Origin of the sequence: Aeromonas sp. FDAARGOS 1404 (genome assembly GCF_019047085.1) — a bacterium.
Lineage (GTDB): Bacteria > Pseudomonadota > Gammaproteobacteria > Enterobacterales > Aeromonadaceae > Aeromonas > Aeromonas veronii.
The window spans coordinates 1,534,561-1,590,555 of record NZ_CP077237.1; the positions used below are offsets into that span (position 1 = coordinate 1,534,561).

The window sequence follows — 55,995 nt, forward strand, 5'->3', positions numbered from 1 at the left end:
CTCTGTCCTCGAACACCTGACTGCGCAGATCTTCCAGCAGGGAGCCGCTCTCGGAGAGATCTTCCTGCCAGGCGAGCAGCTTGCGCAGCCACTCAATCTTGTCTTCGAAGGTGTTGGCCTTGCCGCCAGCCTGTGCCCCTTCCTTGTAGCGCCAGTGCGCCGCGACGCCGAGTTCGGCATCCTGATGCATCTGGTCGGTACGGATCTGGATCTCGACGGTCTTGCCCTCCGGCCCCACCACTACGGTGTGGATCGACTGATAGCCGTTGGGTTTAGGGTTGGCGACATAGTCGTCAAACTCGCGAGGAATGTGGTGGAACTGGGTATGCACGATACCGAGCGCCGCATAGCAATCCTGCAGCCGCTTGGTCACTACCCGCACCGCGCGCACGTCGAACAACTCGTTGAATTCGAGGTGCTTCTTCTGCATCTTGCGCCAGATGCTGTAGATGTGTTTCGGCCGACCGTACACCTCGGCGTCAACTCCCGCCTCTTTCAACCCATTACGCAGGGATTGCACAAACTCGCGGATGTAGCGCTCGCGGTCGAGCCGCTTCTCGTCGAGCTGCTTGGCGATCTGCTTGTAGGTATCCGGGTGCAGGTAACGGAAGGCGAGATCTTCCAGCTCCCACTTGAGCTGGCCGATGCCCAGACGGTTGGCGAGCGGCGCATAGATGTTGGTGATCTCCTGGGCCATCAGCACCCGGGTCTCTTCATCTGCCGTCTTCGCTTCCCGCAGGCAGGCGATCCGCTCCGCCAGCTTGATCACCACGGCGCGCACATCCTCGACCATGGCGAGCAACATGCGACGCACGTTGTCGACCTGCTCCGGCGAGGTTTCGCTGCGATGGAGGGTCTGCAGGGAGCGGATGGCCTCCATCTCCAGCACCCCTTCCACCAGCTTGGCGATCTTGGAGCCGAAGTCCTCGTCCATCCGCTCCTGGCTGATGAGACCTGCTTCGACGAAGGGGTAGATGATGGCCGCTTTGAGGGTGCCGATATCCATGCTGAGCATCTGCAGGATGCCCACCATTTCGATGCCACGCACCAGCAGCTTGCTGGTCAGCGCCTCGTCACCGAGCGTCAGACAATACTGATAGACGGTTCGCAGCTGATCCTTTTCACTGTCACTCAAGGAGAGCGAGCTGACCCACTCTTCCAGGGTGAAGTTGTCTTTCAAATGAATATCGCGAACCGCAACCATGGTATCAATCCTTTAAATTATCGGGCCGAAAGCTGTCACTTTCTCCCCTCATGAGATTGCCTCAAATGGGGATATCCAGCGCACTTTTCAAGGCATATTGTCCAGAAAGACAATAGAGCGCGCCAACAGGCCCTGCCGAACGACGAGGGTCTAGATTACCCCAATCACATCAGCTCAAACAGACGCAGACACGCCAGATTACACATCCGCATCGCCGAACTGATGAGTCATTTACTCCCGTTCAAACAGCGCCATGGACTCCAGATGACCGGTGTGAGGGAACATGTCGAGCATGCCGAGGCGCACCAGACGGTAACCCCCTTTCACCAGCACCTGACTGTCCCGCGCCAGGGTGACCGGGTTACAGGAGACGTAGACCACCCGCTTGGGGGAAAGTTTCACGACGTGTCCCATCACTTCCAGTGCGCCGGGGCGAGCCGGATCCAGCAGCACCAGATCAAACCCTTCCCGCGCCCAGGACATACCGACGATGTCATCGCTCAGGTCGGCCTTGTAGAAACGAGCATTGGTGATGCCGTTGCGACGGGCGTTCTCTTCGGCCCGCTGCACCATGGCCAGTTCACCTTCGACACCCACTACTTCGCGAGCCTGACGGGCCAGCGGCAAGGTGAAGTTGCCGATACCGCAGAAGAGATCGAGCACCTTGTCATCCTTGCTCGCCCCGAGCCATGTCAGCGCCTGCTCAACCATGCTCTGGTTGATGGGGCCGTTGACCTGAATGAAATCACCGGGGGCAAATGCAAGAGACAGGCCATCCAGCGAATAGGATGGGGAAAATTGTTGCTGCAGCGCTTCGATGCGATCATCCGCCGCCTGCAGGTAGAGGTCGATCCCCTGTGCTTTTGCAAACTCCACCAACAGGGCGCGATCCGCCTCATTGGGGCGGCCGGTGTGACGCAGCAGTATCATGATCCCCTGCTCGGCCTGGATAAGCTCCGCATGGCCCAGCTCGCGCTGGCTCTTGAGGCGATTGAGGCACTCACGCAGCGGGGCAATCAGCGCAGAGAGCGGCTCGGCCAGCACAGGGCAACTGTCGATCTCCACCAGATCGTTGCTGTTACGGCGGCGGAAACCGACCCGGGTGCAGCGACCGTTCTTGTCAAATTTGATGGCCAGACGACAGACCCGGCGATAGGCACGATCTTCACCGGTCAGTACCGGCTCCAGCGCTGGCGCCTTGATGTTGCCCAACCGCTCGAACAGGCTGACCAGTCCCGCCGCCTTGGCGGCTTGCTGATCGGCAACCGACATGTGCTGGGCACTGCAAGCGCCGCACTCGCGATAGTGGCTGCAAAAGGGGGCGATACGATTGGCCGCCGGGGTCACCACCTGTTGCAAGGCGGCGTGGCCATACTGTTTTTTTTCTTCGGTGATGCGTGCCTTGACGGTCTCGCCGGGCAGCGCCCCTTCGACGAAGATCGCCTTGCCCTGATGGCGACCGATACCGACGCAGTGGTGATCGAGGGTGTCTATCGTAAATTCAATGCGTTGGAGCTGGGTGGACTTCTTTTGGGGCTTGAAAAACTGGGCCATAAAACTTGGTGCCTATAGGTGGCTATGTCATGATTGTGGAATCTGCTGCCGGGTATTGTCCCACAAGAATAATAGTATGACCAAATACGGCCACAGAGCCCGTGTATTGCCATCAACCCTATCGCCAACCCTGTTCACTGGTGGCCTGTTCGTATGACCAAATATGGCCTGAGAGCACGCGTTCTCGCCTTCACCATCCTGCCGACCCTGATCATCGGTGGCCTGATGGCCGGTTACTTCACCTTCCACCGCTACCAGCAGCTGGAAAACAACCTTATTGATCAGGGGATCAACATCATCGAACCGCTGGCGATCGCCAGTGAATACGGGATGACCCAGCACAGTCGCGAATCCCTCAAGCGGCTGATTGGCCTGACCCACCGCAAGAACTCCCCCTTCATCAAGTCCATCGCGGTTTTCACCCAGGACAACCAGCTGTTCGTCACCTCGAACTACCACCGGGATTTCACCCGGCTCAGGCTGCCCGATGGCGAGCCCATTCCGGATCTGACCAGCGTGACGTTTCAGGGGGATGACATCATTTTGCGCACCCCGATCCAGGCTGAAACCAGTCTGGATGGCTTCCCGCTGCCCAGCGATGTAGAGCCGCCGATGATCGGCTACATCTCGATGCAGATGGCAACCGATAGGGCCATGCTGCTGCAGTACCGCGACACCTTCTTTGCGGTGATCATGGTGCTCATCGGGGTGGCCTTCAGTACCCTGTTTGGCTTCCGTCTGGTCAAGAGCGTGACCCAGCCCATCACCAACATGGTGCAGGCGGTGCACAAGATCAGGGAGGGGCGGCTCGATACCCGGGTCAGCGGCCAGCTCACCGGCGAGCTGGATATGCTGAAAAACGGCATCAACGCCATGGCCAAGGCGCTCTCCGAATATCACGAAGAGATGCAGCAGAATATCGATCAGGCCACCTCTGACTTGCGCGAAACCCTGGAGCAGATCGAGATCCAGAACGTCGAACTCGACATGGCCAAGAAACGGGCGCAAGAGGCCGCGCGGGTCAAGTCGGAGTTTCTGGCCAACATGTCCCACGAGCTGCGCACGCCGCTCAACGGGGTCATCGGTTTTACCCGCCAGTTGCTGAAAACCAGCCTGACCCCGAGCCAGACCGACTACATGCAGACCATCGAGAAGTCGGCGCGCAACCTGCTTGGCATCATCAACGACATCCTCGACTTCTCTAAGCTGGAAGCGGGCAAGCTGCAGTTGGAGCATATCCCGTTCAGCCTGCGCGACACCCTCAACGAAACCATGCACCTGCTCGGCCCCAGCGCCCACGACAAACAGCTGGAGCTCTCCCTGCGGGTGGATGCCGATGTGCCGGACTACCTCACCGGCGACCCCATGCGTCTGCAACAGGTGCTGACCAACCTCACCGGCAACGCCATCAAGTTCACCGAACAGGGCAACGTGGATGTCCATATCGAGCAGACCGGCAGTGGCAACCACAAGGTGAGGCTCAACGTCCAGATCCGCGATACCGGCATCGGCATCTCCCAAGAGCAGCAACATCAGCTGTTCCAGGCCTTCAATCAGGCCGACTCCTCCATCTCCCGTCGTTATGGCGGCACGGGCCTTGGCCTCGTCATCACCCAGAAGCTGGTGCAGCAGATGGGCGGCCAGATCCGCTTCGAATCGGAGCTCGGCAAAGGCTCCATCTTCTCGTTCAGTCTGGATGTGGAGGTATCCCCCCTGCCCCAGACCGATCAACTGCCGCTGGATCGGATCCGTGGCAAACGGCTCTGGCTGCTGGAACCGGATCCCTTCGCGCAAGCCTCTCTGCTCGCCCTGCTGGCGGAGTGGCACCTCGATGTGCACCCACTGACCAGCGATGATCCCTGGCCCGAGATGAGCGAGCAGGAGATGGTGATCATCGGCAGCAGCACCCTGCATACGCCGCAGCAAGTGCTCGGCCGTCTCGACAAACTGAACGGCCAGCAGCAGAACACCATAGTGCTGCTCAGCAGCCACGAGCCAGCGCTCTATGAAGCTATGCTGGCCCATGGCGCCCAGCACTGTCTCTCCAAACCGGTCAACCACCGCAAGCTGCTGCACGCCCTGCTCTCGCCGGAATCGAGCCGCCAGAAGCTGCCCGCCCAGCCTGCGCCGCGCCAGTTGCAGCCAATCAAGGTGCTGGCGGTGGATGACAACGCCGCCAACCTCAAGCTGATCGCCGCCATGCTCAAGGAGATGGTGAGTCAGGTGGTGGTGTGCAAAAACGGCAAGGAAGCGGTCAAGCAAGCACAGATCCAGCCGTTCGACATCATCTTCATGGATATCCAGATGCCGATCATGGATGGCATCAGCGCCACCCAGGCGATCCGCAACCAGTCCCTCAACACCACCACCCCGATCGTGGCGGTAACCGCCCACGCCATCCCCGGAGAACGGGAGCGGCTGATCCGCCAGGGGATGGACGACTATCTGGCCAAACCCATCGACGAGAGCATGCTGGCCCAGCTCATCACCGACTTTGCCCATCGCCGCCACCAGAATAATGGTGCCCAACAGATCGACTGGGCACTGGCGGTGCGGCAGGCGGCGGGGAAAGAGCATCTCGCCAGAGAGATGCTGACCATGCTGCTGGCCAGTTTCGACGAGGTCGAGCCAGTGCTGGATAGCGCGCTGGCTGGCGAAATTGAAGATAGCGAGGTGCTGGCACAGCTCCATCGCCTCAACGGTGGCTGTGCCTATTCCGGGGTGCCGGGACTGCAACGGCTGCTCTCCCAGCTGGAGCAACAGCTGCGTGACGGCGTGCCGGTCAGCGAGCTGGAACCCGAGCTGCTGGAGCTGCAAGATGCGCTGGAACTGGTGCGCCAGGAGGCGCCCCGCTATCTCGGCAAGGCTTGATGAGCTTGACCTGAACTGTATTGGCCCCCGCTTTTTCTGACGCGAGGGCCGCCAGATGGTAAAGTTGCGCCGTTTACACAGGAGTCAGCATGACCAACAACGATATTCTGCGCCGTCTGCGCTACGCCCTCACCATCAGCAACGACCAGATGGTCGAGATGTTTGCCAAGGGCAACCTGACGGTCACTCACGCCCAGCTGCACAGCTGGTTGATGAAAGAGGCGGCGGAAGGTGAAGAGCAAGAGGCAGGCTATGTCGCCTGTCCCGACTCGGCCCTGAGCCAGTTCCTCGACGGTTTCATCATCGCCCGCCGCGGCGTGCGGGAAGATGCACCGGCCCAGGTGATCCCGAACCGGATCAACAACAATATGATCCTGCGCAAGCTGCGCATCGGTCTCAACTTCAAGGAAGAGGACATGCTCGGTACCCTCAAGCTCGCCGACTTCAACCTCTCCAAGTCCGAGCTCAGTGCCCTGTTCCGCTCCAAGGATCACAAGCACTATCAGGATTGCGGGGATCAGATCCTGCGCAACTTCCTGATTGGTCTCACGGCCAAATACCGCAGCTAACCAGCCGCGCGACTGACCAGACAGGGCCTTCGACATGTGCCAGCGACTCACTCCTCCCACGTTCAGCAGCCTGGCTGCGGCAGGGGGATGGCGCTGGCGCTCTCTTCTTCCCCTCTTATTTCTACCACTGGTTCTGCTGCTGGGTGGTTGTACTCCGTCCGAATACCAGCTCTCTACCCGCCATCAGAGCGCCAACCAGAATGAGCGGATCGCCTTTCTGATCCTCCACTACACCGACGAAGATGATGCCAACTCCTTGCGCCTGCTGACCGAGCCGGAGCACAAGGTGAGCGCACACTACCTGATCCCTCGTGACAGCCACGAAACACCGCTCACCGTCTATCAGCTGGTGCCGGACAACGCGCGCGCCTGGCATGCGGGACGCAGCCGCTGGCACCAATATGCCGGGCTCAATGCCAGCTCCCTTGGCATCGAGATCGTCAACCTCGGCTATCCAGCAGAAGATGAGCCGCTGGCCCCCGATGCGCGCCGCTGGCAACCCTATACCCCGCAGCAGATTGCTGCCGTCGGCGCCCTCAGCCGCAAGCTGGTCGACCGTTACCGGATCCCGCCGACCCAGGTGCTGGCTCACAGCGACGTCGCCCCCGAGCGTAAGCAAGATCCCGGCCCCCACTTCCCCTGGCGTCAGCTCTATCTGGAGTATGGCGTCGGCGCCTGGCCTGATGAAAACCGGGTGGCAGAACTGCTTGCCAACCCTCTGCTGGAATGGAGTGCCACCATGTGGCAACAACAGCTGGCCCGCTATGGCTACGGCCTGTCCCAAACCGGCCAGTGGGATGAACAGAGCCGCGCCGTCATGGGCGTTTTTCAACTCCACTTTCGCGCCAGCAAGGTCGATAGCAAACCGGACCGCGAGTGTCAGGCCATCCTGATGGCGCTGCTCGAAAAATACTTCCCCTAATCCTCATCCATTGCCCCCGTTGCTGCGTACTGTTTGATAGCCGTTAGCTATCAAACAGTTAGGCACAAGCAATTGTCCCTGCATTTTGCAAGGCGTTATTCTGACTGCGTTCCAAAAGAGAATTTAAAATCGATTTCCAAATCTGGAGGTGAATGATGAAAAGCCCGATTGGTCTTGATACTGCTCAATCACAAGCCCTGGCAGCCGAGTTGAATAAATTGCTGGCCAGCTACCAGATCCTCTACATGAACGTCCGCGGCTTCCACTGGAATATCCGTGGCAACCAGTTCTTCGAACTGCACCTGAAATTTGAAGAGATTTACAACGACCTGCTGCTGAAAGTCGATGCACTGGCCGAGCGGATCCTGACCCTGGATGGCGTGCCCATGCACAGCTTCAGCGACTATCTGAAAGTCTCTGCCATCCCCGAGCAAAAAGGGCTGCACGATGGCCGCGCCTGTGTCGAATCCCTGCTGGATAGCTTCCGTGAACTGCTGGTCGCCCAGCGCCGTATTCTGGGTCAAGCCGCCGAAGCCGGTGATGAGGGCACTGCCTCCATCCTCTCCGACTATGTGCAGCAGCAGGAAAAACTGGTCTGGATGCTGCGCGCTTATCTGGCCTGATAGTGAACCAAGCCGACTACAGCGTACGTATGCTGGCTTGAGTAAGTACCGGGCCGAAAGCTCCTGACCAGACCACGGCCCAATCCGTCTGATTGTTATGTTCTGTTGCAAACCTGAGTTGTCTCTCCTTTTATCCACCCGCTTGCCGCCCTGTTTGGGCGGCTTTTTTTGTTTTTGATCTGCATCAAGGGAATCTTAATTGGCAAATTGAATGCCTATTAAGTTTTTCGCGAGAGGAATAGAATCGCCACAAAACAGACAACTGAAATGTCCAATTAGGAGAGACATGATGTTTTGTGTGCAATGTGAACAGACAATTCGTACCCCGGCAGGCAACGGCTGTGCCTACGCACAAGGTATGTGCGGCAAGACGGCGGAAACCTCGGATCTGCAGGATGTACTGATCTATACCCTGCAGGGGCTCAGCGCCTGGGCGCTGGCCGCCCGTGAGCAAGGCATCATAGATCGCGAGATCGATGCCTTCGTGCCCAAGGCCTTCTTCGCCACCCTCACCAACGTCAACTTCGACTCGAATCGCATCGTGGCCTACGTCAATCAGGCCCTCGCCTATCGCCAGCAGCTGGCCGATCGTCTGACCGCCATGGCGGTGCAGGTCAACGATTTGCCACACTCCGCTTACTTCGAACCCGGTGCCGAGCTGCTGGAACAACTTGCCCATGCCGCGCCAGCCGCCCCCAATCGGGGCAAGAACGAGGTGAACGAAGACATCATGGGGCTGCGTCTGCTCTGTCTCTACGGCCTCAAGGGTGCCGCCGCCTATATGGAGCACGCTCGGGTGCTGGATCAGCAGAGTGACGAGGTGGCCGCCGAATTCCACCGCATCATGAGCTGGCTAAGCACAGACCCGAGCGAAATGGGTCGGCTGTTCAGCTGTGCCATGGAGATCGGTCAGCTCAACTTCAAAATCATGGAGATGCTGGATCTCGGTGAAACCAGCGCCTTCGGCCATCCGGAGCCGACCCAGGTCAGGGTCACCCCGATCCCCGGCAAGTGCATTCTGGTCTCCGGCCACGACATGATGGATCTCAAGCTCATTCTGGAGCAGACCAAAGGGACCGGCATTCATGTCTACACCCACGGCGAGATGCTGCCCGCGCTGGCCTACCCCTTCTTCAAGCAGTACCCCCATCTGGTGGGCAACTACGGCTCCGCCTGGCAAAACCAGCAGAAGGAGTTTGCCAACTTCCCGGGCGCGGTGGTGATGACCTCCAACTGCATCATCGACCCGAATGTGGGCAACTACTCGGATCGCATCTTCACCCGCTCCATCGTCGGCTGGCCGGGCGTAACCCATCTGGAGGGGGATGATTTCTCCGCCGTGATCGCCAAGGCCCAAGCGCTGGAAGGCTTCAAGCACACCGAGCTCGAGCACTTCATCACCATCGGCTTTGCCCGCAACGCCCTGATGCAGGCTGCGCCAGCAGTGATTGAGAAGGTCAAAGCCGGGGAGATCAGCCACTTCTTCCTGGTGGGTGGCTGTGACGGCGACAAGGCCGAGCGAGCCTACTTCACCGAGTTTGCCAAGGCGGCGCCGCGCGACAGCCTGCTGCTCACGCTGGGCTGCGGCAAGTACAAGTTCAACAAGCTCGATTTTGGCGACATCGGCGGCATTCCGCGCCTGCTGGACGTGGGCCAGTGCAACGATGCCTACTCCGCCATCCAGTTGGCGCTGGCACTCTCCGAGGCGTTCGAGTGCGGGGTCAACGATCTGCCGCTGACGCTGGTGCTCTCCTGGTTCGAGCAAAAAGCCATCGTCATTCTGCTCACCCTGCTCTCCCTCGGGGTGAAGGACATTCGTACCGGCCCGACAGCCCCCGCCTTCCTCACCCCGGCCCTGCTCAAGGTACTGGAGGAGCAGTTTGGCCTGAAAGGGACCACCACGGCCGAGGCTGACCTGGCCGAGATCCTGGCGGCCTGATCGGCACCTCATGTTGTAAGCGTTTGGCGAGCCGCCCGGCTCGCCTTTTTTCTGGATCCGGCTTTTTCACCAGACGTTTTTCGAACCGTTTCAAACCTAAGGAGCCTTGTGATGACCTCTCTCACGCTCACCTGCATTGGCCGCCAACAGAACACCCATGACGTAGTGAGCTGGCAACTGGTGCCGCTTTCCGGCAGCCTCCCTCCCGTACTGGCAGGCCAGTGCATCACCCTGCATACCGAGATAGACGGCCAGCCGGAGTGCCGCGCCTATACCCTCTCCTCCAGCCCGCAGGATGCATGCTGGCAGGTCACCATCAAGGATGTGGGACGGGTCTCTCGCCATCTGCACCAGACCTTGCAGGTGGGAGACAAGATCCGGGTGGATGGTCCGTTCGGCGATTTCAACCTGACCAACCTCCCTTGCGAACGGCCACTGCTGCTCAGTGCCGGTTCCGGCATTACCCCCATGTGGGCCATGTTGCGAGACGAGCTAACCAAACGGCCGGATGCCTATATCCGCTTTATCCATAGCGCCCGCTCGCCAGCAGATGTGATCTTCGCAGATGACTTGGCTGCATTGGCCGAAGCGCATCCCGGTGTACGCCATGCCCTGATACTGGAAGAGGCGCCAACGGCTCATCCCTGGGTGGGCCGACTCACCCCCGCTATGCTGGCCGAACTGGCCCCGGATCTGCGCGAACGCCACGTCTATCTCTGCGGCCCGGCCCCCTATATGGCGGCGGTCAGCGCCATGCTGGCAGAGCTGGGATTGCCGCCGGAGCAACTGCATCAGGAGTCCTTTGGCCTTCCTCCCGCAGAGCCCGCCACCACCAGCGACCACTTCTGGCTGACCCTGAAAAAGAGCGGCAAGAAAGTGAAAATCCTGCCGGGTCAGACCCTGCTGGCGGCACTGGAAGCAGCGGGCGAAACCATGATGGCTGCTTGTCGCGCCGGGGTATGTGGCAGCTGTCGTTGCACCACCACAGGTGACATCGAGCGCCAGAGCGTGATGACCTTGAGTGCGCAGGATCTGGAGAGCGGCGTGGCTCTGGCCTGCTCCTGCACCGCGAAAGGGGATATCAGTCTCGATTATTGAGGCGTGGTGAAGGCTTTTGTGAGGTGCGGTGAAGGCGTCATCGGTATCCCAACCTTTTCCCAAGTAGACTGGGGCGCTAGACTCTGCCCCAGTTTCACCAGAACACGGGATAAAAAATGACAATACTGGTCACAGGGGGCGCTGGCTATATCGGCTCCCACACCCTGGTTGAGCTGCTCGGCGCGGGGAAGCAGGTCGTGGTACTCGACAACCTATCCAACTCCTCACCGGAGTCACTCAAGCGGGTCGAGCAGATCACCGGCAAGCCGGTCACCTTCGTCGAAGGGGATGTGCTGGACAGAGCCTGCCTGCAGCAGCTGTTCGCCAACCACCAGATCGAATCGGTCATCCACTTCGCCGGTCTCAAGGCGGTCGGGGAGTCGAGCCAGATCCCGCTCACCTACTACCAGAACAACATCAGCGGCACTCTGGTTCTGTGCGAAGAGATGGCCAAGGCCGGGGTTTTCCGGCTGGTATTCAGCTCCTCGGCCACCGTCTATGGCGATCCCGCCTCGGTGCCGCTGCGGGAAGATTTCCCCACCAGCGCCACCAACCCCTATGGTCGCTCCAAGCTGATGGTGGAGGAGATCCTGCGCGATCTCGCCAAATCCGATCCCCGCTGGGCCATCGTACTGCTGCGTTACTTCAACCCGGTCGGCGCCCACGAGAGCGGCCTGATTGGTGAAGATCCCAACGGCATCCCCAACAACCTGCTGCCCTATATCAGCCAGGTGGGTGTCGGCAAGCTCAAGGAGCTGGGGGTATTTGGCAACGACTACCCGACCCCGGATGGCACCGGCGTACGTGACTACATCCATGTGGTGGATCTCGCCATCGGCCACCTGAAAGCATTGGCGCGCATCAAAAGCGACACCGGCGTCTTCACCTACAACCTGGGCACAGGTCAGGGCTACTCGGTACTGGAGATGGTCAAGGCGTTTGAAGCGGCCAGCGGCCGACCCATTCCCTACCAGATCAAACCCCGTCGCCCGGGCGACATCGCCGAGTGCTGGGCAGAGCCGACGCTGGCCCGTGCCGAGCTGGGCTGGCAGGCAGAGCGCGGTCTGGAGCAGATGATGGTCGATACCTGGCGCTGGCAAAGCAACAACCCGAACGGTTATCAAGGCTGATCTCTCGCGGGTGGATAACAAACGCCCCGACATTTTCATGTCGGGGCGTTTTATTTTGCGACGTTCAATCAGTGGGTCTGACTGCGCAGCAGCGGCACACGGGCCAATCGGGGGGAAATGCGCTCTATCAGCCGATCCGCCAGCGGGGTCAACAGCAACCAGGGCAGACAGAGGGTCGCCAGCCCCAGTGCGCCGACGTAGACATCGGTAAACCAGTGGGCGCCAGCCAGAATGCGCGGCGCGGAAAAGATCGGCACCATCAGCAATGCGGTGACTCCCGCCCAGCGCGGTAGATAGCGCAAGGCGTAGCCGGCGAAGATCATCAGGAACAGGGCGTGATCCCCGGGGAAGCTGTCACCGGAAGAGTCCTTGGTCGGAATACCGCTGATCTGGGTCACCCGCAGCGCATCGGCCACCATCAGGGTCGGGCTGGGTCGCTCCACCGGCAATCGGTGACCAAGCTGGTTGATCACCAGTGCACTTAGCAGCATCACTATGCCCATCGCCACCAGCTGGCGACGACCCGCCAGATCCCGTGCAAAGAAGCAGCGGACCAGAATCAGCCCCATACAGGCCAACACCGCCAGATCGAACAGCCGGTTATTGGTGATGGCCACCAGATCGGCCCACAGAGCCGACTGGCCGAGCCAGCCGTTAACGGCATGAAAAATCGCGAGGTCCCACTGATCCCAGGGACCATGAGCGGGCAGCGCAGCCCAACTGATGGTCACCAGACCACCGACCAGATAGCAAAGCAGGAACTTGCCCATGGGGACTCTCCTTTGGAAAAGGGCGATATCGTAAAACTGTAGAGTGCGTCACAAAACCGAAGAATTGTAAGAAAGTGCGACACAATATCAAGTCTCAAATAAAGCCCGCCAGTCCCTTCCAATCTCGCATATCCCAACAGCGCCAAGATTTCTGCCTCCAGTGCTGCATCTGTGGGCCTCTCACCATGAGTGCGGCTTGTGCCACCACCGCAACACCCCCTAGAATGCGCACTTCCCTTTACTGCGAAAGGAAGCGGTATGCATATTCACATTCTCGGGATCTGCGGCACCTTTATGGGTGGTCTGGCGGTGTTGGCAAAACAGCTTGGTTACCGGGTGACCGGCTCGGACGCCAATGTCTATCCCCCCATGAGCACCCAGCTCGAGCAACAGGGCATCGAACTGACCGAAGGCTATGATCCGTCCCAGCTCGATCCGGCGCCGGATCTGGTGGTGATTGGCAACGCCATGAGCCGCGGCAACCCCTGTGTTGAATATGTGCTGGACCGCAATCTGCCCTACATCTCCGGTCCCCAGTGGCTGCTGGAGCACGTGCTGCAAGATCGCTGGGTGCTAGCCGTTGCCGGTACCCATGGCAAAACCACCACCGCCAGCATGCTGGCCTGGGTGCTGGAGTACGCCAAACTGGAACCCGGTTTCCTTATTGGCGGCGTGCCGGGTAACTTCCCGGTCTCCGCCCGTCTCGGCTCTGCCCCCTTCTTCGTCATCGAAGCAGACGAGTATGACTGCGCCTTCTTCGACAAACGCTCCAAGTTCGTCCACTACCATCCGCGCACCCTGGTGATGAACAACCTGGAGTTCGACCACGCGGATATCTTCCCGGATCTCGCCGCGATCCAGCGCCAGTTCCACCACCTGATGCGCACCGTACCGAGCAACGGTCGGGTGCTGTTCCCGAAGGCGGATGACAACCTCACCGCCGTGCGCAAGATAGGCTGCTGGAGCGAAGTGGAGCTGGTGGGTCAGGATGACGCCAAGTGGAAAGCGGTCAAGCTGGCCGATGACGGCTCCGCCTTCGAGGTGTGGCTGGACGGGGTGAAGCAGGGCGAAGTGCACTGGGAGTGCATCGGCGAGCACAACGTCAACAACGGTCTGATGGCCATTGCTGCCGCACGTCATGCTGGCGTGATGGTGGAGCATGGCATCGCCGCCCTCTGCCAATTCAAATCCCCCAAACGGCGGATGGAACTCAAGGGCGAAGTGGCTGGCATCAGCGTCTATGACGACTTCGCCCACCACCCCACCGCCATCGAGACCACCCTCGGCGGCCTGCGCGCCAAAGTGGGCGAGGCCCGCATTCTGGCGGTGCTGGAGCCACGCTCCAACACCATGAAGCTGGGGGTTCACAAGGAGGAACTGGCTGGCTGCTTCGATGGCGCCGACGAGGTGTTCTTCTTCCAGCCGCCCAACATCGGCTGGGATCTCGGCGAGGTGACGGCCCATATGACCCGTCCGGCCAAGGTATTCAACGATCTGGAGACCCTGATCAACCGGCTGGTGGCCGAGAGCCGCGATGGCGACCATATTCTGATCATGAGCAACGGCGGCTTCGGTGGCATTCATGACAAGCTGATCGCCCGCCTCAAGGATTACCACGGCGAACTATGAACAAAGCGATCACCCTGGCACTGACCGGCGCCTCCGGCGCCCCCTACGCCCTGCGCCTGCTCCAGTGTCTGGTGCAGGCGGACTATCGGGTCTATCTGCTCGCCTCCTCGGCGGCACGAGTGGTACTCAAGACCGAGCAGCAACAGGATTGGCCCGGCTCGCCGAAAGAGCTCTCTGCCTATCTTTGTCGCCAATATGGCGCCAAGGAGGGGCAGATCGTCGCTTGCGGCAAGGAGGAGTGGTTCTCGCCGGTGGCCTCCGGTTCGGCCGCGCCCAAACAGATGGTGGTCTGCCCCTGCTCCATGGGCACCGTCTCGGCCATTGCCAACGGCACCTCCGACAACCTGCTGGAGCGAGCGGCGGATGTGGTGATCAAGGAGCGCGGCCAGCTGATCCTGGTACCCCGCGAAACCCCCTTCTCGGCGATCCATCTGGAGAACATGCTGAAACTGGCGCGGCTCGGGGTGACCATCATGCCTGCCGCCCCCGGTTTCTATCATGAGCCGAAAAGCATCGAGGATCTGGTGGACTTTATGGTCGCCCGCATCCTCGATCATCTCGGTGTCGAGCATAAGCTGACCCACCGCTGGGGCTATGGCCACCAGTGAGGTGACCGCCACATTCGGCCATAAAAAAACGGCGCCACTCAATGAGTGACGCCGTTTTTTCGTTAAGCCGTGTTAGCGAGCCTGAATTGGCGCCGTCACGTACTTGAACAGGAAATCAGTCACCTCTTGGCGCGCCGGGCGCTGAGGTTGATTGATCATCTGCATCATCACATAGCCAAAACCGGTCAGAGAGCGGGCCAGATCCTGTGCTGACAGCACGCTGGTGATCTCCCCTGCATCCATGGCGGTTTGCAGCTCGCTGGCGATCAGCTCAAGGCAGTGATCGAGCAGCCGGGTATAGCGGGGCCATACCTCTTCCCGAACCGATGAGCTCCACTCCAGCCAGATACCGGCATAATCCGGTTGATCGTAGGCGGCATCGACAGAGAGGCGTACATGACGCTGGATCTTGTCGAAAATGGAGCCCTGGTCACCGTATGCCTGCGACAGCATCTGGTTCACAAAGCGTTCGATCTCGGCCAGCACCTCATCTACCAACTCCTCGCGGGTGTTGAAATAGTTGAAGACGGTAGCCACAGAGACCTTGGCCTGTTCGGCTATCTCGGCGTGACCTGCACGGCCAATGCCGCGACGGGAGAACACCTCGATGGCACATTCCATCAATTGGGAGCGACGAGCTTCCGGCGACAGCCGGGTACGACGTCTTATTTCTGCGCGTGGTTCCATAGTTTTTATCATCTAATAGTTATTGATTATGGTGTTTATAGTATTTTAACTAATCATGCCTGAGTGCCTGCTAACTCTATCAATTAAAATAAGCCGATAAAAGCACCACGTATCTCTAGCACCCTTCAACATGAGTGGTAGAATCATCGGTTTTGATATTCATGAACGGCCAAATCCCCTTTGGCCTTATGGGAGTAAGTGATGAAACACACCGTCGAGGTGATGATCTCCGAGGCTGAAGTAGCCGCCCGGATCGCCAAATTGGGTGAAGAGATCACCGCCCGCTATCAGGGTTCTGACGAAGTCGTGATGATTGCGCTACTGCGCGGTTCCTGCATCTTCCTGGCCGACCTCTGCCGCCAGTGCCAGCTGCCCATCACCCTGGACTTCATGACCGCCTCCAGCTACGGCTCCGGCATGCACAGCACCCGTGACGTTCGCATCCTCAAAGACCTGGACGATGATATCAAGGGCAAGGATGTAGTGATCGTGGAAGACATCATCGACACCGGTTACACCCTCAACAAGGTGCGCGAGATCCTCTCCCTGCGCGAGCCGAAATCCCTGGCCATCTGCACCCTGCTGGACAAACCCTCCCGCCGCGAAGTGCAGGTGCCGGTCGATTGGATTGGCTTCGCCATTCCGGACGAATTCGTGGTGGGCTGTGGCATCGACTACGCCCAGAAGTACCGCAACCTGCCGTTTATCGGCAAAGTGGTACCCCAGGAGTAAGCCAGATTCAGAAATATCACGGGTGAAGCGGCCTTGCGCCCTTTACTCTGTGCAGGCGGCCTTGGCCGCCTTTTCTGTATCGAGCCGGATTCAACCATCACAGAGGTTGCAATGAACGCACTGGAAATCAGCGGCCTGAAAAAGACCTATCAGGGGGGCGTCGAAGCCCTTAAAGGCATCGATCTTACCGTCAGGCAGGGGGATTTCTTCGCCCTGCTCGGCCCGAACGGCGCGGGCAAATCCACCACCATCGGCGTCATCAGCTCGCTGGTGAACAAGAGCGCAGGCAAGGTGAAGGTGTTTGGCTACGACATCGACAGCGATCTCGAACAGGCCAAGGCCCAGCTCGGACTGGTGCCGCAGGAGTTCAACTTCAGCCAGTTCGAGAAGGTGATCCAGATTGTCACCCATCAGGCCGGTTTCTACGGCGTGCCCAAGGCAGAAGCCAAGATCCGCGCCGAGAAGTACCTGCGCCAGCTCGATCTGTGGGAGAAGCGCGACATGCCTGCCCGCACCCTCTCCGGCGGCATGAAGCGTCGCCTGATGATCGCCCGCGCCCTGATGCACGAGCCCAAACTGCTGATCCTCGATGAACCGACCGCCGGGGTCGATATCGAGATCCGCCGCTCCATGTGGACCTTCCTCAAGGATCTCAACGAGCAGGGCGTCACCATTATTCTCACCACCCACTATCTGGAAGAGGCCGAAATGCTCTGCCGCAACATCGGCATCATCGACAAGGGGCGTCTGATCGAGAACACCAGCATGAAGAATCTGCTGGGCAAGCTGGGTCGCGAGACCTTCCTGCTCGACCTTGCGCCAGGTTCTGCCGTACCTGAGGTGCCAGAGTTCAACGGCCGCATGCAGGATGAGCGCACCCTTGAGGTAGACCTCGACAAGAGCCAGTCACTCAACAGCCTGTTCGAGCAGCTGTCGAGCCAGCAGGTGCAGGTCGTGAGCATGCGCAACAAGGCCAACCGGCTGGAAGAGCTGTTCGTCAATCTGGTCGAAGAGGGGAGAAAAGCATGAATCTGGCCATCTATTACATCGCCTTCAAGAGCATTCTGGCCAAAGAGGTGAGCCGCTTTACCCGGATCTGGATCCAGACCCTGGTGCCGCCTGCCATCACCATGAGCCTCTACTTCGTCATCTTCGGCAACCTGATCGGTTCGCGCATCGGTGACATGGGCGGTTTCACCTACATGGAGTTCATCGTGCCCGGCCTCATCATGATGTCGGTGATCACCAACTCCTACTCTAACGTCGCCTCCTCCTTCTTCAGCGCCAAGTTCCAGCGCAATATCGAGGAGATGCTGGTCGCGCCGGTGCCCAACTACGTCATCATCGCCGGTTACGTTGGCGGCGGCGTGGCACGCGGCCTCTGTGTCGGCCTCATCGTCACCCTGGTGTCGCTCTTCTTCGTGCCGCTGCAGATCCACCATCTGTTCAGCGTCTGCGTGACCGTGCTGCTCACCGCGATCCTCTTCTCGCTGGGTGGCCTCATCAACGCGGTGTTTGCCAAGACCTTTGACGACATCAGCATCATCCCCACCTTCGTGCTGACGCCGCTCACCTATCTGGGCGGGGTGTTCTACTCCATCAGCCTGCTGCCGCCCTTCTGGCAGGGCGTCTCCCAGGTGAACCCCATCATCTACATGGTGAACGCGTTCCGCTACGGCTTCCTCGGTATCTCCGACGTGCCGCTCGGCACCGCCTACCTCATCATCATCGGCTTTATCGTGGCCCTCTACGGTATCGCCTGGTGGCTTATCTCCCGCGGCACCGGTCTGCGCCACTGATGACCAGAACGGGCACCTCGCGGTGCCCGTTTTCATTGTCCTGCCAGCCTCGGGATGACTTAGACCCGGATAGCGTGATCCTTTAGCAGCCGGGCGGTGAGCTCAAGCTTTTCGTTGCGCTCGGCGGCCCGCTCGGGAACCGTGACGCCCCCCTGCTCATCGACCCGCTCCTGACCGAAGGCATCGTCGATAGCCTGCGCCATGGCGGTGCGACCAGCCGCGAGATCGGGATCGATCAGGCTCTCCTGCATCCGGATCCGGTTCTCGCTGGCCGCCAGCTGCAGTTCCTCCAACTGGGTGGCGAGGGTAGCAATCCGGTTATCGACCCGCTGGGCCAGTTCGAAGAGACGGTTTTCATTCCCTGCCGCCATCGCCAGTCCATCTAGCAGCTCCCCTTTGCGCTGATCAAAGTTGCTTACCGCACGAGCAGCCAGCTCCAGTGCATACGCCTTGGTAGCCATGGCGTTGACTCCGCCCTCCCAACCGACATCTGACCCCACCCCCAGTGTCACGCCAAGGGTAGTATGAAACTTGGCTCCCTGTGGCCCGAAAGCCGCAGTGGCACCGGCCGATGCACCGACACCCAGATTGGCGGAGGCGCGTACTTTGGCCGAAAGGCTATAGGCATCCGCATACTGACTCTTGAGCAGGTTTAGCTGGGCACTCCCCTCTGCTTTCATACCAGCAAAGGCCGAGGCGTTGGCCGTCACGCTGACCACTGGCCCATTGGGCGTCATGATAGCCGCAGCACCGGCCTCCAGCTTGGCATTGGCGACCACCTCGGCAGAGCCTGCCAGCTTGGCGTTAAGCAGGTTGCCGATAGTCCAGCTCCCCTCAACCGACAGCCCCAGCCTGCTCACCAGCTCGGCACTGGCCCCGATGCGAAGCAGACTAAGGTCATGGGGCCCCGGGGTGTAACGCGATCCGTCGGTATCATTGACGATCTTGTTCACCGGATTGAACACCAATGAGCCCTCCGCCTTGCCAATCACCAGCTCGGCCTTGGCACTCGCCTTGTTCTCCTGGGTCAGGGCCACCTTGCCGGCAAACTCTCCTACCGGTGTGTCGCGACGCCCCTCCCACTTGCCAATCTCGATCTTGGCGAAAGCCTCCACCAGCGCACTGGCACTGACCAGCCCGAGCCCGCCAAAGGCCTTGTGGCTCACGGGCTCACCCGGTTTCAGCTCCTTGCTGGCCGCAGAGAGAGGGCTCTTGAGCTCGGCCCGGACACCACTCTGATAGTGCTTGCCTGATGCACCCTCTCCCTGCCAAAGCGCCTTCTCCTGCGCCTCGCGCTCAAGCCAGGGCTCATCCAGTCCATCCACCAGCGCGGTCAGCAGCTCGGTCCTGAGCAGGCCAATCTCCCCCTGCTTGCTCACCTGCTGCTGAATGCTGAGATCCAGAACCTCCTTGAGGTGGCCCAGCTCCAGCAACTGACTGTGGGTAAGCAGGATATCGCGACCATTCTCCTCGGCAGTGGCTTGCGGCTTGAGCTCACCCAGTGCGGGCAGAGCCTGACGCAAGGTCCCGCAAAACAGCTGCCACTCGTGGCTTGCTGCGACCTCTTCACGGGTCGGCACCCGCTCCAGCCGCCGCGCCATCATCCCCTCACTCACCCCGAACATCAGGTCTAGCCCCCCTTGCAGCTCCCGCTTGAACAAGTCGTTGGCCCCCTCCTGTTGCAGGCGAGCCAACTCGCTGCACCACTGGCGGATCTGCTGGTTACTCTCGATAGGCTGATTGACTCTCCCCTGCTCGTTGCAGACCCACGCCAGCTGAAATGAGGGAGGCTTGCCACCCTGCGCCAACGCCTGACGGCGGACAGCGATGTCATCGACCAGTTTTTGCAACACGGGATCCTGCTGACGGGAGCGGTTCTTGCCCGAGTCGATCCAGAACTGCAGCGCCTGTTCGATCTTCGCCAGCCCTGCCAGTGAAGGCGTTGGCTGGGCCTGATAGTGCCGTACCGCCTGCTTGACCGCCTTGAGTTCCGGGCTCTGCCGATGGCCAATACCACGGCGGATCCCCCTATCGAACTCCCGGCTACCGGCATCCAGCAGCCGTAGTCTGGCGTTGCCAAGGCGAGCAGTAGCAGGAGGTGTAGCATCAGGGGTTGTCTGCTGATGACGGCTTAGATCGATATCCGGGGAGGCAATTTTCATGGCAAGAAACCTGCGTTGATGAGAGAGAAGATACTCAGCGTACGCCGCCCCCCCTTGTCACCCTGTCAGCGATGGTCCCGCTTTTTTAGGATTCGGACTGACCCGTAAAAGATGTCTGTCAGCTCACAATTTCGGCACAATCACCCGCCCCGCCGACCAAAAACGCTAAAAAAATGACGACAAGTGATAAGCAGCCACCGATCAGCCGCATAGGGTGTCACTCTCCCCCTGCCCGAGGTTTGGCCATGTATCACGCTCTCATTACCGCCCTGTACACACAACTTGGACTTCCGCTCCCGGTGGCCGGACAGACAGCCACCACCCTAGCCATCAACGACGAACTGGTGCTAACGCTGGCAGAGGATGAGGGCCATCTGGTGATCTACCTGCTGCTACCGGGCCACGCCATGCCCAACACGCCCCTGCTCAACCACCTTGGCGACGAGCCGGTGTTTCTGCTGGATCAGACCGAACAGGGAGAGACCCTGATCTGGGCCCGCGAGTGGCTCGATCACCTGACGGTCGACAGTCTGCTGCTACTGCTCGAGCGGGCCATTGAGCTGGCTGCCGAACTGCTGACCCACCAGCACGACCGGGAGCAATCGACACAGCCACAGCATCCCGCCTCCACAACCGCCACCATCAGGGTCTAGCGCCCCCATTCTGGTCACTGTCTCGCAAAATCGAGATTTATCTTGTTTGGCATGGGTTTAGTCATTGCGGCTCAATCGGGAATTGTTAGAATTTACCCCTCTCTATAAAGAGGTAGAACATGCCTGCGTTGTTGCGCATGCTGGCCAATCTGGCGTTGGGGGGATTCTTCCTCGCCTCGGCCGGATTCAAGCTGGCCTCCCCCGCCCTGTTCATCGAGCAGATCGGCGCCTTTGGCCTGATCTGGCCGTCACTGATCCCGTTCGCCGCCTGGGGGCTGATCGCCCTTGAGCTCTGCGCAGGGCTGGCAGTCATCGCCAACCGGCGCTGGGGACTCCGGCTGGTGATCGGGCTGCTCGCCCTGTTTATTCCGGTGTTGGGCTATGGCGTTGCCATCGGGCTCGACATCTCTTGCGGCTGTCTTGGCAGGGCTGATCTCAGCTCGCTGCCGGAGGCCATTGTGCGGGATCTGCTGCTACTGACGCTTGCGGGCGCCCTGCTGCGAACTTCCCGCCCCCGTTTTTCCCGTTCTAAAGGAGTAGTGACATGATGACATTGCGATCCCGCACTCTGCTGGCCTCGCTGATCGCCGCCAGCTTTGCCCTCGCGGGCTGTGGCGACAACCAGTTCGAGCAGGAGGTGAAGCTTGAGCAATCGGCTGTACAGCTGGCACAGGAGGCGCAGCAGGGAGGCTATCAGCTGCTGACCGTGGCCGAGCTGAAAACCCGGATGGACAAGGGCGAGGAGCTGGTGATCATCGACACCATGCCCTATGAGGACTCCTACAAGAAGGAGCACATCCCGGGCGCCAAAAACTTTGTCTTTGTGAAAGAGGCCAAGGCTGGTGACAACTGGAGCGAGATCGTCGAGGGAAGCGGCACGGCGGAGCAGTTCCAGGCGCTGCTGGGTGAAGACAAGTCCCGCCCTGTGGTGATCTACTGCGGCTTCGTCAAGTGCGGCCGCAGCCACAACGCTGCCGCCTGGGCGGTGACTCAGGGCTATCAACAGGTCTATCGGGTGCCAGGTGGCATCTTCGCCTGGAAAGGCGCCGGTTACCCCGTCTCTGCCGAATAACTGCGTCTGCTCACAAGACAACACTGTCGACATAAAGAAGCCCGCAACTGCGGGCTTCTTTCATATTGGGGAACGCTGGGGTTAGCTGGCGGCCTGCTGCTCCAGCACCTGCGTCTCGGCCAGCTGCAGTTTGCCCAGCAACCGCTTGGTGATCATGGCCGCCATGATGGAGCCGTTGACGTTGAGAGCGGTACGGCCCATGTCCACCAGCGGCTCAATGGCGATCATTACCCCCACCAGTGCGATGGGGAAGTTGAGAGTGGAGAGCACGATCAGCGCGGCGAAGGTGCCGCCACCGCCGACGCCAGCCACCCCGATGGAGCCCAGCGCAATCACCGGCAGCAGAGTCAGCAGGAACAGGGGATCAAACGGGTTGATACCGAGCATGGGGGCAATCATCGCCACCATCATGGCCGGATAGATGCCAGCGCAGCCGTTCTGGCCGAGGTTGGCACCGAACGAGGCGGCAAAGTTGGCGATGCTGGAGGGCACGCCAAGGCGCTGCTGGGTCTCGATACTGAGCGGAATGGAAGCCGCGCTGCTGCGGGAGATAAAGGCGAAGGTGAGCACGCCCCACACTTCCCGAAGATAGTGCAGCGGGTTCTGGCCGATCAGCAGCAGGATCACCATGTGCACCGCAAACATCGCCAGAATGGCGACGTAGCAGACCAGAATAAAGCCGAGCAGACTGAGGATCTCGCTCAGGGGATAGTGAGCCACCACCCGGGCAATCAGCGCCATCACGCCATAGGGGGTGAGCGCAATCACCACCCGCACCATCTTCATCACCCACAGTTGCAGGGTGTCGATGGCCACAGCGGCGCGAGCACCGGCCTCTGGATGCTCCGCCTTCAACTGCAGCAGGGCAACCCCGGCCAGCACGGTGAAGATCACCACCCCGATCACCGAGAGACCGCGGCTACCCGCCATATCGGCGGCAAAGTTGGTGGGCACCAGCGAGAGCAACAGGGCCGGCAGGGTCTGGGCACTGTCGATGGTGCTCATGCTCTGTTGCAGGGCTGCCATGTCGCTGCCGTGACTCAACAACCCGGCTGCGGTGAGACCGCTCAGGTGGGTGATGGTCATCCCCACCACACCGGCGATCATCACCAGGGTCAGCATGGAGCCGATCAGCACGGCGCTGATCTTGCCGAGGGACTGGGCCTGATCCAGCTTGTTGATGGCGGAGAGGATGGAGGTGAACACCAGCGGCATCATCACCACCTTGAGCAGGCTGACATAGCCGCCGCCGATGATATTGACCCACTCCAGGGTCTGCTGAACGCCGGCATCATCGGCGCCCCAGCCCAGTTGCAGCGCCAGCCCGAACAGGGCGCCAAGCAGCAGACCCGCAAGTACCTTGCGCGAGAGCGGCACAGTAGAGGGAATCCGGGTCAGGGCAAAACAGAGCAGACAGAAGAGCAACGAAGCAAACAAGGTAAACATAAATAAACACCTGTAGCGGCCATCAGGGCCGATTGTGGAAAGCGAAAACAGAGGGTGCGAGCGGGGTCGCGGGGGAGAACGCCGGATTGCAGGCGTGAAAAAGCAGCGGACGCCCGAGGGGGCGTCCGCTGGCATTCGGGGGAATTACTTCTTTACGGGGGCGTCGTACTGTTCGGGTTCGTCGCTATAGACGCAGACATTCCACTTGGCAGCCAAACCATCTTCCGCCAGACAGTAACGCTCGAAGAACGCGGTGATCTCCGCGCGCTGGCAGTGGGCTTCGAAAGCCGCCATATCTTGCCAAATCTCGTTGAACACGATGGGGAAGCTCTCCCCCTCGGCAAACGGACTCGCGATGTGGCGGGTCACCCGATATTGCAGGCAGCCATCCTCACGCAGGGTATTGGGCTCGAGCGCCTGCAGCACCTGAAACAGGGCTTGCTCCTGACCGGGTTTGGGCAGGAATTGGGCAATGCAGTAAACCTTCTTGGACATGGAGTCCTCCTGGTTGTGGCGGGCTCAGGCTTGCTGCAGCGTGACCACTTGATTGTCGATAAGGCGGGCCTTGCCAAGATAAGCGGCCATCAGGATCACCAGCTGCGCGCTCTCGTCAGTGGCGGATTCGAGGGTGGCGGCATCGACGATGTCGATGGCATCGGTACGAAAACCGGCGTTGTCGAGGCGTTGGCTGGCCTGCGCCACCAAGGATGGCAGGTGGTGGTCACCCGCTTCGATCTGCTCGGCGATCCAGTTCATGGTGCGCGCCAGCTCGGGGGCAATGGCCCGCTCGGCAGCGGTCAGGTAACCGTTGCGCGAAGAGAGCGCCAGCCCGTCTTCGGCCCGCACGGTCGGCACACCGACGATCTCGATGGGCATCGCCATGTCGGCCACCATCTTGCGAATGAGCGCCAGCTGCTGGTAATCCTTCTGGCCAAAGCAGGCCACATCCGGCTGTACCAGATTGAACAGCTTGGTGACGACGGTGCTGACCCCGCGGAAGTGACCCGGGCGCAGCGCCCCCTCCAGCAGATTGGAGAGACCCGGCACCTCGACGAAGGTCTGGCTGGCCAGCCCCTGCGGATACATGATCTCCGGGGTCGGAGTGAACACCATATCGACCCCGGCCGCTTCCAGCGCAGCGCAATCCTGCTCCAGAGTGCGCGGGTAGTTGGCAAGATCCTCGGCCTTGTCGAACTGCATCGGGTTGACGAAGATGCTGACCACCACCTTCTCGGCGTGGCTGTGCGCCTCTTTCACCAGCGTCAGGTGGCCCTGATGCAGATTGCCCATAGTGGGCACGAATGCGATGGCACGCCCTTCACGGCGCCATTGAGAGATCTGCTCACGCAGAGCGGCAGGATTGTTAACAACCAACATCGGCAGTTCACCTTCAGATGAATCAAAAAGATACGGGTTACATCAGCCTGACAGGATGACGAAACGGGGGCACTGGCCCCCGCTCTCATCGATAGGGCATCACATCAGTTGAAGCAGTGTTCCGGGCCGGGGAAACTCCCCTCGCTCACCTGCTGCACATAGAGGCGCACGGCGGCACGCACGTCGCCGGTCTCGGCCAGAAAGTTCTTGGTGAACTTGGGCACATAGCCGGAGGTGACGCCAAAGGCATCGTGCATCACCAGAATCTGACCATCGGTCGCGGGGCCGGCACCAATGCCGATCACCGGGATGCGCAGCGCCTTGCTGATCCGCTCGGCCAGCGCAGTGGGCACGCACTCGAGCACCAGCAGCTGGATACCGGCCGCCTGCAGTTCGAGGGCCTGACGGTAGATCTCCTGGGCCTGAAACTCGTCGCGCCCCTGCACCTTGAAGCCGCCAAAGACGTGGACGGATTGCGGGGTGAGGCCGAGGTGACCGCACACCGGCACCCCGTTGCGGGTGAGATGGCGGATGGAGTCGCAGAGCCAGTCGCCCCCTTCCATCTTGACCATGCGGGCACCGGCTGCCATCAGGCGGGCGGCGTTCTGGTAAGTCTGCTCGGGGGTGGCGTAGCTCATGAACGGCATGTCGGCGACCACCAGTGCCTTGCTGGCACCGCGCGCCACACAGCGGGTGTGATAGACCATCTCATCCATGTTGACCGCCAGGGTATCCTGACCCCCTTGCAGCACCATGCCCAGCGAATCGCCGATGAGCAGCACGTGGGCCCCCTCGTCGTCGAACAGCTTGGCAAAGGTGGCATCATAGGCGGTGATGGCGGTGAACTTTTGACCTTCCTGCTTCATCTTCAGCAGGCTGGCGGTGGTGATCTTGCTCATAGAGGCTCCTGTACGTCTGCACGCGGGGCAATGATGGCCAGATCATTGTGCGGGCAGCGGGCAACCAGTCGGGCGAGCGGGGTGCCGCAGGGCAGCACCAGAGCAGGCGCAATTTCGGCAAGGGGCAGCAGCACGAACTCCCGCTCCTTCATGCCGTAGTGGGGTACGATCAGGCGCTCATGGTTGATCACCTGATCCCCATAGAGCAGCAGATCGAGATCCAGAGTTCTCGGCCCCCACCGCTCATCTTTGCGCACACGTCCCTGTTCCAGCTCGATTTTTTGTAATTGATCCAGCAGCGCAAGGGGCGCGAGCCGGGTATTGAGCCGGGCCACGGCATTGACGTAGTCCGGCTGATCAGCAGGCCCCATGGGGCGGCTGCTGTAAAACGACGAGGCCTCCACCAGCACAGATTCCGGCAACCTTGCCAACGCGGCAACGGCGCGACAAGCCTGACCCAGCGGATCAGACAGGTTGGAACCAATGGCGATGAAGACCTCGGTCATCACGTTTGTTGTCACTCGGCCACTTTCGGTTTGCGGCGACGGGGGCGACGACGGTTGCGACTGTTGCTGCTGCGCTTCTCGCCATCGTGGCTGCGAGCCTCGCCGCGCTCACCGCTGGCCGGGCGACGGGTCGCTTCACGCTGCAGTTGCGGGCGCACATCAGGATTGGAGGCGACATAGCGCTCCCACCAGCTGGCCAGCTCGCCGAGACCGCGCTCGACCCGGTTGCGCAGCAACAGGAAGTCGAACGCCGCGCGGAACTTGGGATGCTCCATGGCGCGCTCGGGATGCTTGCCCTGACGACGGGTCAACCGCTGTTGCAGTGCCCAGATGTCGCGGACATCTGTGGTGAAACGGCGGGGAACGGCGATGATCCGCACCTGATTGTCCAGCACCTCGTTGATCGCCAGCATGAAGGCGTCATACCAGGGCAGGCCGCTCTCGTTCTCCAGCACCCGACCACGGGCCTCGACGCAGCCCCACAGCAAGGTGGCATACAGGAAGGCGGGAGTGACGCGCTTATCTTCGCGGACGCGGGTGTCGGTATCGATCAGCGCCTGCTCGATAAACTGCTCACAGGGCGAGTTGCCGTGCGGGGTAAACAGCGCCGCCACTTGCGGGAAGAGCTGCTGGAACAGGCCATACTCGCGCAGCAGTTTGTAGGTCGCCAGACCGTCGCCAGCCAAGAACAGCTTGAGGGTCTCCTCAAACAGGCGGGCAGCCGGGATGTCTTGCAGCAGTGGCGCCAGCTCCTTGATGGGGGCCGCGGTACGCGGACTGATGGTCATATCCAGCTTGGCGGCAAAGCGCACGGCGCGCAGCATCCGCACCGGATCTTCACGATAACGGGTCTCGGGATCGCCGATCAGCTCAAGCTTGCGCTCGGCCAGATCTTCCAGACCCCCTTCGAAATCGTGCAGGGTGAAATCTTTGGCGCTGTAGTAGAGGGCGTTGACGGTAAAGTCGCGGCGCTCGGCATCCTCTTCGATGGTGCCGTAGACGTTGTCGCGCAGCAGCATGCCTTCATCAGACTGGGCCGACACATGTTTGCTGGTATTGACCTGATGGTGGTGACCCCGGAAGGTGGCCACTTCGATCACGTCACGACCAAAGACAATGTGGGCCAGGCGGAAACGACGGCCAATCAGGCGGCAGTTGCTGAACAGCGCCTTGATCTGCTCCGGCGTCGCATCGGTTGCGATGTCGAAATCCTTGGGCGTCTTCCCGAGCAGCAGATCCCGGACTCCGCCGCCGACCAGGTAGGCCTCATAGCCCCCTTTGTTCAGGCGATAGAGCACCTTGAGTGCATTCTCGCTGATCTCTTTGCGCGAAATAGGGTGCTGATCACGGCTTAAGGTACGACGTTGACCGGCGACACGGGCTGGAATGGGGGATTCCACCGACTGCTCGCCGTCTTCCTTGCCGAGCACCTTGCGGCAAAAGTTTGCGATCTGGGAAAAAATGGTACACCTCTTCATGACTTCTAAATTGACGGGAGGCCAAAAAATAGCGGCCTATCATAGCTCACGCCTAACCAAATGAAAAACCGTGCTGACAATTGATCCCGCATGAAACCGTCTGCCAGCGAAAATAGCGGTCAATCTGCACATAGCTCACACCTGACCAAATGAAAAACCGTGCTGACAATTGATCCCGCATGAAACCGTCTGCCAGCGAAAATAGCGGTCTATCAGCGCCCAGCTCACGTCCTATTACACGAAAACCGGCTCTCTTTACTCAATGTCCAGCGGGATCTTCTCGCTGGCTGGCACCCGTTCTAGCTGCCAGTTAGCGATGCCCCATTCGATGATCTCGTCGATCCGGCTCGCCATCAGCTCGGGCGGCGGGCACTGGCCGAGGAAGTGCAGCGCCTGCCACAAGGCTGGTCGCACCTCATCAAGCGCGAGGGCCGGCGCATGGTTCTGCTTGGAGAGCTTGTTGCCATCTGCCAGCACCGCCAGCGGCAGGTGCACCCAGTCGGGCACCGGCGCCCCCAGGGTCTGGTAGAGGGCAATCTGGCGCACCGTGGGCTCCAGCAGATCGGCACCGCGCACTATCTCGGTGATGCCGCTGTCCATATCATCTACCACCACCGCCAGGTTGTAGGCGTAGAGCCCGTCGCGGCGACGGATAATGAAATCCTCCTCGGCGAGCGCCGCCGGTACCGCGATATGGCCCTGCAAGCGATCGTCGAAGTGGTAGACCGGATGGTGCTGGCGCAGCCGGGCAGCGCAACCTTCGGCCGCAAGCCCCAGCGTGCGGCAGTGGCCGCTGTAGAGACCGCCCGCGGCCATAATTTCGCGCCGGGTGCAACGGCACCAGTAGAGGTCCCCCGCCCGATAGAGCTGGTCGATGATCTCGTCATAACGGCCGTGGCGCGCGCTCTGGAACATCACCTCCCCATCCCACTCGAGGCCATATGCCTCAAGAGTCTTGAGGATCAGGTGCGCTGCCCCTGCCATCTCCCGCGGCGGATCGATATCTTCGATGCGCACCAGCCAGCGCCCCTGCTGCGCTCTGGCCTGCAAAAAGCTGCCGAGGGCGGCGATCAGCGAACCGAAATGAAGCGGGCCTGAGGGGGAGGGGGCAAAGCGGCCGACATAGGGGCGCACAAGGGGTGAGGATGGGGAATTCACTGGCATGACTATTCGGATAAGCGATTCATTGAGGCTGCATTCTGGGGCGCGACCGCCAAAAGCTCAATAAAAAAGGGAGCCCGCGAGCTCCCTTTTTCATATACCAGAGGGTCGGGATCAACCGGCCATCTGTTTTTCCTTGATCTCGGCCAGCGTCTTGCAATCGACACAGAGGTCGGCAGTCGGACGGGCTTCCAGACGACGGATACCGATCTCGATACCGCAATGTTCGCAGTAACCGAAATCATCGTCTTCAAGCAGCTGCAAGGTCTTCTCGATCTTCTTGATCAGCTTGCGTTCACGGTCGCGGGTACGCAGTTCAAGAGCGAACTCTTCTTCTTGCGCGGCACGATCCACGGGATCCGGGAAGTTGGCAGCCTCGTCTTTCATATGGTCGACTGTACGATCAACTTCCTGCATCAGTTGGTTGCGCCAGGCACCCAGGATCTTGCGAAAATGCGCCTTTTGTTGGTCATTCATGTACTCCTCACCCGGCTTTTCCTGGTAAGGCGCGACACCCGCAATGGCCAGGGGGCCCAGAGATTTCCTGTTTTCGCCTGTTGGCATGCCCTGTCTCCTAATTCAGCACGCTACCCGTGCCATCCATAAATTGAGGGCGACATCTATAGCAGAAGGGTAACGGGTAAGCAAACGAGCCGTACCAATAATGTTACCCACTCCAATATTTATGCACTCCCCTCGGGTAACAGGTGACCAGATTCAAACGGGATAAACCCTTGAGCCACCATGCCTTGCACCCCAACATGGGGCCGATAGCATAAAATTTCAACCCCCGCCGCGATTGCCTGCTCAATTAGCAGACTATAGTGCGGATCTATATGGGTTGCAGGGCGCATCCGGCTTATTCCGGAGTGCAACACCATAAATAGCAGCACGGCCCTGTGGCCCGCAGCTTTCATCGCCATCAACTCGCGCAAATGCTTGGCACCACGGGCGGTGACTGCATCGGGGAAGTAGCCCATACCCGGATGTTCACGTTCGTCGAGCAGGGTGACTGATTTTACCTCGATGTAACAATTGCCCTTCTCGTCATCTTCCAGCAACAGATCGATGCGACTGTTCTCTTCGCCATACTTCACCTCGGTGCGCAAGCGGCTGTAACCCGCCAGCGGAGCGATAGCCTCCTGCTCGATCAACTCCCGGGCGATCTGGTTGGCGCGCGCCGTGTTGACGCAGATAAAGTGGCCCGCCGGGCTCTCGGCGATCTCCCAGCTGTTGGGCAGCTTGCGCTTGGGGTTATCGGAGGTGGAGTACCAGACCCGGGTGCCCGGATCGGCACAACCGGTCATGGCACCGGTATTGGCGCAATGGATGGTAATGACCTCGCCGTTATCGAGTTGCACATCGGTCAGAAAGCGCTTGTAGCGGGCCACCAGCTGGCCCGATTGCAGGGGGGGATCAAAGATCACGGGTTAGCCCTCCGCGCGTCTTCTTTTACCCGGGCGCGCAGCGGCCAGCAGGCAAGCGGCTCGTAGCGTCCCCCGTCCGGAGTCGAGATGGATTGATAGAGGCAGAACTCATCGGCCTGCAGCAGAAAATTTGGGGCAGGCAGGATGGCCGGAGCCTCACCCGCCTTGCGCGACAGGGTGACATGGGGGCGATAACCCTGCTCGCCATTGCCAAGACGCAACTTCTCGCCGTGGCGGCGCAGCGCCTTTGCCAGCACGGTCAGCTCGTTGGGCCACTCCTTCGGGCCAATCCAGGCAGCCTTGGCCCGGCTGAACCAGCCGGTCTCATCCAACCTGATGGAGAGCGGCGGACAGTGCTGACGCTCCACGGCGGCGATCAGGCGGCGGGTGGTCAACTCGTCCGCCTCACCCAGAAATGCCAGGGTCAGGTGGAGGTTGGCTTGCGGCACCGGCTGACCGGGCCAGGGCTGCTGATCGCGCCAGGCGATGAGCTCGGGGGCGAGCTCCTTGACGGGCAGGGCAAAGAAGAGTTTGGCCATGTGGTGATAATGCCTTTTTCACGCTCATTGGATGGGCCCATTCTATGGCAGCCATCCGGCCATGTCTCGCCACCCTCCCACCCGAGTGGCCATATCCGCACATCCACTCACGGTGGCGCGGGTGGCTGTGGCAGAATAGGCGCCGTTTTACCGGTTGCTACAGAAGGTGCTCATCGCTTTGTCCCAGCTCCCCATCGTTTCGGTATTGCCCGAACTCTTTGCCGCCCTCGACAGCCACACCTGCGTGATCCTGCAGGCGCCACCCGGCGCGGGCAAATCGACTCTGCTGCCGCTGGAGCTGGTGCGTCAGAACCGGCTGCCCGGCCGCATCATCATGCTGGAACCAAGGCGCCTGGCTGCGCGCAATATCGCCACTTTTCTGGCCCGTCAGCTGGGGGAGAAGGTGAGCGAGCGCATCGGCCTGCGGGTGCGTGGCGAGAGCCGCACCAGCTCAGCGACCCGGCTCGAGATCGTCACCGAAGGGGTGCTGACCCGGATGTTGCAGCAGGACCCTGAGCTGACTGGCGTCTCGCTGGTGATCTTCGATGAGTTCCACGAACGCAGTCTGCACGCCGATACCGCGCTGGCCTTCGCCATCGAGAGCCAGCAGGGATTGCGCGATGATCTCAAGCTCCTGGTGATGTCCGCAACCCTGGATGGCATGGCACTCGAGACCTTGTTGCCGGATGCCCCTGTGGTTCGCTCCGAGGGGCGCGGTTTTCCCATCGACTATCACTACCGCCCCGCCAATCGCCAGCAGTGGCTGGAGCCGCAGGTCGGCGCCGTGGTACTCGAAGCGCTGGCCGAGCAAGATGGCAGCCTGCTGGTCTTTCTGCCGGGACAGGGTGAGATCGAGCGACTGGCGCAATGGTTGGCAGACAAACTGCCGGACGACGTGACCCTCGCCCCCCTCTACGGCCGCCTCGATATGGCAGCCCAGCAGGCGGCTATCGAACCGGCGCCTGCGGGCCGCCGTAAGCTGGTGCTCACCACCAATGTGGCTGAGACCTCCCTCACTATTGAGGGGATTTCGGTGGTGATCGACAGCGGGCTGGAACGACGGGCCTCCTATGATCTGAAAAGCGGTGTCACCCGGCTGGAAACCCGCCAGATAGCCAAATCCTCCGCCACCCAGCGGGCAGGCCGCGCTGGCCGTCTCGGCCCCGGCGTCTGCTACCGGCTCTGGAGCAGCGAGGTGCAGGAGCGACTCGCCGAGCAGAGCCCGCCAGATATCCTCACTCAGGAGCTGACCGGCCTGCTGCTGGACGCCGCCCAGTGGGGGGCAAAGGTGGCAGATCTGCCGCTGCTGGACATGCCCCCAGCCGCTGCGGTGGCCAGCGCCCAGCGGCTACTGGTGGCTCTTGGCGCCATGAAGCCGGAGGGTGAGCAACAACTCACTCCCGCTGGCCGTGCCATGGCCGCCTTCGGTACCCACCCTCGCCTCGCCCGCATGCTGCTGCGCGCCCGCGAGCTGGAGTCCGAGGGTCTGACAGGGATTGTCGCCGATGCTGCTTATCTGGTGGCGTTGCAGGAAGAAGATCTGCGAGGATCGGAGCGCCTCTCTGTGCTGTTCCTCCGCCGTCAAAACGCCCTGCGCCAGAGCGCGGCCCGCTGGTTTGAACGGCTTGGCGCCCGCCCTGCCAGTGCGCAGGGTCAGTGGCTGGGGCTGCTCTGCGCCCTCGCCTGGCCGGATCGCATCGGCAAACTGCGCAGCGGCAGTCGCTATCAACTCAGTGGTGGGGTGAGCTGCGATCTGGTAGAAGGTCATCCCTGTCAGGGACAAGGGGCCCTTATCGCTATCGAGATGGGGCAGAACGATCGCGGCAACCGCATCTTTATCGCCGAACCGGTCGATCTGGACGAGCTGGTGCGCCTGCTGCCGGAACTGGTGAGCGAACGGCAGTGGTTCGACTGGGATGAGCGGGAAGAGCGGGTGCGCGCCGAACGCCAGCAGGTGATCGGCGAGCTGGTGCTGAGCCAGCGACCGCTGACCGAACTCTCTGACGAGCAGAAAGGGCGCTGCCTGCTGCAAGGCATTCGCCGCAAGGGGCTGCATGTGCTGCCGTGGGACGAGAGCAGCGAAGGGCTGCTGGCCCGCCTGCGCTGCGCCCGCGACTGGCTGCCCGATGAGGGGTGGCCCGCGATGGATGACGAGAGCCTGCTGGCCACGCTGGAACAGTGGTTGCTGCCAGCGGTGAGCGGCATGACCCGGCTGGAGCAGCTGAAGAGGCTCAATATGAGCGACATCCTGCGCCAATCCCTGCCCTGGCCACTGCCCAAACGGCTGGACGAGGCACTGCCGAGCCACTTTGCGGCACCGACCGGCAGCCGGGTGCGGATCCGCTATCAGCCGGGGCAGGCACCGGTGATCCCGGTACGCATTCAGGAGATGTTCGGGCAAGGCTCGACCCCCTGCGTGGTCGATGGCCGGGTGCCGCTGGTGGTGGAGCTGCTCTCCCCCGCCCAGCGACCGCTGCAGATCACTGCCGATCTGGCCGCCTTTTGGGCTGGCTCTTACGAGCAGGTGAAGAAAGAGATGAAGGGGCGCTATCCCCGCCACTACTGGCCGGATAATCCGCTGGAAGCGATGCCGACCAAAGTCACCAAAAAGAAGATGGGCATCTAGGTTCGGCGGGTTAATCCCGCTCGAACGTTCGCGAATGCGACATAACAAGTAGAAAGGAAAGCAAAGAGGATTTATGGCAACCCAACGACGCAAGCGTGCCCCCAAGAAGGCAGCGCCCAAACGCACCATCTGGCGCAAGCTGTTCTGGCTTGGCTTCAAGCTCTCGCTGGTGGTGGCGGCCTTTATGGTGGTGTTTGGCATCTACCTCGATACCAAGGTGCGCGAGCGCTTCGATGGCGAGAAGTGGCAGCTGCCGGTGATGGTCTATAGCCGCCCGCTGGAGCTCTACCCCAGCCAGCGCCTGTCGCGGGACCAGATGCTGCGCGAGCTCAACATGCTGAGCTACAAGCAGGTGCGCCAGCCTCACACGCCGGGTGAATACACCATCAACGGCAATCGCATCGAGCTGATTCGCCGTCCCTTCGAGTTCTATGACGGCGCCGACGGAGCCCGTGGCCTGCGCCTCACCTTCAACGGCCCGCGCCTTGAGGGGATCCAGTCGCTGGAGAACCAGCGCCAGCTCGGTTACGCCCAGATGGACCCGGTGCTGCTCGATCGCCTCAATACCGAAGATCGGGAAGATCGCCTGCTGGTGCGTATCGCCGAAGTGCCCGACAGCCTGCTGGTGACCCTGCTCACCACCGAAGATCGCGACTTCTACCAGCATGGCGGCGTCTCGCCGGTCGCCATCATGCGGGCCATGTTCGCCAACCTGATCGCGGGTCGTACCGTGCAGGGGGGCAGTACCCTGACCCAGCAGCTGGCCAAAAACTTCTTCCTGACCCGCGAGCGCAGCCTGTGGCGAAAACTGCAGGAAGCCTACATGGCGGTACTGATCGACTATCGCTACAGCAAGGACGAGATCCTGGAGTCCTACCTCAACGAGGTCTATCTGGGGCAGAACTTCTCGCAAGGGGTCTACGGCTTCGGCCTCGCCTCCTACTTCTACTTCGGCATTCCGGTCAACGAGCTGGATATCGATCAGGTGGCCCTGCTGGTCGGTCTGGTGAAAGGCCCCTCCTATTACGACCCATGGCGCTTCCCGGAGCGGGCCAAGACTCGCCGGGATCTGGTACTGAAGCTGCTGATGGATCACGGCAGCCTGACCCAGGCCGAATATGAGCTGGCCAGCCGCCAACCCCTCGGCATCATCGCCCGTGGCCAGATGAGCTATGGTCGCACCCCGGCCTTTATGGGACTGCTCAAGCGAGAGATCCAGAGCCGCTTCGGCGCCGATCTGCTCAAGCAGTCCGGCCTCAAGATCTTCACCAGCCTCGACCCCATCGCCCAGCACGCGGCCGAGCGGGCGGTCGAATCGGGCCTCGCCGATATCGAGAAACTGCGCGGCAAGAAGAAGCTGGAGGCGGCCATGGTGGTCTCCGACTGGCACAAGGGCGAAGTAGTCGCACTGGTGGGTGGCCGCGATCCCCGCTACGCAGGGTTCAACCGGGCGCTGGATGCCCGCCGCCAGATCGGCTCGCTAGTGAAACCGGCGGTCTACCTCACCGGTCTCTCCAACGGCCTGACGCTCGCGACCCCACTCAAAGATCAGCCGATCCGTATTCGCGGTCAGGATGGCCAGGTCTGGACACCGCAAAACTACGATCGCAAGTTCCGCCAGAGCGTGCCGCTAATGGATGCGCTGGCCAGCTCACTCAACGTGCCGACAGTCAATCTGGGTCTGCAGGTGGGGCTGGAGAAGGTGGTCGATACCCTGCACAAACTGGGAGTCCAGCAGGAGATCCAGCCCTATCCGTCGCTGGTGCTGGGGGCGGTGGCCCTCTCCCCGCTGGAGGTGAACCAGATGTATCTGCCCATCGCCAATCAGGGGCTGACCCAGCCGCTATCGGCCATTCGCGCCGTGGTGAACGGGGATGGCAGCCTGCTCTATCAGCATGATCAGACCGCCAAGCGAGTCACCGACCTGCAAGCAAGCTGGCTAACCCTGTTCGCCATGACCAAGACGGTGAGTCAGGGTACGGCCCGCGCGCTCAGTGCCAAGTTCCCGGGCGCCACCATGGCGGCCAAGACCGGCACCACCAACGAGCTGCGCGACTCCTGGTTTGCCGGGATGGACAACAACGAACTGGTCAGTATCTGGGTCGGTCGCGACGACAATACCCCGGCAGGTTTGACCGGTGCCAGCGGTGCCCTGCAGCTCTTTAGCGGCTACATGAGCCAGCGCGGCGTCAACAGTCTGGGACTGAAGATGCCGGAAGGGGTCACCTGGGCCAACTTCTCCCGCGCCAGCGGCACCCGCGTCGCCAGCGACTGCCCGGGCAGCCTGCAGGTGCCGGCCAAAGCCTCCACCATGGGCTCCCCGGCCGGCTGCGCCAGCAGCGCGACGCCGCGCAGTGCGCTGGATGACTGGTTCGGCGGTTTCTTTAACTAGATCAACGACACGGGCAGCGCAGGCTGCCCGTTCACTATGCTGCTGACAAGGAAACACCATGACCTTTCCGCTGTTTGACGCCATCCACCATGTGGCCATCATCGCCAGCGATTACCCACGCTCGCGCCACTTCTACCACGAGGTGCTGGGGCTACCCATTATCGCCGAGACCCTGCGCGAGGCGCGCCAGTCATGGAAACTGGATCTGGCCCTGCCGGACGGCAGCCAGCTGGAGCTGTTCAGCTTCCCCTCGCCTCCCGAGCGCCCCTCCCGCCCCGAGGCGTGCGGCCTGCGCCATCTCGCCTTTCGGGTCAGCGACCTTGACCGGGTCATCGCCCACCTGCTGGCCCATCGGGTCGAGGTAGAGCCGGTACGGGTGGACGAGCTGACCGGCAAGCGCTTTACCTTCTTCGCCGACCCCGACGGCCTGCCGCTGGAGCTCTACGAAGCGCCGCGCTGAGCCTGCATCGACCAAGCAATCAGCCAAACAAAAGCCGCCCGGTTGCAACCGGGCGGCTTTTCTTATTGCTTCAGGTTATCAGGCGGTAGTCAGCATAACGACAGCCAGCGCCATCACCATCATGCCAGCCCAGCCGATGGGCTTGAGCCGCTCACCGAAGAAGAGCAAACCGCCCAGCGCCGTACCGACGATGCCGATAGCCCCCCAGGTGGCGTAGGCAACAGCCAGGTCAATCTGGCCGCCACTTACCGCTTCCGAGAGCAGGGTAAAGGCGCCGAGTACCAGCATGATCCCCAGGAATCCCCACCCCTTGTAACGAAACCCGTTGGAGCGGTTGATGGCCATGTTGGCGCCGATATCGATCAGTGCGGCACCCAGTACAATCACAAACGGACTCATGCTGTGGCCTCCGCTTCTACTGACTTGTCTGCGGGCTCATCATGGGTCTCCCCCATGGTCACCATAACAATCCCCACTATCGCGAGAGCCAGGCCAATCAGCTCCTGAACGGTCACATCGTAACCAAGGAACATGACCGACACTATGGTGATCAGGGTGATCCCGAGCCCCTCCCAGAGCGCAAACGCAATACCAATGGAGATTGTTTTGGCGGCTTTCGCCAGCAACCAGTACGAGAAACCGATCAACAGCCACATCGGGATGTAATTCATCCAGCCAGCTCCCTGCTCGGGGATCATGGCCATGCTGGAGGTACCGGCGACCTCGGTCACGATGGCGCCGGTCAAAAACAGCCGGGCCAGAAACATACGACTTAATAACATATAAGATGCCTTTGTTGCTTCGACGGGAGAGATGGTAAACGGGGAGAAGCAACTCGCGACAATCGCTCAGCGTCGATTATTCCGACGCTACAGGTTTGCCTTGCCTTGGTTCGGCACGCTAAGGTGATGGTGAAAAACTCCGCCACAGCCTGTAAAACATGAAGCTATATCAAATAGAACTCTTTGTAGAGTCCGCCAATAGCGGCTCTATTGCCAACACCGCCCGTCGCCTCGGCAAAAGCCGCAGCGCCGTCAGCACCGCCATCGCAGCGCTGGAAGTTGAGCTTGGCGTCGAACTTTTTGAACGAGGCGCCAATCAGAGTCGCCTGACCGAAATCGGCGAGCTGGTGCTGGATGATTGCACCCGCCTGCTGCAGGCAGCCAACAGCCTGCAGCAGAAGTGCAAACATTACGCCTCGGGAGCCGAAGTGGCGCTGCGAGTCGCCCGTGATGACGCCATTCCCGAGCCGGTGTGGCGCGAGATGCTGGCCAGCCTGCACAACCAGTTTCCCGGCACCAGTATCTCGCTGGTGCTCGCCTCTCCGCCTGAACTGCCAGCGCTGGTGGAAGAGGGATTCGTCGATGCCGCCTTTGGCCTTATTACCGAAGATCAGGAGCGCAGCGGCCTCAATATCGACGTGCTCAACCCGATCCGCACCCTGATGGTGGTGGCACCCAGCCATCCGCTAGCCGGACTGAAGCGGGTCAAACAGCAGGATCTGACCGATCACACCCAAGTTACCCTCTCGTATGTAGATGAATTTTCGGTAAAAAGCCTGCTACCTGTGGGAGGCCAGCATATCGGCCTCTCCAGCTTCGAGTTGATGCGCAATGCGGTGCTGGACGGACTGGGCTGGGCGGTGCTCCCCTCGCCACTGATCCAGAGCCAGCTGCGACAAGGCTCCCTGCTGACTCTGAAACACAAGTTCAGCCTGCAGTGGCGGGATTACGGGGTCTATCTGGCGGAAAACGCCTATCACGGCAAGGTGTTGGCCTGGTTGAAGAAGTCGATCCAGGGGTATCTGGAACCTTTCGAGTAGCGATAAAGAGGCGGAGCCAGCTCACGATATCTACTTATCCTGATGATCCGAGAGGATGTGATCGTGCATACTGTTCACATACTCATTGAGCGCCGGAGGCGTAACCGATATGAGCAGTGCCCAAGACAAGGACGATATCTTGCTGGACGACGACATCATCGAACTCGATGATGAGGAGGTCGTGGTCCCCAAGGCACTCAACCCATGGCAAGTGCTGATCGTGGATGATGAGCCGGATATCCATCATGCCACCCGCCTGGCCCTCTCCAACATTCACTACAAATCCCGTCCGCTGGAGCTGCTCAATGCCTACAGCGGCGCCGAAGCTGGCCGCATGCTGGAGGCCAATCCCAGGATTGCGCTGATCCTGCTCGATGTGGTGATGGAGACCGAAGACGCAGGTCTGCGGCTGGTACACCGGATCCGCAACGAAATGCACAACTCGCTGGTGCGGATCGTGCTGCGTACCGGCCAACCCGGCCAAGCCCCCGAGCAGCGGGTGATCCTCGATTACGACATCAATGACTACAAGACCAAGACCGAGCTGACGGTACAAAAGCTCTACACCACTGTCATCGCATCCCTGCGTTCATACGAAACCCTCAGTGCCATCGACAAGAGCCGTCAAGGGCTCGGCAAAATTCTGGAAGGAGCGGGCGATCTCTACCATCTTCATTCACTCAAGGAGTTTGCCTCCGGCGTGCTGAAACAGATCAGCGCCATTCTCGATGTGGGCACCGAAGGGGCTATCTGTGCCGAGCGCCGTCCCGGCGAACAGGGGCTGGAGATCCTCGCCGCTACCGGCGACTACGAGACTCTGCTGGATGATGGCAAGATCACCGACTTCCCCACCCTCAATGACTCGGTCATGAAGGCACTGGCGGCGCGCTGCAACCGCTTTGAACACCCGCAGGACTCCCTCTATATCGCAGCCCAGAATGGTCGCGAGTTCGTGCTGAGTTTTACCCCGACCCAGCCTCTCGATCCCCTCGAGTGCGATCTGCTGGATGTCTTCTGCCAGCGCATCTCGGCGGCCTACGACAACCTCTATCTCTACAACCAATTGCTGCGCGCCCAGGAGGCCACCGTGGTGGCGCTAGCGGCGCTGGCGGAGTTTCGCGACTCCGATACCGGCGAGCATGTCTTGCGGGTGCAGAAGCTCTCGGATGCCATCGTGGCCGAATTGAAGCAGATGGCGGCCTATCCCGAGCAGCTGACTCCGGAGTTTGTCGAGATGATCGGCATGGCCTCCATTCTGCACGATGTGGGCAAGGTGGGCACCCCGGATCATATCCTGCACAAGCCCGGCCGTTTCGACCCGGAAGAGCGGGCCATCATGGAGCAGCATGCCGGCATCGGCGCCAATATCCTGCACAAGGCGGGCGAAATGGTGGAGGGAACCAGCTACCTCTCTCTCGGCGCCGAAATCGCCCGGGGCCACCACGAGCATTTCGATGGCAAGGGCTATCCGCAGCAGCTGGCTGGTCAGCAGATCCCGCTGTCGGCGCGGATTGTGGCGGTAGTCGATGTATTCGATGCCCTACTCAGCAAGCGCCCCTACAAGGAGCCCTGGACGCTGGCGCAGACCATGGAGTATATCCAGTCACGCTCCGGCACCCAGTTTGACCCTCATGTAGTGACAGCCCTGTCGCGACTGGTCAACGAATCGAGACTCCCCTACTCGCTCTGACCCTTTTTGCTCGCAACTCTACATGCCCTGCCGGTGACCTTGCTCACCGGTAGGGGCATCAAAACAGCTGTTTTGTTGCATCCTGCACACATCAACGCGCCGCAAACAGGAAACATCCCCCTTCTTTGTTAGCGATAGCCGCTGAAATATGGTCATTTAACATCACATCGCTATAATATCGGCCTGCAAACCTGATACTAACAACGAAGGAATTATCATGAGCCTGAACCTGGTACCGGCTGGCAAGAGCCTGCCCGACGATATCTATGTCATCATCGAAATCCCGCAGAATGCCGACCCGATCAAATACGAAGTCGACAAGGACAGCGGTGCTATTTTCGTCGATCGCTTCATGTCTACCCCGATGTTCTATCCGTGCAACTACGGCTACGTGAACGCGACTCTCTCTCTGGATGGTGACCCCGTCGACGTACTGGTTCCGACCCCCTACCCGCTGCTGGCCGGTTCCGTCATTCGCTGCCGCCCGGTTGGCGTGCTGAAGATGACCGACGAATCTGGCGAAGATGCCAAGATCGTTGCTGTACCGCACTCCAAGCTGACCAAGCAGTACGACCACATCCAGGATGTGAACGATCTGCCGGAACTGCTGAAAGCCCAGATCCAGCACTTCTTCGAGCGCTACAAAGAGCTGGAAGCGGGCAAATGGGTCAAGGTGGAAGGCTGGGGCGACAAGGCTGCGGCCGAAGCCGAGATCAAAACCTCTGCCGAGCGTTACGCTGCCAAGTAAGCATCACTCGGTTTGTAAAAAAGGCGCCTTATGGCGCCTTTTTTGTCGGTGTTTGCGGCAGCTGACCGGCCGCATCTTCGGCAGGATTGCCCTGAATGTATATTTCACGGCCATCTTTCTGGTAAGGCCGATAGTACTCACCGCCACAGCGATAGCCGCCGCCCGGCTGGCTCATCAGCTCGCAGTTGACCGGCAACACCTCCAGCCACTTGATGGCCTGCTGGTAGCGCAGCCACTCCTGCCATTCGTGCTCGCGTGCCAGCTGATCACGCAGGGCAAAGGTATCCGCAATGGACATCCCCTTGTTGACGATCACCTGACCCGCCATGGCTGGCAGGCTGAGCAGCCCAAACAGCACTATGATCCAAGGCTTCATAACCCCTCCAGAGTGACTTAATTTCACAATTAAATTAAAAGTCACATCAATCTGTTATCCAGATCACAAAACGAAACATCACCAAAGTGGTGCCGACTCACCTAGTTGTTAATTATCGTCCACGGCAGGAAGCACCACCATGAAGCTGACCCCCGCGCTGTTGCTCAGCCTCACTCTCTGCACCACCCTTGGCGCCACAAGCAACGCCAGCGAAATCAACATGAGCTGGCAGTGGCAATCCACCGATGGCCAGCGCAAGCACTTCCAGCTGACCACCGACGATCAGGTGATGGCCGCCAGTCGCCACGAGATGAGCCTGCTGAAGGCCTCTCTCACCAATCCGCTGGAGACCCTTTACGCCTACATCAGCCCGCGGCTCTACAACAGCATCAACCTGATCAATCAGAGCAGCCCCGAGACCGCTACCAAATTTCGCAATCTGGAGCAGGCCTTCACCCTGCGGGACGACAGCATGGAGTCGATGCTGTTCTGGCAAGCCTACCAGCAGTATCAGGAGGATGCCTTCTACCAGATGAGGGTGATCCCCTGCGTCCATCCTGCCAATCGCAAACTGCCTTGCGTGCGACCCGATTACTCCCAGCTCTTCTACCACTTCAAAGGGCACCTCAAGCCACTGGCGCAGCAGTTTGCCGCCAAGGATCTCGCCACCAGCGTCAGCCTACTGCAGGAGTGGCTGAACGCCATCCCCACCCAGCCGGAGCAGCTGGATCACTTCGCGCCGCCGCTGCAGGCACTGCAAGATAACAAGGCCGACAGCGACGAGAAGGCGCTGCTGATGGCCAGCCTGCTGGCGGAGCTGGCGCCGCAATATGTGCTCAGCATCATCTATCCGGATATCAGCATCGGCAGCGTCTCCCCTGCCTGGCTGGCTATTACGGCAGACAGTGGCGTACCCGGTGATGTGGTGGTGATCAACAATCAGCGCCATGTGCTGCTTACTGGCTCGTCCCTGCTGGCCCAGCAGATGACCATGGCCAAGATCCCCCTCATCAGCGAGTCGCTCTACTGACGCAGACAGCTCAGACCAGCAGCCAATTCATTGATTTTTATCGATGTCATGCCATCCTAGCCGCCCTTGCCAGCCAACCACCTGACTGGCGGGGCGCCGACGCTTCTGAATTGCGATCTTATTTAACACTTTTTAAACAGATCCGATCAGTTTAGGATGAAGCTCGCCCATTCCCTCAATCCGAAACTCGTTATAACATAACAAATGGAGTGTCATCAGGATGAAACATCTCGTACTTACTTTGGCGCTGCTGCCATCTCTGGTCTTTGCTCACAACTTCAAGGATGGCAACCCGGTGCCGCTGGTCAATATCAGTGACAAGGGGGAGCTGGTACTGAACGGCAAGGATATCGGCTACCAGCCGTGGCAGAGCACCTCGCTCACCGGCAAGGTGTTCCTGATCCAGCATATTGCCGGTCGCTCCAGTGCCAAGGAGCTGAACGCCCCGATGATCGAGGCGATCAAGGCCGCCAAGCTGCCACAAGATAAGTACCAGACCGTTACCGTCATCAACAGCAATGACGCCATCTGGGGCACCTCCGGCTTCGTGAAGAGCAGTGCCGAGGACAGCAAGAAAGAGTTCCCCTGGTCCGCCATGGTGCTGGATGCCAAGGGCATGGCGCGCAACGCCTGGGATCTGACGCCGGAAAGCTCGGCGATCATCCTGCTGGATAAAGAGGGCAAGGTGCTGTTTGCCAAAGATGGCCAGCTCGATGCCAACAACATTGCTACCGTGATGGGGCTCATCAAGTCCCATCTCTAAGTCAGAGAGAAAGGGCGCTGATGGCGCCCTTTCCATAAGGGTCTATGGGTCGTATCAAGCTGAAAATCTGGATCTTGCTGCTGGGCTGGTTATGGCTGCAGCCTGCCCTTGCCCGGCACCAGTTTGAATCTGCCCTGCCCGGCCACGACGACCATCACTGCCTGGTTTGCGCCCTCCATCTGGATGGCAAACAGGTCATCACCGCTACCCCCTATTGTTTCCCCGGTTCGACCTCTGTTTTGCCCGCTGTTGCAACCATGCAACGCTCGGCGGATACCGCCACGCTTCACAGCTATGCCATCCGTGCGCCGCCCGCCTCTGCTTTTCTCTATCCCTTTGTTTAATTTCGCTATTTGTTTTGAAAAAGGATTAAAGATGAAAGCAATTACTCTGTTGCTGGCCGCAGCGGCCTTTGGCGCACACGCAAATCACGACGAACACGAGAGCCACAGCCACGGCGCCCACGAGCATGGCCACGGCCACCTCAATCTGGTGGTCGATGGCGACCAATTGATGATCGAGCTGCAGGCACCCGCAGCCGATCTGGTGGGCTTCGAGCACGCAGCCAAGAGCGATGAAGAGAAGGCGCAGTATGCCAAAGCGGTCGCCCGCCTCCAGCAACCTGACGCCCTGTTCCGCTTCGACCCGGCCGCTGGCTGCAAACTGACCCAGCAGGAGCTGCAGGCCGCCAAAGAAGAGCATGACCATGACCATGACCATGACCATGACCATGACAAGGCTGCCAGCGACAAACATGAAAACCACCATGATCATGACGAAGCGGGCCACGCCGATATGGGCGCCATGTACACCTACACCTGCGCTACACCAGCCAAACTGACCGGCCTTGAGGCGACCCTGTTCAGCGTCTATCCGAGCCTTGAGAAGCTGAGCGTGCAGGGCATTCTGCCTACCGGCCAGACCGCTGGCGAGCTGACCCCGTCCGCCAACAAGCTGAGCTGGTAACGCCATGAAAAAAGCCGTGGTTGAGATCCGCGATCTGGCCTTTGCCTGGCCAGGTGGCGACGCTGTACTCGATCTGCCCGCCCTCACCATCCGCGAGGGTGAGCGGGTCTTTATCAAGGGCCCGTCGGGCTCCGGCAAGTCGACCCTGCTCGGGTTGCTGGCCGGGATCCAGACCGCCAACCACGGCACCCTGGAGGTGCTGGGCCAACCATTGGCCCGGCTCTCTGGCCGTGCCCGTGACCACTTCCGGGCGGCCAATCTGGGTTATATCTTCCAGCAGTTCAATCTGCTGCCTTTTCTCTCGGTGCAGGACAACGTGACTGCTGCCCTCACCTTCTCGCCCGCCAAACGGGCCCGCCTGCAAGGGAGTCCGGAGCAGGAGGCGCGCCGTCTGCTGGCGGAGCTGCAACTGCCGGACGAGGCGCTGCATCGCCCCGTCCACGCCCTCAGCATCGGCCAGCAGCAGCGGGTTGCTGCCGCACGGGCGCTGATCGGCTCGCCGCCACTGGTGATCGCCGACGAGCCCACCTCGGCACTCGACACCGACAACCGGGCCGCCTTTATCAAGCTGTTGTTCGAGGAGTGCGATAAGCAGGGCTCGACCCTGATCTTCGTCAGTCACGACCCTTATCTCGAACCTCTGTTCCCGCGGGTCGAAAACCTGCAACAGCTCAACCGGAGGGCATCATGCTAAAGCTCGCCCTGCAAAGTCTCTGGGCCCGCCGCCTCACCGCCGGGCTCACCCTGCTGGCCGTCGCCATCAGCGTCACCCTGCTGCTCGGGGTGGAGCGAGTGCGCACCCAGGCCCGTGAAAGCTTCTCCAACACCGTCTCGGGGACCGATCTTATCGTCGGCGCCCGCTCCGGCCAGGTGAACCTGCTGCTCTACTCGGTGTTTCGCATCGGCAACCCCACCAACAACGTGGGGTGGGACTCCTATCAGGCCATCAAACAGAAACCGGGCGTCGCCTGGACCATCCCGCTTTCCCTTGGCGACTCCCACAAGGGATTTCGGGTGCTCGGCACCAATGGCGACTACTTCAACCACCTGAAGTACGGTCAGCAACAGTCGCTGCAACTGCGCGAGGGGCGGCCATTCGACACGCCGTTTGAAGCGGTACTCGGCGCCCAGGTGGCTGAGAAGCTCGGCTATCATCTCGACCAATCCATCGTTATCGCCCACGGCGCTGGCAACACCTCGTTCAGCCAGCACGACAATCTGCCGTTCAAGGTGGTGGGGATTCTGGCGCCGACGGGTACTCCCATCGATCGCACCATCCATGTGCCGCTGGCGGGGATAGAGGCGATCCATCTTGGTTGGGATACCGGCCGCCACAGCAAGAACGTGACGCCGGAGCAGGCACTGGCGCAGGATCTCACCCCGAAAACCATCACCGCCTTTATGGTGGGGCTGAGCAACCGGATCCTGGCGTTCCAGCTGCAGCGCAGCGTCAACACCTATCCCAAGGAGCCGCTGATGGCGATCCTGCCGGGGGCCGCCCTGCAGGAGCTGTGGAGCCTGATGAGCGTGGCGGAAACCGCGCTGTCGGTGATCGCCGGTTTTGTGGTGGTGGCGGGCCTGATCGGCATGCTGACCACCTTGCTCGCCGGGCTTAACGAACGGCGCCGCGAGCTCGCCATCTTGCGATCCCTCGGCGCGGGCCCTGCCCACCTGTTCCTGCTGCTGGCGCTGGAGGCCATGGCGCTGACCACGGTCGGCATCGCTCTCGGGGTCGCCGTGCTCTATCTGGGGCAGGGGCTTGCCTCGCCCTGGCTGCTCAGCCACTATGGCCTGCAACTGAGTCTGGGGCTGCCGAGCACCTACGAGTGGCAACTGCTGGGGGTGGTCTGGCTGGCAGGCATGGTGATTGGCCTGCTCCCTGCTGCCCGCGCTTATCGCTACAGCCTGAGCGATGGCATGAGCATTCGCGTCTAGCGAGACGCCCAAATATAGAAACAGAAGGACAGATGATGAAGTGGAAAATTGTGGCGCTGCTCGCCAGCCTGCTGGTGCTGCCCGCCCTGGCCGCCGATTACAAGACCATCGACTGGGATGTACTGATCCCGGAAGGGGAGAAACTGCTGCCACCGCCCCAGGTCAATCACGAAGATCCCATGTCGGTGCCGCAACCGGTGGGCGGGGTGAACAAGAAGCTGGACAACCAGGATGTGCGCATTCCGGGCTTCGTGGTGCCGCTGGAAGGGGATGCCAAGAAGATCACCGCCTTCCTGCTGGTGCCCTACTTCGGCGCCTGTATCCATGTGCCGCCGCCCCCCACCAATCAGGTGATCTATGTGAGCTACCCCAAGGGTGCGCCGGTGGATGATCTGTGGGATGCCATATGGGTGAAGGGCAAGATGCGCACGGTCAGCTCCAGCCACGAGATGGCCACCGCCTCCTATTCGATGGAAGCGGTCGAGGTGAGCGTCTACGAGGAGTAATCCTCCCGTTGCAAAAAAAGCGGCCTCCACGGAGGCCGCTTTGTTATCTTGGCATCCCGGTTGGAGTAACATTCAGCTCCAGAACCTGTGCGAATGGAGTCAGCATGGCAGACCTCCCCCCCCCGAAAAAAGAGAGTTCGATCCTGAGCAGCCAGGAGCAGACCCTGCGTCTGGCCCGCAGTCGCGGCATCGACGGCATGCTCACCCGCAACACCGACAGCACCTTCGAACAGCGCGCCACCTTTCGCCATCTGGCAGATCAGGCTGCTCGCCAGCGCAATCTGGAAGCCATCATGGTGATGGCCTCCCGCCACTGCGAAGAGACCGCAGCTGGCGGCGAGATGGACAGCGACTGGCTGACCCGCTTCCTGCAACTGGCGGAAGATATCAGCATGGTGCCGATGCAGCAGCTGTGGGGGCGGATCTTCGCGCTGGAAGTCGCCACGCCGGGCCGCTTCTCCATACGCGCGCTCGCCACCCTCAAAGAGATGACCCAGCGCGAGGCCCAGCTGTTCCAGCGCATCTGTTCACTGACCTGCCACTACACCGGCAGCGACGAGCAGCGACTGCTGCTGGGGCTGCACAAGGGGGCCACCCTGCTGAGTCGCGCCAAAGCAACGCGGCTCGGCCTTGGCAAATACCGACTGCCCTACAACGCCCTGCTGCAACTGTTTGAGCTCGGGCTGCTGCATCGCGCGGAGCTGGAGTCCGGCCCGCTGCCCGCCGATGGGGTCGAGCTGGAGTTCGGCAACCAGCGCTGGCGGCTGCAGTGCAAGCAGAACAACATCACCCTGCTCTACTACCGGCTTACCCCGGTGGGCAACGAGCTCGCCCAACTGCTGCAAGAGTCGCCGCTGGAGGAGTACCTGCAGGATCTGAAAACCGTGCTGGTGCAGGGGATCCAGATTGAAGTGATGCAGCTCGTCAGCGCCCCCTCCTCACCCGCTCCCGACCCTCTCCCCTGATCTCTGGCGGGGCAGCGGATGCCCCGTCGGTTCGTGGCTCCTTCGCGTCCAGCTGCTGGCTCCAAGCTTATGGGCTTGACCAGAATAGGTTGCAAATTGCAGATGCCGCAGAGGCACACCCGTCTGCTCCGTTGCATATTGCAAACAGCAACGTTCTTTTCCTGCCAAAACGGCACTAATAACATATCAATCATTAGCTTTTGCCAGCTGGCCCACCCCTTGCAGATGTCTTGATGCAGATCAAAATCTAACCATCACAGCTCGGGAGTAAGGCCATGAGAATCAATCAACCGGTTACCCAAAGAGAACGTCTCTATCCAGACCACCAGAGCCTCATCTCCACCACGGATCTGGAGAGCCGCATCACCTACGCCAACGATGAGTTCTGCGAGATAGCAGGCTTCTCGCTCGACGATCTGGTGGGGGAACACCACAATCTGGTACGTCATCCTGACATGCCGAAGCAGGCCTTTGCCGATCTGTGGAACCATATCCGCGAAGGCAAGAGCTGGATGGGGCCGGTGAAGAACCGCTGCAAGAGTGGCGATCACTACTGGGTCAGCGCCTTTGTCACCCCCATCAAGGATGCCAGCGGCCGGGTGGTGGAGTATCAGTCGGTGCGCACCGCCCCGAGCGAGGAGATCAAACAGCGGGCCGAGAAGGTCTATGCCGACCTTCGCAACAACAAGCTGCCGCTGGCGCTCAAGTTGCCCACCTTCTCCCATACCCTGACCATCAACCTCTGCCTGCTGCTGAGCCTGCTCGCCATGTTTGCGCTGGGCTACAACCACGACATGAACTGGCAACTGGCGCTGGTCGCCCTGCCGCTGGCGATAGCGGCCATCACCCTGAATGCCCTCTCCCGCCGCCTCGGCAAGCTCAACAAGATGGCCCGCAGCCGCTTTGACAACCCGCTGATGCAGCTGCTCTACACCAACAAGGTGGACAACATCGCTGCCATCGAACTCTCGATGGTGATGAATCAGGCCGAGTTCAACGCCGTGCTGGCCCGCACCCAGCAGACTTGCAGCAAGATCCTGCAGGCCGCCGAGGGGGATCTGCGCAACGCCGAATCCATCACCGACAACCTGCAACAGCAGCAGGCCGAAACCAATCAGGTAGCGACCGCCGTGACCGAGATGTCGGAATCCATTCGCGAGGTTTCACAGAGCTCCAGCGAATCCTCCAGCCTGCTGGACGAGACCGCCGACCTGTTCAAGAGCGGCAACCACAGCGTGGCCGAAACCGTGGCTGCCGTGGCGGGTATGAACAGCGAGCTGACCACCTCCAAGAGCGTGATCAGTGCGCTGGTCGGCCACTGCCGCGACATCGATGGCATCCTCGATGTGATCAACAACATCGCCAACCAGACCAACCTGCTGGCCCTCAACGCTGCCATCGAAGCGGCACGGGCTGGCGAAGCGGGCCGCGGCTTCTCGGTGGTCGCCGACGAGATCCGCTCGCTCGCCATCAAGACCCAATCCTCGACCAGTGAAATCCAGAAGATGATCACCGAGCTGCAAACCAGCGCCGGGGATGCAGAACAGGCGATGGAGAAGGGCTGCCAACTCTCCGAAAGCTGCCAGCAAAAAGCCTCGGCAACCGGCACTATTCTCCAGCAGATCAACGATATGCTGCAGCAGGTGGCCTCCGGCAGCGGCCAGATTGCCCAGGCGGTGCAAGAGCAGTTCCACGTTACCGCCGAGATCAACCGCAACGTGCTCAGCATCAAGACCCTGGCCGATGACTCCAGCGTTGGCAGCCAGCACGCCGTGCACGGCATCACCCAGCTGGTAAATCAGTTAAGCGATCTCGACCGGCTGGTACGCCAGTTCCAGAAAGGGGCTCCGGCAACCCAGAGCCGCTACGAAGTGGCCGCCACCCGCGCCGTGCCGGTTCGCCAAGCCAGATAACCACTACCCAAACAATCACCGCAGAAAAACCCTATGGGCCTTTGGGCCCATAGGGTTTTTTAATGCCCGCCAGCAAGATGGCGGCACTCTCGCTTCACTGTCCGGTTTCCCTCTGCGCTGATGGGCCCAAGCGGTTGAGTGACCACATTTAAACCCATTAATGATTAATTTATTGATCTTGCTCAGGAAATGGCCCGCTTGCGCTTTTCACCCCAGCCCCGTTCGGTAACATAGCCGCTTGGCAACCTCTAGTTGGAGTCAGCCATGAGTCAGACCAGCACCATATGGCAGGTAAAAAGCAGACTGGAGGCTGTAATTCAGGGGCGGTAGCGTGGTTTTTGTAAGTTGGCACAGCGCGTAGCAAAGACCAACAGACAAGTTCTTCAGCGTTAAAGGGAAAAATATGGATGTCATTAAGGCTTTAGAAATCATCTCAGCATTGTCAGAAGGTGTTAATCCTGAAACCGGTGAAGAGTTATCTGAAGAAAGCTGCTTCAATCAGCCGAAAGTCATTCGAGCTTTATTTATCGCAAAACAGAGCCTCGAAGCATCAATCATTTCTGAAAAGCGTAAATCTGATTTACCAGAAAATGCTGGGAAGCCATGGAAGCCAGACGAAGATGAGCTATTGGCAAATAGCTTTGATTCAGGCTTAGGTGTTGATGAATTATCAAGAATCCATAAAAGAACAAAAGGTTCCATTGCCTCCAGGTTAGTTCGTCTAGGTAAAATAAATGAGCGTTCCGATATTTATACTCGGTAGCCTCGCTCTTGTAGGTTGGCGCAGAGCGTAGCGAAGCCCAACAGACGAGCGTTATCACGTCAACCAGAGCAGGATAAACATGGATTGGGTCGTTCGGTAAAACAAATTTGCAGATATGTTCGCGGTAAACGTTGGGCTTCACTTCGTTCAGCACCAACCTACGATTTTTAGCCCAACATACTAGATGTATTTGCACACAGTATGGATGCTAGTGGAACCCCATATTGGATATAGAGGAAAACGACCATTTATCCTGCAATTAATGCAAGAAACATTGATATAACATATTGAAAGTATGGATAACTACATTGATGTGATACAAAAATTGGCAGGATATGTGGAACAGCCGCATGTATCTATGTGGAAACATTCCGTATAATAAATTTTTAATTGGCAAGGAGATTTTATGGCAGTAATGGTGATAAAGGCAAGCGAACCTTTGTGGTTAACCAGTCCTTTGTTGATCCTGAGACAGACCCAAATATTCAGCTATCACTAGCCAGGTTTGAGCTAATATACGCAGTAATTGGTCAAATACTTGGTTTAGTTTGTATATTGGGTGGCATAGCGTTATTTCTAAATGGTGTTGCTGGCTCAACAAGCTGGACAGCAAAAATATTCGGGGCAGAGTCAACAATCACTGATGCAGCTCCAGGCGCTGTTCTGTTTATTGTTGGTTTGTTTTTTGTAATTGTCACGCGCTATAAGTTCGTGCATAAGAAAGCCTATTAACAAGGCGATGAAAGTGGATTTATTTAAGCTGTCACCTTTTTTGAAACAAAAAAGCCGCCATCTTAAATGAACCATTTACCGCGGCGTTAAGCTTACAAAAATATTATGGTGAAAAATGAAATATCCAGGTCAACCGGCAGACGCTCCTAGTTGGTATAGAGATCGTGGTCAATCCCACATTGAAGCTGAATTTAGTAAAGAACTAAATGAACTTGCTGATTTAATTGAAAGTGAGCAATGGTTTGGCGACAAAGAAAAGCATGCAAGATATAGGGTGGATTTCATTCTTCGAGATGCGCGTTTGATTATTGAGTTGGATGGGCACGCATATCACTCTTCTCCAGAGCAATTGGAAAAAGACGCAATAAGGCAACGATATTTAACAAGGTCAGGTTATACAGTTATTCGTTTCACGGCACGTGAGATTAATAGAGACGCGAAAGGCTGTGTCGATGAAGTTAGAACAATATACCGTGAAAGAATGCAACGAGAGCCAGTTAAGTATCGAGCAATGTATATCGATTATAGGTTTTTCTACCAGGAACGTATGAAAGCCATTAACTTTTTCAGAGAAATCAATCCCGAGAAAACATTGAAATCACCATCAATTGATCAAGTGATTCCTCATGCCATCGAGTGGTTGCATGAATAGTCCTTTATTACTGCGTTTATATTCCATCTTCCTGAAGATGGATATGAAATTGAGCATTTAAATGGTTTAACTCTTGATTATCAAAAGGGCGAAGTAAGAATAAATACGGTCTCCGAGGAGTGGTATAGTCTTGAACTCGGAGAACATATGCTTAGATTCGCTCATTTGTTCGATGAGTTTCTTGTTGTCGCTGATGATCCTGTTTATGTATCGCCATTATTGAGTGTGCTCCCTAATGAAATGAGCGTAGACAAACTTGGAGATATAGAGTTTAGTTATATTGGAAATGGCAAGTTACTTCGACGAGGTAATAACGAAACATCGTATATTGGTTCTGATCTAGTTAGAGTTAAGTGGCAAAATGTTTGGTATGTTCTTGGAGCCGCTATGGGGTTGAGCATATACGAAATGTAAGCTTAACAAACTGTTCAAGAGTGATTCGCAACTTGTGGCATTTTTACTATGCGTTGGTTTTAGTGTTTAAGGTGGTATGCGGTGGCATCAGTATTGCGTTGCTCACACCTTAATCTGGCGTTAGCCCGTAGGTTCGAATAGCGCAGCGTATTCGGACATTCGCGAATAACCGCGCCCAGATAACAATCCAGCTCCCTTTATCAAATGGCACAACTCAACCACTACAAATAATTCCCCTGCCTTAGCGCAGTCAGCAACTCCTCCACCAGCGTATCTACCGGTTTACCGGCATTAAGCAGATGGATTTCCGGCTGCTCGGGGGCCTCGTAGGCGGAGTCGATTCCGGTAAAGTTACGAATTTCCCCTGCCCGCGCTTTTTTATAGAGCCCCTTGGGGTCGCGCTCTTCACAGACGGCGAGCGGCACATCGACAAATACCTCGACAAATTCACCTTCGCCCAAGAGGCTGCGCACCAGCGCCCGCTCAGCACGGAACGGCGAGATAAAGGCGGTGAGCACGATAAGGCCCGCATCCACCATCAGTTTCGCCACTTCGCCGACCCGGCGGATATTCTCCTGCCGCGCAGCATCATCGAAACCGAGATCCCCGCACAGGCCGTGGCGCACATTGTCCCCATCCAGCAGATAGGTGTGCTTGCCTTGTGCCGCCAGCGCCTGCTCCAGCGCCCCCGCCAGGGTCGATTTGCCCGCCCCCGACAGCCCGGTAAACCAGATCACCAGCGGTTTTTGCCCTTTAAGCTCGGCCCGGCTCTGTTTGTCGACGGCATGTTTGTGCCACACGATATTGCTCATCCAACACTCCTTGATTGGCGCTCACGCCTCAAAACTTAAACTGTCCGGCACCACGGGGAGCCACCTCGGACTATCAGCCGACAACGTGCTGATGCCATGGCATTGCTCACCCAACACTCCTTGATTGGCGCTCACGCCTCAAAACTTAAACTGTCCGGCACCACGGGGAGCCGCCTCGGACTATCAGCCGACAACGTGCTGATGCCATGGTATTGCTCACCCAACACGCCTTGATTGGCGCTCACGCCTTAAAACGGAAACAGCAGGGGCACCATCACAATCACCCCGAGGCTATAGGCCAGCGAGACCGGCAGGGCCAGCTTGAGGTAGTCCGGCATCTTGTAGTTGCCCGCGGCATAGACCATCAGGTTAGTCTGGTAGCCGTAGGGCAGGATAAAGCTGGAACTCGCCCCGAACAGCACCGCCAGAATAAACGGCATGGTCGAGACATCCATGCTGAGCGCCAGCTGGTAACCCATGGGGAAGGCCAGCGCGGCGGCGGCGTTGTTGCTCATCAGTTCGGTCAGCACCAGCGTAAACACATAGATACCGATAAAGGCGATGATGGGGCTGGCACCGTTGAACTCCCCCATCAGCCAGTCGGCGATAAGCTTGGCCAGCCCGCTCTTTTCCAGCTGATCGGCGATGGCGAGCGCCCCGCCCACCACCAGCCAGATATCCAGCGGGAAGCGGCGGCGGATCTCGTCCAGGGTCAGAATGCGGGTGAGCAGCAGCGCCACCAGCATCAGCAGCAACCCCTTGAACAGCGGCACCAGATCAAACACAGAGAGCGCCAACACCCCGAGAAAACCCAGCACCACGGCGGCGCTGCGCTTGCCATCGAGACGGGTGGAGGCTTCCAGCCCGCTCACCACCACAAACTCCCGCCCCAGCGACTTGTTGCGGGCAAACTGGGGGCCAGGGGCCAGCAGCAGGGTATCACCAGCGTGCAGTTCAATCTGGCCGAGGCCGCCGGTGAGCTGGGTTTCGCCGCGGCGCACCGCCAGTACCACCGCATCGAAGTGGGTGCGAAATTCGGCATCCTTGATGGTCTGACCCACCAGCCGCGAGCTGTGGCTGACGATCACCTCCACCAGATGCTGGCCGTTGAGGCGGTGCTGGCCGTAGAGATCCAGCCCCTTCATCTCCTGCAATACGCCGACACTCTCCACATCGCCGCAAAACAGCAGTACGTCCCCTTCGTGCAGCTCGTGTTCCGGCTGCACCGGGCAGATCACCTGCTCGCCGCGAATGATTTCCGCCAGATAGAGGCTTTTCAGGCTGCGCAGGCCGTTCTCCTTGACGCTGCGCCCCGCCAGCGGTGAACCGGCGCCCACCTTGGCCTCGAGAAAGTAGCCGGATTCGCGGCTCATCTCGGTATCCTGCTCCGGCAGGTGACGGGCAAACAGCAGCACGGCCACCAGACCGGTCAGCAGGGTACCCGCCCCCACCATAAAGAAGTCGAACATGCCGAGCGGCGGTGCCCCCATCTTGATGAGGAAGCTGTTGACGATAAGGTTGGTGGAGGTGCCGATCAGGGTCAGCACCCCGCCAAAGGTGGCCGCAAAGCACATGGGCAGCAGCAGCCGCGATGGCGCATGGTTGGGGTTGCGTTTGACCGCTCCCAGCATGGAGGCCACCACGGCGGTGTTGTTGACGAAGGCAGACAGGAAGGCGGTGGAGAACCACACCTTCACCAGCACCTTGTTGAATGAACCCGTGCCCACCAGATTGGCGAACCAGCTCATGATGCGGGTTTTCTCCACCGCCAGCGACACCAGCAGCAACAGCACCAACGTCAGCAGGGCACTGTTGGTGTAGCCCGCCACCACGGCATTGATATCCGCCAGCCCGCTCAGGTAGGTGATGAGCACGGCGCCCGAGAAGAGCAGCGCCGGGCGGAGTTTGCCCTGGATCAGCAGGGCCACGAGAGCAGCCAGCAGACCCAGCACCAGGAATTGTTGCCAGGTCATGGGCTTACTCCTTGCTTGTGTCGTTACCGATGGCAAGGGCTTGCCAGTGCGGGAAGTGCTTGCGCACCAGCGCATTGAGCTCGATTTCAAACTCGCTGTAGTGCCCTTTTACCGCTTTCGCCGCCAAGCCCTCTACTATCATGCCGGCGCCGACGGTGACGTTGGTCAGCCGGTCGATCAGGATAAAACTGCCGGTATCGCGGATCTCCTGATACGGGTCGAACGCCACCGGATCGGTGAGGCTCAGCTCGCACAGGCCGATCTCGTTGAGCTTGAGCTCGCTGGCGGGCAGCTCGTCGAGCTTGTTGATCTCGATGCGGTGGCGGATGGCCTCCACCTGACCGCGACTCTTCTTGGTGGCCAGTTTGACGTCGTAGACCCGGCACGGTTGCAGGGACTCCTCCCCCATCCAGACGATATGGGCCAGCACATTCTGGGTCACTTGCGGCCGCTTGGCGGCATCCACCAGCAGGTCGCCGCGGCTGATGTCGATCTCGTCGGCGAAGGTGACTGTGATGGCCTGACCCGGCAGGGCGTACTCCAGATCCCCGTCGAAGGTGACGATGCGGGTCACTGTGCTCTCCTTGCCCGACGGCAGCACCGCCAGCTTGTCGCCCACCCGCAGAATGCCGGAGGTGAGCGTGCCCGCGAAGCCGCGAAAATCGAGGTTGGGGCGATTCACATACTGCACCGGCAGGCGCACCGGATGGCGCTCCAGCTCGCGCTCCACTTCCGCTGACTCCAGCAGAGCAAGCAGGGTTTCGCCTTCGTACCAGGCCAGCTTGTCGCTCGGGTTGACCACGTTGTCACCGTCCAGGGCCGAGACCGGCACGATATGGATGGTGTCGACGCTGAGCTTCTTGGCAAACTCGCGGTAGTCGGAGCTGATGCGCTCGAACACCTCCTGACTGAACTCCACCAGATCCATCTTGTTGACCGCCACCACGAACTGCTTGATGCCGAGCAGGCTCGCGATAAAGCTGTGGCGGCGGGTCTGATCCAGCACCCCTTTGCGAGCGTCGATCAGAATGATGGCCAGATCGCAGGTGGAAGCGCCGGTCGCCATATTGCGGGTGTACTGCTCGTGGCCCGGGGTATCCGAAATGATAAATTTGCGCTTGGCGGTGGAGAAATAGCGGTAGGCCACGTCGATGGTGATGCCCTGCTCGCGCTCCGCCTGCAGGCCGTCAACCAGCAGCGCCAGGTCCAGCTTCTCGCCGGTGGTGCCGAGCTTCTGGCTGTCGGACTCCAGCGCTTTGAGCTGATCTTCATAAATCTGCTGGGAGTCGTGCAGCAGGCGACCGATAAGGGTGCTCTTGCCGTCATCCACGCTGCCGCAGGTGAGAAAACGCAGCAGACTCTTGTGCTGCTGGGCGTGCAGATAGGCTTCGATGCCCTGTTCGGTGATGGCGGTCTGAATATGGCTGTTCATGCTGACGACTCCTTAGAAATATCCCTGACGCTTCTTCTGCTCCATGGAGCCGGCCTGATCGTGGTCAATCAGCCGCCCTTGCCGCTCGCTCGAGGTGGTGAGCAGCATCTCTTCAATAATTTCCGGCAAGGTGGTGGCATCGGATTCGATGGCCCCGGTCAGCGGATAGC

Annotated in this window: 56 protein-coding genes (2 of these 56 cut by a window edge); 34 read left to right on the plus strand and 22 right to left on the minus strand. The window is 59.7% G+C overall.

Annotated elements, in window-relative coordinates; translation table 11 throughout:
- Together relA and rlmD are read right to left on the minus strand one after the other, a co-directional pair.
- Positions 1-1,204 carry the 5' portion of a GTP diphosphokinase gene (gene relA / locus I6L34_RS06965; protein WP_005335588.1) on the minus strand. It extends 1,010 nt beyond the left edge of the window, so the window shows 1,204 of its 2,214 coding nt (coding positions 1-1,204); it begins with the start codon at positions 1,202-1,204; its stop codon lies off the left edge, out of view.
- 231 nt (positions 1,205-1,435) lie between these two features.
- Complete coding sequence (gene rlmD / locus I6L34_RS06970; RefSeq protein WP_216956271.1) at positions 1,436-2,758, minus strand: 23S rRNA (uracil(1939)-C(5))-methyltransferase RlmD; 1,323 nt, start codon at positions 2,756-2,758, stop codon at positions 1,436-1,438.
- 153 nt (positions 2,759-2,911) lie between these two features.
- On the opposite strand from rlmD, the gene barA reads away from it, so the two are divergent.
- The 7 genes from barA (at position 2,912) to galE (ending at position 11,910) form a co-directional block, all read left to right on the plus strand.
- Positions 2,912-5,629 (plus strand): two-component sensor histidine kinase BarA, encoded by a 2,718-nt coding sequence (gene barA / locus I6L34_RS06975; protein ID WP_216956291.1) that lies wholly within the window; start codon positions 2,912-2,914, stop codon positions 5,627-5,629.
- Positions 5,630-5,718: 89 nt separating this feature from the next.
- Positions 5,719-6,198 carry a DUF1456 family protein gene (locus I6L34_RS06980; RefSeq protein WP_107682716.1) on the plus strand — a complete coding sequence of 160 codons (480 nt, stop codon included), beginning with the start codon at positions 5,719-5,721 and terminating at the stop codon, positions 6,196-6,198.
- A 34-nt stretch (positions 6,199-6,232) separates the two neighbouring features.
- Positions 6,233-7,120, plus strand: coding sequence for an N-acetylmuramoyl-L-alanine amidase (locus tag I6L34_RS06985; RefSeq protein WP_216956295.1), 888 nt, complete (start codon positions 6,233-6,235; stop codon positions 7,118-7,120).
- Positions 7,121-7,275: 155 nt separating this feature from the next.
- Positions 7,276-7,743, plus strand: coding sequence for a Dps family protein (locus I6L34_RS06990; RefSeq protein WP_005362843.1), 468 nt, complete (start codon positions 7,276-7,278; stop codon positions 7,741-7,743).
- A 289-nt stretch (positions 7,744-8,032) separates the two neighbouring features.
- On the plus strand, positions 8,033-9,682 hold the full coding sequence (gene hcp / locus I6L34_RS06995) for a hydroxylamine reductase (protein ID WP_064341718.1): 1,650 nt from the start codon (positions 8,033-8,035) through the stop codon (positions 9,680-9,682).
- A 111-nt stretch (positions 9,683-9,793) separates the two neighbouring features.
- Positions 9,794-10,780, plus strand: coding sequence for a hybrid-cluster NAD(P)-dependent oxidoreductase (locus I6L34_RS07000; protein ID WP_216956297.1), 987 nt, complete (start codon positions 9,794-9,796; stop codon positions 10,778-10,780).
- A gap of 116 nt (positions 10,781-10,896) precedes the next feature.
- The gene (galE, locus tag I6L34_RS07005; protein ID WP_139443338.1) at positions 10,897-11,910 is read left to right on the plus strand and encodes a UDP-glucose 4-epimerase GalE; all 1,014 of its coding nucleotides are present in this window, start codon (positions 10,897-10,899) and stop codon (positions 11,908-11,910) included.
- A gap of 68 nt (positions 11,911-11,978) precedes the next feature.
- On the opposite strand, the gene I6L34_RS07010 is transcribed toward galE, so the two are convergent.
- The gene (locus tag I6L34_RS07010) at positions 11,979-12,680 is read right to left on the minus strand and encodes a phosphatase PAP2 family protein (RefSeq protein ID WP_058059660.1); all 702 of its coding nucleotides are present in this window, start codon (positions 12,678-12,680) and stop codon (positions 11,979-11,981) included.
- 258 nt (positions 12,681-12,938) lie between these two features.
- Here I6L34_RS07010 and mpl point away from each other — a divergent pair, with 258 nt between their 5' ends.
- Together mpl and I6L34_RS07020 are read left to right on the plus strand one after the other, a co-directional pair.
- Positions 12,939-14,309, plus strand: coding sequence for a UDP-N-acetylmuramate:L-alanyl-gamma-D-glutamyl-meso-diaminopimelate ligase (mpl, locus tag I6L34_RS07015; RefSeq protein WP_216956300.1), 1,371 nt, complete (start codon positions 12,939-12,941; stop codon positions 14,307-14,309).
- Positions 14,306-14,917 (plus strand): flavin prenyltransferase UbiX, encoded by a 612-nt coding sequence (locus I6L34_RS07020; protein ID WP_216956304.1) that lies wholly within the window; start codon positions 14,306-14,308, stop codon positions 14,915-14,917. Before mpl ends, I6L34_RS07020 begins: the two co-directional genes overlap by 4 nt.
- A 72-nt stretch (positions 14,918-14,989) precedes the next feature.
- Here the strand turns inward: I6L34_RS07020 and I6L34_RS07025 are convergent, their stop codons facing one another.
- Positions 14,990-15,604: a TetR/AcrR family transcriptional regulator gene (locus I6L34_RS07025; protein ID WP_042079938.1), complete on the minus strand. Its 615-nt coding sequence runs from the start codon at positions 15,602-15,604 to the stop codon at positions 14,990-14,992.
- Positions 15,605-15,805: 201 nt separating this feature from the next.
- Between I6L34_RS07025 and hpt the strand changes: the two genes are divergently transcribed.
- The 3 genes from hpt to I6L34_RS07040 all read left to right on the plus strand — a co-directional run bounded on the left by hpt (position 15,806) and on the right by I6L34_RS07040 (position 18,135).
- Positions 15,806-16,336, plus strand: coding sequence for a hypoxanthine phosphoribosyltransferase (gene hpt / locus I6L34_RS07030; RefSeq protein WP_005335618.1), 531 nt, complete (start codon positions 15,806-15,808; stop codon positions 16,334-16,336).
- 111 nt (positions 16,337-16,447) lie between these two features.
- On the plus strand, positions 16,448-17,365 hold the full coding sequence (locus I6L34_RS07035; RefSeq protein ID WP_019445350.1) for an ABC transporter ATP-binding protein: 918 nt from the start codon (positions 16,448-16,450) through the stop codon (positions 17,363-17,365).
- Positions 17,362-18,135: an ABC transporter permease gene (locus tag I6L34_RS07040; protein WP_005362866.1), complete on the plus strand. Its 774-nt coding sequence runs from the start codon at positions 17,362-17,364 to the stop codon at positions 18,133-18,135. The genes I6L34_RS07035 and I6L34_RS07040 overlap by 4 nt, the downstream gene beginning before the upstream one ends.
- Positions 18,136-18,194: 59 nt before the next feature.
- Here the strand turns inward: I6L34_RS07040 and I6L34_RS07045 are convergent, their stop codons facing one another.
- On the minus strand, positions 18,195-20,297 hold the full coding sequence (locus I6L34_RS07045) for a hypothetical protein (RefSeq protein WP_058056624.1): 2,103 nt from the start codon (positions 20,295-20,297) through the stop codon (positions 18,195-18,197).
- 299 nt (positions 20,298-20,596) lie between these two features.
- Between I6L34_RS07045 and I6L34_RS07050 the strand changes: the two genes are divergently transcribed.
- From I6L34_RS07050 to I6L34_RS07060, 3 genes are all read left to right on the plus strand, one after another.
- The gene (locus tag I6L34_RS07050) at positions 20,597-20,950 is read left to right on the plus strand and encodes a hypothetical protein (RefSeq protein WP_239686305.1); all 354 of its coding nucleotides are present in this window, start codon (positions 20,597-20,599) and stop codon (positions 20,948-20,950) included.
- A gap of 119 nt (positions 20,951-21,069) precedes the next feature.
- Complete coding sequence (locus I6L34_RS07055) at positions 21,070-21,498, plus strand: MauE/DoxX family redox-associated membrane protein (protein WP_058056623.1); 429 nt, start codon at positions 21,070-21,072, stop codon at positions 21,496-21,498.
- A complete protein-coding gene (locus I6L34_RS07060; protein WP_058056622.1) occupies positions 21,495-22,022 on the plus strand; it encodes a rhodanese-like domain-containing protein in 528 nt (175 codons plus the stop codon). The genes I6L34_RS07055 and I6L34_RS07060 overlap by 4 nt, the downstream gene beginning before the upstream one ends.
- A gap of 81 nt (positions 22,023-22,103) precedes the next feature.
- On the opposite strand, the gene I6L34_RS07065 is transcribed toward I6L34_RS07060, so the two are convergent.
- From I6L34_RS07065 to thpR, 10 genes are all read right to left on the minus strand, one after another.
- A complete protein-coding gene (locus I6L34_RS07065) occupies positions 22,104-23,468 on the minus strand; it encodes a cation:dicarboxylase symporter family transporter (RefSeq protein WP_058059665.1) in 1,365 nt (454 codons plus the stop codon).
- Between the two features lie 144 nt (positions 23,469-23,612).
- Positions 23,613-23,963 carry a putative quinol monooxygenase gene (locus I6L34_RS07070; RefSeq protein WP_047437807.1) on the minus strand — a complete coding sequence of 117 codons (351 nt, stop codon included), beginning with the start codon at positions 23,961-23,963 and terminating at the stop codon, positions 23,613-23,615.
- Between the two features lie 24 nt (positions 23,964-23,987).
- On the minus strand, positions 23,988-24,845 hold the full coding sequence (gene panC / locus I6L34_RS07075; protein WP_058056620.1) for a pantoate--beta-alanine ligase: 858 nt from the start codon (positions 24,843-24,845) through the stop codon (positions 23,988-23,990).
- Positions 24,846-24,949: 104 nt separating this feature from the next.
- The gene (gene panB / locus I6L34_RS07080; protein WP_058056619.1) at positions 24,950-25,744 is read right to left on the minus strand and encodes a 3-methyl-2-oxobutanoate hydroxymethyltransferase; all 795 of its coding nucleotides are present in this window, start codon (positions 25,742-25,744) and stop codon (positions 24,950-24,952) included.
- Positions 25,741-26,250, minus strand: coding sequence for a 2-amino-4-hydroxy-6-hydroxymethyldihydropteridine diphosphokinase (gene folK / locus I6L34_RS07085; protein ID WP_058059666.1), 510 nt, complete (start codon positions 26,248-26,250; stop codon positions 25,741-25,743). Before folK ends, panB begins: the two co-directional genes overlap by 4 nt.
- Before the next feature lie 11 nt (positions 26,251-26,261).
- On the minus strand, positions 26,262-27,728 hold the full coding sequence (gene pcnB / locus I6L34_RS07090; RefSeq protein ID WP_005362885.1) for a polynucleotide adenylyltransferase PcnB: 1,467 nt from the start codon (positions 27,726-27,728) through the stop codon (positions 26,262-26,264).
- A gap of 255 nt (positions 27,729-27,983) precedes the next feature.
- Positions 27,984-28,892, minus strand: coding sequence for a tRNA glutamyl-Q(34) synthetase GluQRS (gene gluQRS, locus I6L34_RS07095; RefSeq protein ID WP_216956307.1), 909 nt, complete (start codon positions 28,890-28,892; stop codon positions 27,984-27,986).
- Between the two features lie 111 nt (positions 28,893-29,003).
- Positions 29,004-29,453, minus strand: a complete 450-nt coding sequence (dksA, locus tag I6L34_RS07100) for an RNA polymerase-binding protein DksA (RefSeq protein WP_005335644.1) — start codon at positions 29,451-29,453, stop codon at positions 29,004-29,006.
- A 119-nt stretch (positions 29,454-29,572) separates the two neighbouring features.
- Positions 29,573-30,316: a DNA/RNA nuclease SfsA gene (gene sfsA / locus I6L34_RS07105; protein ID WP_047437797.1), complete on the minus strand. Its 744-nt coding sequence runs from the start codon at positions 30,314-30,316 to the stop codon at positions 29,573-29,575.
- Positions 30,313-30,855 (minus strand): RNA 2',3'-cyclic phosphodiesterase, encoded by a 543-nt coding sequence (gene thpR / locus I6L34_RS07110; RefSeq protein ID WP_216956310.1) that lies wholly within the window; start codon positions 30,853-30,855, stop codon positions 30,313-30,315. The genes sfsA and thpR overlap by 4 nt, the downstream gene beginning before the upstream one ends.
- A gap of 178 nt (positions 30,856-31,033) precedes the next feature.
- Here thpR and hrpB point away from each other — a divergent pair, with 178 nt between their 5' ends.
- The 3 genes from hrpB to I6L34_RS07125 all read left to right on the plus strand — a co-directional run bounded on the left by hrpB (position 31,034) and on the right by I6L34_RS07125 (position 36,333).
- The gene (gene hrpB, locus I6L34_RS07115) at positions 31,034-33,481 is read left to right on the plus strand and encodes an ATP-dependent helicase HrpB (protein ID WP_216956313.1); all 2,448 of its coding nucleotides are present in this window, start codon (positions 31,034-31,036) and stop codon (positions 33,479-33,481) included.
- Between the two features lie 73 nt (positions 33,482-33,554).
- The gene (gene mrcB, locus I6L34_RS07120) at positions 33,555-35,873 is read left to right on the plus strand and encodes a penicillin-binding protein 1B (RefSeq protein WP_216956317.1); all 2,319 of its coding nucleotides are present in this window, start codon (positions 33,555-33,557) and stop codon (positions 35,871-35,873) included.
- A gap of 58 nt (positions 35,874-35,931) precedes the next feature.
- Positions 35,932-36,333, plus strand: coding sequence for a VOC family protein (locus I6L34_RS07125; RefSeq protein WP_005362902.1), 402 nt, complete (start codon positions 35,932-35,934; stop codon positions 36,331-36,333).
- 78 nt (positions 36,334-36,411) lie between these two features.
- On the opposite strand, the gene I6L34_RS07130 is transcribed toward I6L34_RS07125, so the two are convergent.
- Positions 36,412-36,732 (minus strand): SMR family transporter, encoded by a 321-nt coding sequence (locus I6L34_RS07130; protein WP_216956320.1) that lies wholly within the window; start codon positions 36,730-36,732, stop codon positions 36,412-36,414.
- Positions 36,729-37,115, minus strand: coding sequence for a multidrug efflux SMR transporter (locus I6L34_RS07135; protein WP_005335660.1), 387 nt, complete (start codon positions 37,113-37,115; stop codon positions 36,729-36,731). The genes I6L34_RS07130 and I6L34_RS07135 overlap by 4 nt, the downstream gene beginning before the upstream one ends.
- Positions 37,116-37,273: 158 nt before the next feature.
- On the opposite strand from I6L34_RS07135, the gene I6L34_RS07140 reads away from it, so the two are divergent.
- The 3 genes from I6L34_RS07140 (at position 37,274) to ppa (ending at position 40,593) form a co-directional block, all read left to right on the plus strand.
- Positions 37,274-38,155 carry a LysR family transcriptional regulator gene (locus I6L34_RS07140; RefSeq protein ID WP_005354677.1) on the plus strand — a complete coding sequence of 294 codons (882 nt, stop codon included), beginning with the start codon at positions 37,274-37,276 and terminating at the stop codon, positions 38,153-38,155.
- Between the two features lie 109 nt (positions 38,156-38,264).
- Positions 38,265-39,845: a DUF3369 domain-containing protein gene (locus I6L34_RS07145; RefSeq protein ID WP_101529634.1), complete on the plus strand. Its 1,581-nt coding sequence runs from the start codon at positions 38,265-38,267 to the stop codon at positions 39,843-39,845.
- A gap of 217 nt (positions 39,846-40,062) precedes the next feature.
- Entirely contained in the window at positions 40,063-40,593 is a 531-nt protein-coding gene (ppa, locus tag I6L34_RS07150) for an inorganic diphosphatase (RefSeq protein WP_005335667.1), read from the plus strand.
- A 28-nt stretch (positions 40,594-40,621) separates the two neighbouring features.
- Here the strand turns inward: ppa and I6L34_RS07155 are convergent, their stop codons facing one another.
- Positions 40,622-40,969 (minus strand): hypothetical protein, encoded by a 348-nt coding sequence (locus I6L34_RS07155; RefSeq protein WP_216956323.1) that lies wholly within the window; start codon positions 40,967-40,969, stop codon positions 40,622-40,624.
- Between the two features lie 139 nt (positions 40,970-41,108).
- Here I6L34_RS07155 and I6L34_RS07160 point away from each other — a divergent pair, with 139 nt between their 5' ends.
- The 13 genes from I6L34_RS07160 (at position 41,109) to I6L34_RS07220 (ending at position 51,608) form a co-directional block, all read left to right on the plus strand.
- Positions 41,109-41,999: a hypothetical protein gene (locus I6L34_RS07160; RefSeq protein ID WP_043821720.1), complete on the plus strand. Its 891-nt coding sequence runs from the start codon at positions 41,109-41,111 to the stop codon at positions 41,997-41,999.
- 220 nt (positions 42,000-42,219) lie between these two features.
- Positions 42,220-42,762, plus strand: coding sequence for a YtfJ family protein (locus I6L34_RS07165; protein WP_064335472.1), 543 nt, complete (start codon positions 42,220-42,222; stop codon positions 42,760-42,762).
- A 44-nt stretch (positions 42,763-42,806) separates the two neighbouring features.
- A complete protein-coding gene (locus tag I6L34_RS07170; protein ID WP_100645133.1) occupies positions 42,807-43,106 on the plus strand; it encodes a DUF2607 family protein in 300 nt (99 codons plus the stop codon).
- Between the two features lie 31 nt (positions 43,107-43,137).
- The gene (locus tag I6L34_RS07175; protein ID WP_216956327.1) at positions 43,138-43,728 is read left to right on the plus strand and encodes a DUF2796 domain-containing protein; all 591 of its coding nucleotides are present in this window, start codon (positions 43,138-43,140) and stop codon (positions 43,726-43,728) included.
- A gap of 4 nt (positions 43,729-43,732) precedes the next feature.
- Positions 43,733-44,422 (plus strand): ABC transporter ATP-binding protein, encoded by a 690-nt coding sequence (locus I6L34_RS07180; protein WP_005362918.1) that lies wholly within the window; start codon positions 43,733-43,735, stop codon positions 44,420-44,422.
- The gene (locus I6L34_RS07185) at positions 44,416-45,663 is read left to right on the plus strand and encodes an ABC transporter permease (protein ID WP_216956331.1); all 1,248 of its coding nucleotides are present in this window, start codon (positions 44,416-44,418) and stop codon (positions 45,661-45,663) included. The genes I6L34_RS07180 and I6L34_RS07185 overlap by 7 nt, the downstream gene beginning before the upstream one ends.
- A gap of 32 nt (positions 45,664-45,695) precedes the next feature.
- Entirely contained in the window at positions 45,696-46,169 is a 474-nt protein-coding gene (locus tag I6L34_RS07190) for a DUF3299 domain-containing protein (protein ID WP_026034852.1), read from the plus strand.
- 104 nt (positions 46,170-46,273) lie between these two features.
- Positions 46,274-47,134, plus strand: coding sequence for a TIGR03899 family protein (locus tag I6L34_RS07195; RefSeq protein ID WP_047439578.1), 861 nt, complete (start codon positions 46,274-46,276; stop codon positions 47,132-47,134).
- 275 nt (positions 47,135-47,409) lie between these two features.
- Entirely contained in the window at positions 47,410-49,047 is a 1,638-nt protein-coding gene (locus I6L34_RS07200) for a PAS domain-containing methyl-accepting chemotaxis protein (protein WP_216956334.1), read from the plus strand.
- A gap of 403 nt (positions 49,048-49,450) precedes the next feature.
- A complete protein-coding gene (locus I6L34_RS07205) occupies positions 49,451-49,810 on the plus strand; it encodes a hypothetical protein (protein ID WP_216956337.1) in 360 nt (119 codons plus the stop codon).
- Between the two features lie 390 nt (positions 49,811-50,200).
- Positions 50,201-50,542 (plus strand): hypothetical protein, encoded by a 342-nt coding sequence (locus I6L34_RS07210; protein ID WP_216956339.1) that lies wholly within the window; start codon positions 50,201-50,203, stop codon positions 50,540-50,542.
- Positions 50,543-50,657: 115 nt separating this feature from the next.
- The gene (locus I6L34_RS07215) at positions 50,658-51,194 is read left to right on the plus strand and encodes an endonuclease domain-containing protein (RefSeq protein ID WP_216956342.1); all 537 of its coding nucleotides are present in this window, start codon (positions 50,658-50,660) and stop codon (positions 51,192-51,194) included.
- A gap of 147 nt (positions 51,195-51,341) precedes the next feature.
- Positions 51,342-51,608 carry a hypothetical protein gene (locus I6L34_RS07220; RefSeq protein ID WP_216956974.1) on the plus strand — a complete coding sequence of 89 codons (267 nt, stop codon included), beginning with the start codon at positions 51,342-51,344 and terminating at the stop codon, positions 51,606-51,608.
- Between the two features lie 221 nt (positions 51,609-51,829).
- Here the strand turns inward: I6L34_RS07220 and cysC are convergent, their stop codons facing one another.
- From cysC to cysD, 4 genes are all read right to left on the minus strand, one after another.
- Positions 51,830-52,420, minus strand: coding sequence for an adenylyl-sulfate kinase (cysC, locus tag I6L34_RS07230; protein WP_216956345.1), 591 nt, complete (start codon positions 52,418-52,420; stop codon positions 51,830-51,832).
- A gap of 248 nt (positions 52,421-52,668) precedes the next feature.
- Complete coding sequence (locus I6L34_RS07235) at positions 52,669-54,393, minus strand: SLC13 family permease (RefSeq protein ID WP_005354701.1); 1,725 nt, start codon at positions 54,391-54,393, stop codon at positions 52,669-52,671.
- Positions 54,394-54,397: 4 nt separating this feature from the next.
- Positions 54,398-55,825 (minus strand): sulfate adenylyltransferase subunit CysN, encoded by a 1,428-nt coding sequence (gene cysN, locus I6L34_RS07240; RefSeq protein WP_216956349.1) that lies wholly within the window; start codon positions 55,823-55,825, stop codon positions 54,398-54,400.
- A 12-nt stretch (positions 55,826-55,837) separates the two neighbouring features.
- A protein-coding gene (gene cysD, locus I6L34_RS07245; RefSeq protein WP_201942886.1) for a sulfate adenylyltransferase subunit CysD crosses the window boundary here: on the minus strand, positions 55,838-55,995 show its end. Its footprint extends 751 nt past the window's final position; only the last 158 of its 909 coding nucleotides appear in the window; the start codon falls outside the window, past its right edge — the gene reads right to left on this strand; its stop codon occupies positions 55,838-55,840.

Excerpts from the sequence above, each read along its gene's own strand:
- rlmD (WP_216956271.1), bottom strand. The coding sequence starts at position 2,758 with ATGGCCCAGTTTTTCAAGCCCCAAAAGAAGTCCACCCAGCTCCAACGC.
- barA (WP_216956291.1), top strand. The coding sequence starts at position 2,912 with ATGACCAAATATGGCCTGAGAGCACGCGTTCTCGCCTTCACCATCCTG.
- I6L34_RS06980 (WP_107682716.1), top strand. The coding sequence starts at position 5,719 with ATGACCAACAACGATATTCTGCGCCGTCTGCGCTACGCCCTCACCATC.
- I6L34_RS06985 (WP_216956295.1), top strand. The coding sequence starts at position 6,233 with ATGTGCCAGCGACTCACTCCTCCCACGTTCAGCAGCCTGGCTGCGGCA.
- I6L34_RS06990 (WP_005362843.1), top strand. The coding sequence starts at position 7,276 with ATGAAAAGCCCGATTGGTCTTGATACTGCTCAATCACAAGCCCTGGCA.
- hcp (WP_064341718.1), top strand. The coding sequence starts at position 8,033 with ATGTTTTGTGTGCAATGTGAACAGACAATTCGTACCCCGGCAGGCAAC.
- I6L34_RS07000 (WP_216956297.1), top strand. The coding sequence starts at position 9,794 with ATGACCTCTCTCACGCTCACCTGCATTGGCCGCCAACAGAACACCCAT.
- galE (WP_139443338.1), top strand. The coding sequence starts at position 10,897 with ATGACAATACTGGTCACAGGGGGCGCTGGCTATATCGGCTCCCACACC.
- I6L34_RS07010 (WP_058059660.1), bottom strand. The coding sequence starts at position 12,680 with ATGGGCAAGTTCCTGCTTTGCTATCTGGTCGGTGGTCTGGTGACCATC.
- mpl (WP_216956300.1), top strand. The coding sequence starts at position 12,939 with ATGCATATTCACATTCTCGGGATCTGCGGCACCTTTATGGGTGGTCTG.
- I6L34_RS07020 (WP_216956304.1), top strand. The coding sequence starts at position 14,306 with ATGAACAAAGCGATCACCCTGGCACTGACCGGCGCCTCCGGCGCCCCC.
- I6L34_RS07025 (WP_042079938.1), bottom strand. The coding sequence starts at position 15,604 with ATGGAACCACGCGCAGAAATAAGACGTCGTACCCGGCTGTCGCCGGAA.
- hpt (WP_005335618.1), top strand. The coding sequence starts at position 15,806 with ATGAAACACACCGTCGAGGTGATGATCTCCGAGGCTGAAGTAGCCGCC.
- I6L34_RS07035 (WP_019445350.1), top strand. The coding sequence starts at position 16,448 with ATGAACGCACTGGAAATCAGCGGCCTGAAAAAGACCTATCAGGGGGGC.
- I6L34_RS07040 (WP_005362866.1), top strand. The coding sequence starts at position 17,362 with ATGAATCTGGCCATCTATTACATCGCCTTCAAGAGCATTCTGGCCAAA.
- I6L34_RS07045 (WP_058056624.1), bottom strand. The coding sequence starts at position 20,297 with ATGAAAATTGCCTCCCCGGATATCGATCTAAGCCGTCATCAGCAGACA.
- I6L34_RS07055 (WP_058056623.1), top strand. The coding sequence starts at position 21,070 with ATGCCTGCGTTGTTGCGCATGCTGGCCAATCTGGCGTTGGGGGGATTC.
- I6L34_RS07060 (WP_058056622.1), top strand. The coding sequence starts at position 21,495 with ATGATGACATTGCGATCCCGCACTCTGCTGGCCTCGCTGATCGCCGCC.
- I6L34_RS07065 (WP_058059665.1), bottom strand. The coding sequence starts at position 23,468 with ATGTTTACCTTGTTTGCTTCGTTGCTCTTCTGTCTGCTCTGTTTTGCC.
- I6L34_RS07070 (WP_047437807.1), bottom strand. The coding sequence starts at position 23,963 with ATGTCCAAGAAGGTTTACTGCATTGCCCAATTCCTGCCCAAACCCGGT.
- panC (WP_058056620.1), bottom strand. The coding sequence starts at position 24,845 with ATGTTGGTTGTTAACAATCCTGCCGCTCTGCGTGAGCAGATCTCTCAA.
- panB (WP_058056619.1), bottom strand. The coding sequence starts at position 25,744 with ATGAGCAAGATCACCACCGCCAGCCTGCTGAAGATGAAGCAGGAAGGT.
- folK (WP_058059666.1), bottom strand. The coding sequence starts at position 26,250 with ATGACCGAGGTCTTCATCGCCATTGGTTCCAACCTGTCTGATCCGCTG.
- pcnB (WP_005362885.1), bottom strand. The coding sequence starts at position 27,728 with ATGAAGAGGTGTACCATTTTTTCCCAGATCGCAAACTTTTGCCGCAAG.
- gluQRS (WP_216956307.1), bottom strand. The coding sequence starts at position 28,892 with ATGCCAGTGAATTCCCCATCCTCACCCCTTGTGCGCCCCTATGTCGGC.
- dksA (WP_005335644.1), bottom strand. The coding sequence starts at position 29,453 with ATGCCAACAGGCGAAAACAGGAAATCTCTGGGCCCCCTGGCCATTGCG.
- thpR (WP_216956310.1), bottom strand. The coding sequence starts at position 30,855 with ATGGCCAAACTCTTCTTTGCCCTGCCCGTCAAGGAGCTCGCCCCCGAG.
- mrcB (WP_216956317.1), top strand. The coding sequence starts at position 33,555 with ATGGCAACCCAACGACGCAAGCGTGCCCCCAAGAAGGCAGCGCCCAAA.
- I6L34_RS07125 (WP_005362902.1), top strand. The coding sequence starts at position 35,932 with ATGACCTTTCCGCTGTTTGACGCCATCCACCATGTGGCCATCATCGCC.
- I6L34_RS07130 (WP_216956320.1), bottom strand. The coding sequence starts at position 36,732 with ATGAGTCCGTTTGTGATTGTACTGGGTGCCGCACTGATCGATATCGGC.
- I6L34_RS07135 (WP_005335660.1), bottom strand. The coding sequence starts at position 37,115 with ATGTTATTAAGTCGTATGTTTCTGGCCCGGCTGTTTTTGACCGGCGCC.
- I6L34_RS07140 (WP_005354677.1), top strand. The coding sequence starts at position 37,274 with ATGAAGCTATATCAAATAGAACTCTTTGTAGAGTCCGCCAATAGCGGC.
- I6L34_RS07145 (WP_101529634.1), top strand. The coding sequence starts at position 38,265 with ATGAGCAGTGCCCAAGACAAGGACGATATCTTGCTGGACGACGACATC.
- ppa (WP_005335667.1), top strand. The coding sequence starts at position 40,063 with ATGAGCCTGAACCTGGTACCGGCTGGCAAGAGCCTGCCCGACGATATC.
- I6L34_RS07155 (WP_216956323.1), bottom strand. The coding sequence starts at position 40,969 with ATGAAGCCTTGGATCATAGTGCTGTTTGGGCTGCTCAGCCTGCCAGCC.
- I6L34_RS07160 (WP_043821720.1), top strand. The coding sequence starts at position 41,109 with ATGAAGCTGACCCCCGCGCTGTTGCTCAGCCTCACTCTCTGCACCACC.
- I6L34_RS07165 (WP_064335472.1), top strand. The coding sequence starts at position 42,220 with ATGAAACATCTCGTACTTACTTTGGCGCTGCTGCCATCTCTGGTCTTT.
- I6L34_RS07170 (WP_100645133.1), top strand. The coding sequence starts at position 42,807 with ATGGGTCGTATCAAGCTGAAAATCTGGATCTTGCTGCTGGGCTGGTTA.
- I6L34_RS07175 (WP_216956327.1), top strand. The coding sequence starts at position 43,138 with ATGAAAGCAATTACTCTGTTGCTGGCCGCAGCGGCCTTTGGCGCACAC.
- I6L34_RS07180 (WP_005362918.1), top strand. The coding sequence starts at position 43,733 with ATGAAAAAAGCCGTGGTTGAGATCCGCGATCTGGCCTTTGCCTGGCCA.
- I6L34_RS07185 (WP_216956331.1), top strand. The coding sequence starts at position 44,416 with ATGCTAAAGCTCGCCCTGCAAAGTCTCTGGGCCCGCCGCCTCACCGCC.
- I6L34_RS07190 (WP_026034852.1), top strand. The coding sequence starts at position 45,696 with ATGATGAAGTGGAAAATTGTGGCGCTGCTCGCCAGCCTGCTGGTGCTG.
- I6L34_RS07195 (WP_047439578.1), top strand. The coding sequence starts at position 46,274 with ATGGCAGACCTCCCCCCCCCGAAAAAAGAGAGTTCGATCCTGAGCAGC.
- I6L34_RS07200 (WP_216956334.1), top strand. The coding sequence starts at position 47,410 with ATGAGAATCAATCAACCGGTTACCCAAAGAGAACGTCTCTATCCAGAC.
- I6L34_RS07205 (WP_216956337.1), top strand. The coding sequence starts at position 49,451 with ATGGATGTCATTAAGGCTTTAGAAATCATCTCAGCATTGTCAGAAGGT.
- I6L34_RS07215 (WP_216956342.1), top strand. The coding sequence starts at position 50,658 with ATGAAATATCCAGGTCAACCGGCAGACGCTCCTAGTTGGTATAGAGAT.
- I6L34_RS07220 (WP_216956974.1), top strand. The coding sequence starts at position 51,342 with ATGCTTAGATTCGCTCATTTGTTCGATGAGTTTCTTGTTGTCGCTGAT.
- cysC (WP_216956345.1), bottom strand. The coding sequence starts at position 52,420 with ATGAGCAATATCGTGTGGCACAAACATGCCGTCGACAAACAGAGCCGG.
- I6L34_RS07235 (WP_005354701.1), bottom strand. The coding sequence starts at position 54,393 with ATGACCTGGCAACAATTCCTGGTGCTGGGTCTGCTGGCTGCTCTCGTG.
- cysN (WP_216956349.1), bottom strand. The coding sequence starts at position 55,825 with ATGAACAGCCATATTCAGACCGCCATCACCGAACAGGGCATCGAAGCC.